The organism is Variovorax sp. LjRoot290, assembly GCF_964253985.1.
GTDB lineage: Bacteria > Pseudomonadota > Gammaproteobacteria > Burkholderiales > Burkholderiaceae_C > Variovorax.
Genome location: NZ_CAXURW020000003.1, coordinates 1 through 55545, shown reverse-complemented (window position 1 = coordinate 55545; position 55545 = coordinate 1). Strand labels below are relative to the sequence as shown.

At 63.3% G+C, this 55545-nt stretch carries 62 protein-coding genes and 1 pseudogene (1 of these 63 only partly in view); 36 read left to right on the top strand and 27 right to left on the bottom strand.

The window, feature by feature from the left end; genetic code table 11:
• Positions 1–261: the 5' portion of a hypothetical protein gene (locus ACSQ9A_RS37635; RefSeq protein WP_436307849.1), read on the bottom strand. Its footprint begins 129 nt before the window's first position; only the first 261 of its 390 coding nucleotides appear in the window; its start codon is at positions 259–261; the stop codon falls past the left edge of the window.
• A 144-nt stretch (positions 262–405) separates the two neighbouring features.
• Here ACSQ9A_RS37635 and ACSQ9A_RS37630 point away from each other — a divergent pair.
• The 3 genes and pseudogenes from ACSQ9A_RS37630 to ACSQ9A_RS37620 form a co-directional block, all read left to right on the top strand.
• Positions 406–621 (top strand): annotated as a pseudogene (locus ACSQ9A_RS37630) (cytidyltransferase); the annotation flags it as partial.
• Between the two features lie 221 nt (positions 622–842).
• Positions 843–1337 (top strand): hypothetical protein, encoded by a 495-nt coding sequence (locus ACSQ9A_RS37625; RefSeq protein ID WP_436307848.1) that lies wholly within the window; start codon positions 843–845, stop codon positions 1335–1337.
• Between the two features lie 82 nt (positions 1338–1419).
• Positions 1420–1611: a hypothetical protein gene (locus ACSQ9A_RS37620; RefSeq protein ID WP_436297943.1), complete on the top strand. Its 192-nt coding sequence runs from the start codon at positions 1420–1422 to the stop codon at positions 1609–1611.
• 53 nt (positions 1612–1664) lie between these two features.
• Here the strand turns inward: ACSQ9A_RS37620 and ACSQ9A_RS37615 are convergent, their stop codons facing one another.
• The 3 genes from ACSQ9A_RS37615 to ACSQ9A_RS37605 all read right to left on the bottom strand — a co-directional run bounded on the left by ACSQ9A_RS37615 (position 1665) and on the right by ACSQ9A_RS37605 (position 2913).
• Positions 1665–2210, bottom strand: coding sequence for a helix-turn-helix domain-containing protein (locus ACSQ9A_RS37615; RefSeq protein WP_436307847.1), 546 nt, complete (start codon positions 2208–2210; stop codon positions 1665–1667).
• A complete protein-coding gene (locus tag ACSQ9A_RS37610) occupies positions 2185–2505 on the bottom strand; it encodes a type II toxin-antitoxin system RelE/ParE family toxin (protein ID WP_436307846.1) in 321 nt (106 codons plus the stop codon). The genes ACSQ9A_RS37615 and ACSQ9A_RS37610 overlap by 26 nt, the downstream gene beginning before the upstream one ends.
• 108 nt (positions 2506–2613) lie before the next feature.
• On the bottom strand, positions 2614–2913 hold the full coding sequence (locus tag ACSQ9A_RS37605; protein ID WP_436297946.1) for a hypothetical protein: 300 nt from the start codon (positions 2911–2913) through the stop codon (positions 2614–2616).
• Positions 2914–3331: 418 nt separating this feature from the next.
• On the opposite strand from ACSQ9A_RS37605, the gene ACSQ9A_RS37600 reads away from it, so the two are divergent.
• The 4 genes from ACSQ9A_RS37600 (at position 3332) to ACSQ9A_RS37585 (ending at position 4729) form a co-directional block, all read left to right on the top strand.
• Entirely contained in the window at positions 3332–3541 is a 210-nt protein-coding gene (locus ACSQ9A_RS37600; RefSeq protein WP_436307845.1) for a hypothetical protein, read from the top strand.
• Positions 3542–3814: 273 nt separating this feature from the next.
• Positions 3815–4051, top strand: a complete 237-nt coding sequence (locus ACSQ9A_RS37595) for a hypothetical protein (RefSeq protein ID WP_436307844.1) — start codon at positions 3815–3817, stop codon at positions 4049–4051.
• Positions 4052–4073: 22 nt separating this feature from the next.
• The gene (locus ACSQ9A_RS37590) at positions 4074–4289 is read left to right on the top strand and encodes a hypothetical protein (RefSeq protein WP_436307843.1); all 216 of its coding nucleotides are present in this window, start codon (positions 4074–4076) and stop codon (positions 4287–4289) included.
• A 125-nt stretch (positions 4290–4414) separates the two neighbouring features.
• The gene (locus tag ACSQ9A_RS37585) at positions 4415–4729 is read left to right on the top strand and encodes a hypothetical protein (RefSeq protein ID WP_436307842.1); all 315 of its coding nucleotides are present in this window, start codon (positions 4415–4417) and stop codon (positions 4727–4729) included.
• Positions 4730–4928: 199 nt separating this feature from the next.
• On the opposite strand, the gene ACSQ9A_RS37580 is transcribed toward ACSQ9A_RS37585, so the two are convergent.
• Positions 4929–5597 carry a hypothetical protein gene (locus ACSQ9A_RS37580; RefSeq protein ID WP_436307841.1) on the bottom strand — a complete coding sequence of 223 codons (669 nt, stop codon included), beginning with the start codon at positions 5595–5597 and terminating at the stop codon, positions 4929–4931.
• A 146-nt stretch (positions 5598–5743) separates the two neighbouring features.
• Between ACSQ9A_RS37580 and ACSQ9A_RS37575 the strand changes: the two genes are divergently transcribed.
• Together ACSQ9A_RS37575 and ACSQ9A_RS37570 are read left to right on the top strand one after the other, a co-directional pair.
• Positions 5744–6574: a metallophosphoesterase gene (locus tag ACSQ9A_RS37575; protein ID WP_436307840.1), complete on the top strand. Its 831-nt coding sequence runs from the start codon at positions 5744–5746 to the stop codon at positions 6572–6574.
• Positions 6575–6653: 79 nt separating this feature from the next.
• Positions 6654–7706: a phosphoadenosine phosphosulfate reductase domain-containing protein gene (locus tag ACSQ9A_RS37570; RefSeq protein ID WP_436307839.1), complete on the top strand. Its 1053-nt coding sequence runs from the start codon at positions 6654–6656 to the stop codon at positions 7704–7706.
• A gap of 44 nt (positions 7707–7750) precedes the next feature.
• On the opposite strand, the gene ACSQ9A_RS37565 is transcribed toward ACSQ9A_RS37570, so the two are convergent.
• The 3 genes from ACSQ9A_RS37565 to ACSQ9A_RS37555 form a co-directional block, all read right to left on the bottom strand.
• Positions 7751–8284: a hypothetical protein gene (locus tag ACSQ9A_RS37565; RefSeq protein WP_436307838.1), complete on the bottom strand. Its 534-nt coding sequence runs from the start codon at positions 8282–8284 to the stop codon at positions 7751–7753.
• 90 nt (positions 8285–8374) lie between these two features.
• Entirely contained in the window at positions 8375–8884 is a 510-nt protein-coding gene (locus ACSQ9A_RS37560) for an H-NS family nucleoid-associated regulatory protein (RefSeq protein ID WP_436307837.1), read from the bottom strand.
• Between the two features lie 73 nt (positions 8885–8957).
• A complete protein-coding gene (locus ACSQ9A_RS37555; RefSeq protein WP_436307836.1) occupies positions 8958–10886 on the bottom strand; it encodes a sigma factor-like helix-turn-helix DNA-binding protein in 1929 nt (642 codons plus the stop codon).
• A 715-nt stretch (positions 10887–11601) separates the two neighbouring features.
• Here ACSQ9A_RS37555 and ACSQ9A_RS37550 point away from each other — a divergent pair.
• Entirely contained in the window at positions 11602–12387 is a 786-nt protein-coding gene (locus ACSQ9A_RS37550) for a hypothetical protein (protein WP_436307835.1), read from the top strand.
• Between the two features lie 26 nt (positions 12388–12413).
• Here the strand turns inward: ACSQ9A_RS37550 and ACSQ9A_RS37545 are convergent, their stop codons facing one another.
• A complete protein-coding gene (locus tag ACSQ9A_RS37545) occupies positions 12414–13715 on the bottom strand; it encodes a type II toxin-antitoxin system HipA family toxin (RefSeq protein ID WP_436307834.1) in 1302 nt (433 codons plus the stop codon).
• Complete coding sequence (locus tag ACSQ9A_RS37540) at positions 13708–13992, bottom strand: XRE family transcriptional regulator (protein ID WP_436307833.1); 285 nt, start codon at positions 13990–13992, stop codon at positions 13708–13710. Before ACSQ9A_RS37540 ends, ACSQ9A_RS37545 begins: the two co-directional genes overlap by 8 nt.
• Positions 13993–14198: 206 nt before the next feature.
• Between ACSQ9A_RS37540 and ACSQ9A_RS37535 the strand changes: the two genes are divergently transcribed.
• A complete protein-coding gene (locus ACSQ9A_RS37535) occupies positions 14199–15848 on the top strand; it encodes a DUF4942 domain-containing protein (protein WP_436307832.1) in 1650 nt (549 codons plus the stop codon).
• Positions 15849–15878: 30 nt separating this feature from the next.
• On the opposite strand, the gene ACSQ9A_RS37530 is transcribed toward ACSQ9A_RS37535, so the two are convergent.
• Positions 15879–16631, bottom strand: a complete 753-nt coding sequence (locus ACSQ9A_RS37530; protein WP_436307831.1) for a hypothetical protein — start codon at positions 16629–16631, stop codon at positions 15879–15881.
• A gap of 149 nt (positions 16632–16780) precedes the next feature.
• Between ACSQ9A_RS37530 and ACSQ9A_RS37525 the strand changes: the two genes are divergently transcribed.
• A complete protein-coding gene (locus ACSQ9A_RS37525) occupies positions 16781–17488 on the top strand; it encodes a hypothetical protein (RefSeq protein ID WP_436307830.1) in 708 nt (235 codons plus the stop codon).
• Positions 17489–17510: 22 nt separating this feature from the next.
• Here the strand turns inward: ACSQ9A_RS37525 and ACSQ9A_RS37520 are convergent, their stop codons facing one another.
• A complete protein-coding gene (locus ACSQ9A_RS37520) occupies positions 17511–18008 on the bottom strand; it encodes an HD domain-containing protein (protein WP_436307829.1) in 498 nt (165 codons plus the stop codon).
• 200 nt (positions 18009–18208) lie between these two features.
• Here ACSQ9A_RS37520 and ACSQ9A_RS37515 point away from each other — a divergent pair, with 200 nt between their 5' ends.
• The 14 genes from ACSQ9A_RS37515 to ACSQ9A_RS37450 all read left to right on the top strand — a co-directional run bounded on the left by ACSQ9A_RS37515 (position 18209) and on the right by ACSQ9A_RS37450 (position 32626).
• Positions 18209–19453, top strand: coding sequence for a DNA methyltransferase (locus ACSQ9A_RS37515; RefSeq protein ID WP_436307828.1), 1245 nt, complete (start codon positions 18209–18211; stop codon positions 19451–19453).
• A 96-nt stretch (positions 19454–19549) separates the two neighbouring features.
• Positions 19550–20155 (top strand): response regulator transcription factor, encoded by a 606-nt coding sequence (locus ACSQ9A_RS37510; protein ID WP_436307827.1) that lies wholly within the window; start codon positions 19550–19552, stop codon positions 20153–20155.
• A 112-nt stretch (positions 20156–20267) separates the two neighbouring features.
• Complete coding sequence (locus ACSQ9A_RS37505) at positions 20268–22193, top strand: hypothetical protein (protein ID WP_436307826.1); 1926 nt, start codon at positions 20268–20270, stop codon at positions 22191–22193.
• A gap of 143 nt (positions 22194–22336) precedes the next feature.
• Entirely contained in the window at positions 22337–24118 is a 1782-nt protein-coding gene (gene xseA / locus ACSQ9A_RS37500; protein WP_436307825.1) for an exodeoxyribonuclease VII large subunit, read from the top strand.
• 11 nt (positions 24119–24129) lie between these two features.
• Complete coding sequence (gene xseB / locus ACSQ9A_RS37495) at positions 24130–24348, top strand: exodeoxyribonuclease VII small subunit (RefSeq protein ID WP_436307824.1); 219 nt, start codon at positions 24130–24132, stop codon at positions 24346–24348.
• A gap of 523 nt (positions 24349–24871) precedes the next feature.
• Complete coding sequence (locus ACSQ9A_RS37490; RefSeq protein ID WP_436307823.1) at positions 24872–26152, top strand: hypothetical protein; 1281 nt, start codon at positions 24872–24874, stop codon at positions 26150–26152.
• 658 nt (positions 26153–26810) lie between these two features.
• Positions 26811–28298, top strand: coding sequence for a methyltransferase (locus ACSQ9A_RS37485; protein ID WP_436307822.1), 1488 nt, complete (start codon positions 26811–26813; stop codon positions 28296–28298).
• Positions 28299–28304: 6 nt separating this feature from the next.
• Positions 28305–28535, top strand: coding sequence for a hypothetical protein (locus ACSQ9A_RS37480; protein ID WP_436307821.1), 231 nt, complete (start codon positions 28305–28307; stop codon positions 28533–28535).
• 113 nt (positions 28536–28648) lie between these two features.
• On the top strand, positions 28649–28975 hold the full coding sequence (locus ACSQ9A_RS37475) for a DUF4116 domain-containing protein (RefSeq protein ID WP_436307820.1): 327 nt from the start codon (positions 28649–28651) through the stop codon (positions 28973–28975).
• Between the two features lie 8 nt (positions 28976–28983).
• The gene (locus ACSQ9A_RS37470) at positions 28984–29508 is read left to right on the top strand and encodes a hypothetical protein (protein ID WP_436307819.1); all 525 of its coding nucleotides are present in this window, start codon (positions 28984–28986) and stop codon (positions 29506–29508) included.
• Positions 29505–30251 carry a hypothetical protein gene (locus ACSQ9A_RS37465; RefSeq protein WP_436307818.1) on the top strand — a complete coding sequence of 249 codons (747 nt, stop codon included), beginning with the start codon at positions 29505–29507 and terminating at the stop codon, positions 30249–30251. Before ACSQ9A_RS37470 ends, ACSQ9A_RS37465 begins: the two co-directional genes overlap by 4 nt.
• A gap of 12 nt (positions 30252–30263) precedes the next feature.
• Entirely contained in the window at positions 30264–31142 is an 879-nt protein-coding gene (locus tag ACSQ9A_RS37460; RefSeq protein ID WP_436307817.1) for a hypothetical protein, read from the top strand.
• Between the two features lie 11 nt (positions 31143–31153).
• Positions 31154–32050 (top strand): hypothetical protein, encoded by an 897-nt coding sequence (locus ACSQ9A_RS37455; RefSeq protein WP_436307816.1) that lies wholly within the window; start codon positions 31154–31156, stop codon positions 32048–32050.
• A gap of 57 nt (positions 32051–32107) precedes the next feature.
• The gene (locus tag ACSQ9A_RS37450) at positions 32108–32626 is read left to right on the top strand and encodes a hypothetical protein (protein ID WP_436307815.1); all 519 of its coding nucleotides are present in this window, start codon (positions 32108–32110) and stop codon (positions 32624–32626) included.
• Positions 32627–32831: 205 nt separating this feature from the next.
• Here ACSQ9A_RS37450 and ACSQ9A_RS37445 read toward each other — a convergent pair whose 3' ends face one another.
• Together ACSQ9A_RS37445 and ACSQ9A_RS37440 are read right to left on the bottom strand one after the other, a co-directional pair.
• Complete coding sequence (locus ACSQ9A_RS37445) at positions 32832–33227, bottom strand: hypothetical protein (protein ID WP_436307814.1); 396 nt, start codon at positions 33225–33227, stop codon at positions 32832–32834.
• Positions 33228–33586: 359 nt separating this feature from the next.
• A complete protein-coding gene (locus ACSQ9A_RS37440; protein WP_436307813.1) occupies positions 33587–33934 on the bottom strand; it encodes a hypothetical protein in 348 nt (115 codons plus the stop codon).
• A gap of 414 nt (positions 33935–34348) precedes the next feature.
• Here ACSQ9A_RS37440 and ACSQ9A_RS37435 point away from each other — a divergent pair, with 414 nt between their 5' ends.
• Positions 34349–35602 carry a hypothetical protein gene (locus ACSQ9A_RS37435; protein WP_436307812.1) on the top strand — a complete coding sequence of 418 codons (1254 nt, stop codon included), beginning with the start codon at positions 34349–34351 and terminating at the stop codon, positions 35600–35602.
• A gap of 110 nt (positions 35603–35712) precedes the next feature.
• Here the strand turns inward: ACSQ9A_RS37435 and ACSQ9A_RS37430 are convergent, their stop codons facing one another.
• From ACSQ9A_RS37430 to ACSQ9A_RS37410, 5 genes are all read right to left on the bottom strand, one after another.
• The gene (locus ACSQ9A_RS37430; RefSeq protein WP_436307811.1) at positions 35713–36387 is read right to left on the bottom strand and encodes a hypothetical protein; all 675 of its coding nucleotides are present in this window, start codon (positions 36385–36387) and stop codon (positions 35713–35715) included.
• Positions 36388–36413: 26 nt separating this feature from the next.
• Positions 36414–37016, bottom strand: coding sequence for a hypothetical protein (locus ACSQ9A_RS37425; RefSeq protein WP_436307810.1), 603 nt, complete (start codon positions 37014–37016; stop codon positions 36414–36416).
• Between the two features lie 67 nt (positions 37017–37083).
• Complete coding sequence (locus tag ACSQ9A_RS37420; protein ID WP_436307809.1) at positions 37084–37512, bottom strand: hypothetical protein; 429 nt, start codon at positions 37510–37512, stop codon at positions 37084–37086.
• Between the two features lie 21 nt (positions 37513–37533).
• The gene (locus ACSQ9A_RS37415; RefSeq protein ID WP_436307808.1) at positions 37534–38553 is read right to left on the bottom strand and encodes a hypothetical protein; all 1020 of its coding nucleotides are present in this window, start codon (positions 38551–38553) and stop codon (positions 37534–37536) included.
• 37 nt (positions 38554–38590) lie between these two features.
• The gene (locus ACSQ9A_RS37410; protein WP_436307807.1) at positions 38591–39058 is read right to left on the bottom strand and encodes a hypothetical protein; all 468 of its coding nucleotides are present in this window, start codon (positions 39056–39058) and stop codon (positions 38591–38593) included.
• Positions 39059–39213: 155 nt separating this feature from the next.
• On the opposite strand from ACSQ9A_RS37410, the gene ACSQ9A_RS37405 reads away from it, so the two are divergent.
• On the top strand, positions 39214–39924 hold the full coding sequence (locus ACSQ9A_RS37405; protein WP_436307806.1) for a hypothetical protein: 711 nt from the start codon (positions 39214–39216) through the stop codon (positions 39922–39924).
• 257 nt (positions 39925–40181) lie between these two features.
• Positions 40182–40568 carry a hypothetical protein gene (locus ACSQ9A_RS37400; protein ID WP_436307805.1) on the top strand — a complete coding sequence of 129 codons (387 nt, stop codon included), beginning with the start codon at positions 40182–40184 and terminating at the stop codon, positions 40566–40568.
• A gap of 28 nt (positions 40569–40596) precedes the next feature.
• Here the strand turns inward: ACSQ9A_RS37400 and ACSQ9A_RS37395 are convergent, their stop codons facing one another.
• From ACSQ9A_RS37395 to ACSQ9A_RS37360, 8 genes are read right to left on the bottom strand one after another with little or no spacing between them, the layout of a single operon-like run.
• Positions 40597–41016, bottom strand: a complete 420-nt coding sequence (locus ACSQ9A_RS37395) for a hypothetical protein (RefSeq protein ID WP_436307804.1) — start codon at positions 41014–41016, stop codon at positions 40597–40599.
• Entirely contained in the window at positions 41013–41420 is a 408-nt protein-coding gene (locus tag ACSQ9A_RS37390) for a hypothetical protein (RefSeq protein ID WP_436307803.1), read from the bottom strand. Before ACSQ9A_RS37390 ends, ACSQ9A_RS37395 begins: the two co-directional genes overlap by 4 nt.
• Positions 41421–41431: 11 nt before the next feature.
• The gene (locus ACSQ9A_RS37385) at positions 41432–42142 is read right to left on the bottom strand and encodes a hypothetical protein (protein WP_436307802.1); all 711 of its coding nucleotides are present in this window, start codon (positions 42140–42142) and stop codon (positions 41432–41434) included.
• A 24-nt stretch (positions 42143–42166) separates the two neighbouring features.
• A complete protein-coding gene (locus ACSQ9A_RS37380) occupies positions 42167–43081 on the bottom strand; it encodes a hypothetical protein (protein WP_436307801.1) in 915 nt (304 codons plus the stop codon).
• A gap of 5 nt (positions 43082–43086) precedes the next feature.
• Entirely contained in the window at positions 43087–44046 is a 960-nt protein-coding gene (locus tag ACSQ9A_RS37375; RefSeq protein ID WP_436307800.1) for a hypothetical protein, read from the bottom strand.
• A complete protein-coding gene (locus tag ACSQ9A_RS37370; RefSeq protein ID WP_436307799.1) occupies positions 44039–44605 on the bottom strand; it encodes a hypothetical protein in 567 nt (188 codons plus the stop codon). The genes ACSQ9A_RS37375 and ACSQ9A_RS37370 overlap by 8 nt, the downstream gene beginning before the upstream one ends.
• Positions 44606–44624: 19 nt before the next feature.
• Complete coding sequence (locus ACSQ9A_RS37365) at positions 44625–45050, bottom strand: hypothetical protein (RefSeq protein ID WP_436307798.1); 426 nt, start codon at positions 45048–45050, stop codon at positions 44625–44627.
• Entirely contained in the window at positions 45043–46146 is a 1104-nt protein-coding gene (locus tag ACSQ9A_RS37360) for a hypothetical protein (protein WP_436307797.1), read from the bottom strand. Before ACSQ9A_RS37360 ends, ACSQ9A_RS37365 begins: the two co-directional genes overlap by 8 nt.
• 538 nt (positions 46147–46684) lie before the next feature.
• Between ACSQ9A_RS37360 and ACSQ9A_RS37355 the strand changes: the two genes are divergently transcribed.
• The 7 genes from ACSQ9A_RS37355 (at position 46685) to ACSQ9A_RS37325 (ending at position 55517) form a co-directional block, all read left to right on the top strand.
• Positions 46685–49081 (top strand): AAA family ATPase, encoded by a 2397-nt coding sequence (locus ACSQ9A_RS37355; protein WP_436307796.1) that lies wholly within the window; start codon positions 46685–46687, stop codon positions 49079–49081.
• A gap of 7 nt (positions 49082–49088) precedes the next feature.
• Complete coding sequence (locus ACSQ9A_RS37350) at positions 49089–49892, top strand: hypothetical protein (protein WP_436307795.1); 804 nt, start codon at positions 49089–49091, stop codon at positions 49890–49892.
• Positions 49893–49977: 85 nt separating this feature from the next.
• Positions 49978–50355 (top strand): hypothetical protein, encoded by a 378-nt coding sequence (locus tag ACSQ9A_RS37345; RefSeq protein WP_436307794.1) that lies wholly within the window; start codon positions 49978–49980, stop codon positions 50353–50355.
• A gap of 92 nt (positions 50356–50447) precedes the next feature.
• Positions 50448–51779 carry an RNA-guided endonuclease InsQ/TnpB family protein gene (locus tag ACSQ9A_RS37340; protein WP_436307793.1) on the top strand — a complete coding sequence of 444 codons (1332 nt, stop codon included), beginning with the start codon at positions 50448–50450 and terminating at the stop codon, positions 51777–51779.
• Positions 51776–51997: a hypothetical protein gene (locus ACSQ9A_RS37335; protein WP_436307792.1), complete on the top strand. Its 222-nt coding sequence runs from the start codon at positions 51776–51778 to the stop codon at positions 51995–51997. Before ACSQ9A_RS37340 ends, ACSQ9A_RS37335 begins: the two co-directional genes overlap by 4 nt.
• 9 nt (positions 51998–52006) lie before the next feature.
• Positions 52007–53950 carry a DNA primase gene (locus tag ACSQ9A_RS37330; protein WP_436307791.1) on the top strand — a complete coding sequence of 648 codons (1944 nt, stop codon included), beginning with the start codon at positions 52007–52009 and terminating at the stop codon, positions 53948–53950.
• A gap of 151 nt (positions 53951–54101) precedes the next feature.
• Complete coding sequence (locus ACSQ9A_RS37325) at positions 54102–55517, top strand: hypothetical protein (RefSeq protein ID WP_436307790.1); 1416 nt, start codon at positions 54102–54104, stop codon at positions 55515–55517.
• Positions 55518–55545: the final 28 nt, after the last annotated feature.

Genomic DNA, 55545 nt, shown 5'->3' with positions numbered 1-55545 from the left:
CTTGCCGGTGTCGACCGCGGCCTTGACGCTGTCGTGGTCGCCGGGCTTGGCCAAAAGCGCGGTGACTTGGAAGGCCTTGTCGCTGGGTTGCTTCGTGACCTCACCAGACCAAGCTTCGATTCCCACAAGAACCTCGCCGTCTTTGATCAACCCCAATTGCGTGAGGTGCACTCGAAAATCTACTCGATCGTGGCCGTCGGCCTGCGCCGTGCCTTTGAAATCGCCGTACTGAACACTCGCATGGAAGATTTCTGTTGTCATCTCCGCTCCTCATTTGTTTGTTGGAGCCGCTAGCATAAGTCGGAAGGGCTTGGCGAGCTCAAGCAATCGCGCCGGCGTCGGCGCCGGGTCATGGAGTTGCTTGACCACCGTCTCGATAATCGCGATGTCCAGCTTCCAGGAGGCGTCCGGGTGTTCGACCACCCTGATCGCAGCCAGCGGGGCCGGGTGATCACGCATGCGCACTACTTCGCCCTGGCGGATGGACCGCTGCCCGAGGTACGCAGCAGTGATGACGCAAGCGAAGCCAGGTGGGTGCCCGTGTCGGAACTCGCCGGCATGGAGACGCAGTTCCACGACGATCACTTTCACATTCTTGACGCCTTCCTCAATCGAAAGTAGCCAAGAAAGCGAACTTCTCGCTACCGGCCCTCACAGGTGCCCTCACCCTGCCCGATGCGGCTTGTCCAGCCCGAACCGACCACCACCTAGCGCGACTCGCACTTGCATTGCTAGACTGTTCACGCGCGATCGAGCACGAGCTAAAGGTTCGGCTCGGTTGTGCCGATATCCGAATTGAGCTGGCCGCACAGGCGAAACATCAACTTCCTCCACTCGCAGACATGACCGAACCCAATCTCTTCCGCGCGGAAGCTCGTTTTTCGTGGGCCCGGTGCATACGCGTTCTCCTCTTGGGTGCCGGCAGCGCATTGTTGCCTCCCCTCGCTTTGGCGATTCCGACTTTTGGCCGTGACTCGAATCAGGTCTCCGATCGTGAGTCCACCTTCGTGATTTGGGCGGCCGTTTCTTTGAGCGTATTCGCCGGGATTGCCCGCGCTTTGACAGAAGTCGCGAGCACGAATGTGATTGCTTTCCCGCTGGTCGCATTGGCGATCTGCTCGCTTCCCTGTCTTCTGTTGGTGCTCTGCGGCGAACGGCCGACTTTCGTACTCGCAATGGTTGACGGGACCATTTCTCTTACGTTCTTCGCTGTTCGCGTGTTGGGCTTCGATCTCGACAGCTCAACTTTGCTGCTCTGGCGCTTAGTGGCGCTGTTCCTCACGGGAATGGTGCTGATGCTCACGCCTCGCGGTATCACTGCTAGCCACGCTGCATAGCGTCGGATCCCTAGCGCTGTCGTGCGGGCAGCTCGCGCCGCCACCATCGCCTCGGCTGAATTGCTTCCGGGTAAAATGCCGTATGTCCAACACCCAACTCACGCAGGATGGCCTGCGCTACGTCAAGAAGGCGCCAGGCACCATCATCACAACGCCGCGCGCCGAATCCATGATGTCGTGCTTCAAGTGCGGCAAGTTCGCTTTCCGCACGGAGATGACTTCGAAACGCTTCCTCGGCAAGAACCACCTCGTCTGCGCACCCAAGTGCGGGTAGGCCACGACCCTGCACTTGTCAGCCTGTAACGCCTTGCTCGAGACCCGCAAGATCTAAGCCCGTCCGTGCTGCCGGCTTCGGGTACCTGCAGCGGTCCGCGAGCTTCGCTTTGCGGCGTTCGCAGCAGTTTCCGAAACAGCACTGAAGTTTGCTTCGGCAATATCGGAAGCTTGCTTTACAGCTCGCTGCACCGATTCGAAGGCATGGTTGGCAGCTGCGATGGCGCTCTTCATGACTTCCACGGCTGACTCGGCCTCACGCACAACGCCAGTTGACTTAGGCGGCGTGTACGCGGGGTCGATAACCCTGAACGCCTCGGGCATGCGCGCGGCAATCGTCAACAATGTCTTGGCTGCGCCGGTCGGTTCGCGACGCCCTTGTTCCCACTGCTGAAGCGTGCGTACGGACACCCCAAGGAGGGTCGCAAAGCCTTCCTGCGACATGCCGGTTTTCTGACGTGCAGCGACGACGGGTGTGTAAACCTTGCGGGTCTTTCCGGCGGCCATCTGCCGCGCCGACAAGAGCAGTTCTGACTCCAGGTCTCGACTGGCTTCCCATGCCTCAAGTTCGGCATCAGTCATTGGCTTTTTCCGCTGCATCGCGAAGTCCTTTCAATGTTGCGCCACTGAGCGCATCGAGCTTGCTCTTCGCATAGATAAACATCAGGACGACCTCGCCGGCCTTGGTGCGGGTGTAATAGATCACTCGCACGCCCCCGCTCTTTCCAGATCCGGCGCGGGTCCAACGTACCTTGCGCACGCCACCTGAGCCGCGAACCACATCGCCTGCCGTGGGGTTGGCTGCAATGTAGGCCGCAAATTCACCACGCTCTTCTTCCGTCCAATAGGCGTCCCAAAGGGTCTGAAAGTGGAGCGTTTCAACTACCGTGAGCATTCGACTACAATTCTACGCCACAGGAGTACCGGATGCCAGATCGCTGCGCCAAAGGCGCAGCCCTGCTGCACGTCAAACAGGGTCATACGAAAGCGGGTGGACCGACCCTTAGGTCGCCTCGCGGAGTAGTTCAGCCTTCTTGGCAAGCTCAGCGGCCTCGGCGACCTGCTGAAGTGAAAGCGGGCCCGCCAGCTCGACCTCGCCAGCCAGCACGTTATCGAGCGCTTCCCGCCCTGCGCGGCCGGCCAACCAGGCAAACGCCGACGTGATCGATCCGCCGCCGAACTTCGCACGCAACGCCTTCCCCGCGGCACGGCTCACTTCTGCGAAGGCCTCCTGGTCCACCGCAGTCGATGCCGCGCGGACAACCAGGCAGAACGCTTCGAGCTTATCGGCCTCGTTGCGCAAGCGGCGAGCCTTTGCGGTGCTATGGGCGGCGTATCCAAGAAGTGCCGGTTCGCTTGCGTCTGTGAATTGCTGAATCTGCCGCCCCTCCACCCATCTCGAGTCACCTCGCGACAGAACCTCGACCGATCGCCCGCGAGCTTTCGACGCGCGCGCTGCGGCCGCGCGCGCCCCCTCGGCATCCTCAACGCGCCAAACCAGGAGAGGAGACTGGTCCGTGCCGTGAACCGCCCATCGACCAATGCTGTTGAGGCAGCGAGCGTAGCTGCTTGGCGAGCCACCGTATCGTGCCGTCTCCAGTGACGCCAATTGGTGATCGGGAAGCGAGAGAAGCAGGTATTGGTCGAACGGCATTGGGGTTTCACTGTGTGCCCATGATTGTCACCGCTGAGCAAGACGACCAGCCCAGTAGGATCCATGCATGCCCAAGAACCACGACCTCTTCGCCAGCTCAGCCTCCATTCTGCGCATGCCGTCCTGGCTTGGCCCCGGCGTCCATGAAGAAAGCGATCTCCCGTTCGAGCCGGGCGACTACAAGATCACACCTGGCGAGCGCTGGACCGTCACCGCGCTGAAGACCGGCGAGAGCGTCTACTCCGGCATCGGCCCAGTGGAAATCATCAGGGCGTAGGTCACCGGCGCCTACGGCCAAGTCGCGCGGGCGCGAGCACGGATCGGCACGGGAATTCGTCAGGTCTAGACTAAGAAGAACTACGCTGCCGCATCCCTGTGGGCGGCGCGCGACAGATCGCGGTTTCCCTGTTCAAACGTGTGATTGTGCGCGGCGATTTCGTGTCCGCCGCTCGCACAATTCCTGCTCATGAACCCTACTCGCGCCCCTCTCTGGTACCGCCACGTTTGGTGGCTACCCGGTGCGTGCTCAGCGTTCGCAGTCGCCCTGGTGGTGGCCACGCTGCACCCCACCGAACAGAGCATCCTGCTGTCTGTAGCGATCCTGTGCGCCCTGCCCTGGTCCCTCACCCTTCTCCTCCTTGACTTCGGTGAAGGGTTCGCCGATCGTGCTGCCGTCCTCGTCTGCATCGGGCTGTGCACGAACGCTGCTCTGCTGTGGTGGTCAACCATCCAGCTGCGTGTCCGGTTCCGGGCCCGGCACGCAGATCTGCACGATGCTGGGGCCTGATCTATCCACTACGAGGCACGCCATGACTTCCGAACGCAAAACACTCGTGTGGGGTCAAGAGGCTGTGGTTGAACACCTCGAGAAGCTCCTCGCCGCAGCAAAGGCCGGCGAGCTGGACGACGTTGTCATGGCTCACCGCGTATTCAAGAGCGATGGCACGTTCAAGGACATCGTCTATGGTGGGACGGAGGAAGAACGCCAGGCTGCGCTCGCGAGACTGAGAGCCACTGACGATTGACCGCGGTCGCTGCGCTCTGAAGGACCTGACCTAGCGCGAACCGTGGGCGATTGAGCACAATGCTCGCATGACTGAAACCTGCAGCCACAACCGTACCGCCCCTTGGCGGGAATGAAGATCCGTCCATGCGCACAAGCGATTTCGAAGAGCAGCACTACGGCGCGAGCCCTCTAGCGGTCCATATGGCTATAGCCATGTCATGGATCAACTACGGCATCGGCGCCTTGGTCATGATCACCTCAGTGTCGAACAGCTATCACGCAGCTGCCGGGATGATTGTTGCGGCATGCGTCGGGTTCGCCCTCAGCGGGCGCCCGGTCGCGGCGATCGTTCGCAGATTGACGGGATTGGCACAAGGCGCCTGCTATCCCCTTGGCATTGTTCTCGGCAATGCGGTTGGCCTGCTCGCCGGTGCTTCGTTCGCTTCGTACCTGGGGTAGCAGACGACCCAATGAAGCAGCGCGCCCGCCGGAAGTTCGTGTTTCGGCCACCGGCGGCTCGGCCATTGCCGCTGGCGAGATCGCCTTCGGCAGCCCAAGTCCGCGCAAGGATGCGAAAGATCCTGCGAGAACACACAGCTCTGTTCGACAGGCTCGCGGACGCCTAGAGCACGGGCTTGAAGTTGCTGCGGCGCCCCGCTCAGTCGGGCCGAGCCTGAGATAGCGCCGAGGCAAGCATTACCCCGCCATGAGCGCCCACGGCCTCGCTGACGGTCGACCCTACGGACGAAAGATCCATTTCCACCATCGAGCTGACGTACTCACGCACTGAAGCCATGTCGAGCATGCCCGGGTACGGGTCGTCGACATAGCCGAGCCCCGCGATCATGTGTCCATCGGTCAACCGGTAGAGCAGCAATATCCAGTGGTGGTTCTCGAGTACATGAGGCTGCTTTGCGGCTGCGGCGAACGCCGGTGACGTGGCGATCGCCGTGATGCCGGCAGCGAACGCAGTAAGCGTCTCGGGAGAAAACATCGCCCCCTCCCCTGCTCCGGCTCGCGCGCTGGCTCTTTCCATGGCCGCAGCTGCGCGGGCCCGGCTTTCAACAGCGGTCGTTTCGCCCGCGTCGGTCCTCACCAACGCCAACTGGGAGGGCGAGATCGCCGCGGCCGCGATCCAATGGCTGCTTGTGTCGACCAGGTAGACGTACGAGTCCGCCGCCAAGGGCGTCCGCCCCGCGTGCAGATCGAGACCCCAGTTTGGCCTGGCCTCATGCGCGCACGAAACCACGGCTTTCCAGAACGCCTGCTCCGGCGCCGAGCCGGAGGCGACGCGCCGCAAAAGCGCCTGGGTCTTGACGGATGACAACTTTAGGGTCCAACGGAGCTGGCCAGCATGGTACCCGCGGGAAGCTCGCTTCCCTTCGCAGGTCGGCGGGCGCGCTGTCCGCCCATCTCGATGCGCTGCTGCGCACCTAGCGCGGACCGGGCCTGGCTCGATATGCTGTACCAGACATGAAGCTCCTGATCCTCTCAGATCTGCACATCGAGTTCGGCACGCTCCGCGTCCCCGACGTAGATGCCGACGTAGTGGTTCTGGCCGGCGACGTCACCCCTTCTGCGGCAAAAGCGCTGCGATGGGCGCGCCGCGCGGGAAACTTCGGTCAGGAGAAGCCGCTCGTCCTCGTGCCCGGCAACCACGAGTTCTATGGCGGCGTGCTGCAGACCACCATCGCGGACATGCACCAGGCCGCCGGTGCCTCGAACGCATACCCGCTCGATCGCGGCCAGGTCATTCTCAACGGCGTCCGCTTCCTCGGCGCTACCCTCTGGACGGACTTCGCGCTGAGGATCGAGACAGATGAAGGGCCCGTGAGCGACGCACCGCGCGCCATGGCCACCGCACTGTCGAAGATGAGCGACTACAAGAGCATTCGGGTTGCCGAAGACGTTCGGAGAAGCGGCTATGCCGGCACCGCGAAGCGCCGGAAGCGACTCCTGACCCCGGAAGACACCCTGGCGCTACATCGCGAGCAGCGGCAATGGCTGGCGGACAAGCTGGTCGAGCGATTCGATGGGCCCACGGTGGTGGTCACGCACCACGCGCCTCACCGCGGTTCACTTCACCCGAAGTTCGCGTCGAACTGGTTGTCTGCAGCGTACGTCAATGAACTGCCTGACAGCTTCTTCGAAGTCCCCGTCCTTTGGGTGCACGGACACATCCACGAGAGCCTGGACTATCGGGTCGGCAACAGCCGTATCGTGTGCAACCCGCGCGGCTATGCAAGTTCTTACAAGCCCGAGGTCAACGCTCGCTTCCAGCCTGCCCTGACCATCGAAGTCTGAGCGCAATCCCGTCCGCGCCCTTACTTTGGCGCGGACTATTCTTGCTGATTGACCTAGCGTGTTTCGATGTGCGGTCCGTATGCTGATCGCAATGAACTCACTGGCGATCGCTCCCAACCTCTCTACTGCGGACAACCTCTCGTATGTGAACGACGAGGCCATTCCGGATCTATCGAGCTATGAACGGATCGTCTGCTTCTTCTCGACTGGGAAAGATAGCCTGGCCACGGTCCTGCACCTCCTCGAGCTGGGTGTCCCAGCAAGCAAGATCGAACTCCATCACCACAACGTCGATGGCGACCCGGCTCTCGGCGAGGGCCTCATGGACTGGCCCGTCACGCTCTCGTACGGCCAAGCCGTTGCGCGCCACCTCGGGACGGAGTTCGTGACGTCCTGGCGCGAAGGCGGAATCGAGCGGGAGATGAACCGAGAGCAGGCGCGCACCGCGCCGGTCGTTTTCTACAATGACGGCCAACGCATTGAAGTGGGCGGAGTCAACGGGCCGCTCGGCACGCGTCGCAAGTTCCCGCAACAGAGCGCCTCCCTGGTCACCAGGTGGTGTTCGAGCGTTGCGAAGATTGACACTGGCGCTTCGTACCTACGCAACCACCCGAAGTTCCGCAACCAGCGCACTCTGGTTGTGACTGGAGAACGCACCGAGGAATCAAGCTCCCGCGCGCGCTACGCTACGTTTGAACGGCATCGCGCCGACAGCCGCAATGGGAAGAGCGCTCGGCACATCGATCACTGGCGCGCGGTGCACGGATGGTCGGAGGAGCAGGTGTGGGCAATCATCGCGCGCCACCGCGTACAGGCACACCCGGCGTACGAACTCGGGTACGGCAGGGTGAGCTGCCAGTTTTGCATCTTCGGTTCAAAGAACCAATGGGCAACGAACCGGAAGATCACGCCAGTCGGCTTCGTAAAGATCGCCACCTACGAACAGGACTTCGGCGTCACGATCCACCGAAAACTCGCAGTCGATGCGCTTGCTGATCTCGGCACCCCTTACGCCGCGGCCGCCGGAATCTGGGTTCAACGTGCAATGGCCGCAACCTTCGACGCACCAATCGTTGTCGACAACTGGAAGCTGCCCGCTGGCGCATTCGGCGAGAGCTGCGGGCCAACATGATTGGGGGGCAGCAAACTCGCGACGAGCGCGGCACGCCATGCGTGCTACGACCAACCGAACTCGTTGATCTCAATCGCCCTATGGTGCTTTAAGGGGGCAACGAGTTCGGTTCCATCAGCATTGACAAACCCGCCCTTTACTTCGAACGAAACAGCGATTGGCGCATTGAGCCCCCAGTAGGCCTTGCTTCTCCCCTCGGCGTAGGCTTGGACCCATCGCTGGACAGCCAAGCGGGACGAACTCGGCTGCTTGTTCGGGCCATTCTCGTCAATCCATAGCTTTGCAGAGCCGAGACTTAGCGACCGTCGCACCTGATCGGCGGTCATCGAGAAATCCTCTGGAAGTGACGTGAACAGCCGCTCTTCTAGCGCTGCAACGAGCAATCGATTCGCCTCGACGCCGTGGCTCGGACTCATCCAATATTGCGCACGGTATCCGTAGGGCCCGTTGAACAGAGCGTCTCCAAACTGAGGAAGCCGAATCGAGAAGACGGGCCGACGATAGACACGCGGTACTGCATGCTGCCCATCTTCGACCACGCACTTCGACAACTGCAACTCCTGGACCACCAGCTGCACGAGTGCTTCAAAAGAACCTGGCGATGATAGACCGTGGCGCCGAGCGTCGTCGACACCAGGCTCGTATCTCCAATCAGCCAGGTCCACTGCTCAACCCTTCAGATCTCCGAGGGTCTTTCCGCCGGCGAGTGCATCCTTCAGCCAGCGCGGCTGCGGGCCGCGGCCGGACCAGGAGTTACCGGCTCCGTCGCGGTAGATCACGGTCGACCGGCGGCGCTTCTTGGATTTTGCCTTTTTCGCTGCGCTCTTAGGAGCCACGTCCGCGACGGTCCCAGTGCGGAAATCTTCCAAGGACTTTCCGGCAGCGAGCGCATCGCGAAGCCAGTACGGCCGCTTCCCCATGCCGCCCCATGTGTTGCCATTACCGTCACTGAACTTCTCTGCGCGGCCCCCCCTAACAGCCTTATTGCCCCGATTGATGGAGGCATTCGCGGTGCCTCCTGGAGCACCAAATCCAAGCTGTTGGGCCGTCAATCCATAGTGCTCAATGGCGGTCTTGATGCGCGCGACAACGCCTACAACTTCCCTTTCGCGTAGAGCGTCGGCAGATTTCTGAAGGGCAGCGATCTTCTTCTGGATCTGGGCATAAGTCTGGGTCATGAGTTACCTCGGTTCATTGAGTCAGAAGGCCCTAGCTTAGTCCTAATTGTGAATCGTCCAAAAATGGGCACTCCTACGCACTGCTCTCGGACGGGAGTCGTTCTATGCGGTATGTTCGATTGGGAACGTCAAAGGCAATCTCGAACCGTTCGCCTGGCATCACCCCGATTTGATGAGCAGCGGCGGCAAGTCGCCTGATCTGATTGTTGCTCTTGACGCTGATTGTCGGAAGAACGCCATTTGCGTCGGTGAAGATTCCTGCCACCTTCCCAGTTAGGCGGGCTGGCAGATAAACGACGCGTAGGGCAACGTCGACTGATGAACCAGATTGCGTGAGCTGGATACATAGCGGCTCGGCAAAGTTGGCTTCCCACTTCCCAGGCTCGGGACCAGGTTTCCCTTGCTCAGCAGCACGGCGCACGCGCGCCGCGACGAGCGCATCCGTAGGAATAGGCCGCCCTCGAACTCCGTAGATCGCAGCGTCGAGCTTCTGAATCGCCGGCGAAGTCGCCAAAGCATGGCTCACAGCCATGCTGGTCACCCCGAGCCCATCCATCATGACCTTGGCCACCTCACGGCGAGTTGCCGCGGAGCCGAGTTTCAAGATCGCCTCGACGGCTGCGAACTCCGATCTTGAGAGCACGTCCGTTGGTTCGACCGGCAGTTTCAGGACGTACCTGTTGTGCGCGTTCGCGATGAGCCAGTCCCAGCCCGAGAAAAGCTCGGAAAGCACATGCAGCGGCGGCACTGCAAGGGCCCGGCTACTGTCGCGGTAGAGCCAACGATCGTCGGTCATCAGGGCAGAGGCCACCGTGTCGAGATCGACACTGCCAGTTGCCACGCTCATGAGCTTTCGCAAGCGGCTCGCGAGGGCGCTGTTCTCGCTATCCGCGAGCGTGAACCAGCCAGCATCCGGGTCAAGCATGCGGAAGCCCGGCGCCTGCGCAAACAGGCCCTGCAATGTCTCAGCGTCTTGAGCGACGCCCTCTTGCAATGCGAGCATTCCGGCCACGCGAAGCAGGTTTGTGCACCCGACAAAGGTGCAGTCCCGGCGAGCGTGAGCGAGCGCGGCGGTCATCCATTCAGCCGGGTTCGCCGACGACTCGAACATCGGCACGGGTTTGTAGCCGGCCGACGTTCGCGCCTTTGGGTGCGTCCGCCGAATCGGATTCGCTACGCCCAAAGCTTCCGCGAACTGAATGGCTGCCCGAAGCCCATACCCCTCCCCGAGAAACTTCGAAAGCTGGCCATCCGCTTCGTCAAGCGGCAAGGGCATCACGCGGGCGGCTGCGGCGAGCGTGCGCTCGAGAGCCGGCATCTTCACCGACTGAGATTTCATCGCGGTCAGGATCGCTTCGCAGATCTGCCTCACGCGCTCCCGGGTCAGATCGAGGCGGTCTCCGATCGCCTGTAACTCGAGGCCTCTCGCCCGGCCGTAGCGAAGCTCGAACATGCTGATCCAACGCAGTTTGGCTCCGCTGGAGCCTGGCCGCGGATCCGCGCGTTCGATCGCATGAAGTGCGACATCCGCTAGCTCTTCCTTCCAGGATGCGCGGTTGGCAGCGACAAGTCGTCTGCACAAGTCGCGAGAAAGCTCCGAGGACACGGAACCTCCCAGCTGCCGTGAGAGCCACTCGGGAAAGGCCATCCCATCTACCCCCGGAAATCGGAGATCGTCCTCTTTGAGCTCGGCGACCCACTGGGTTGCAAGAACTGCACGGACTTCGGCAATAAGTGCCGCGTCCATCGGACTGTCCGCCATGCTCTGGACAGCCGTCGACGGCGCGGCCTTCCAAGGCGTCGAGACCCAGTAGAGCGCTTCAAGCTTCGCCAATACACCAAGGACAACCGCGACCGGAAGACCCATCGCATCCTTGACGCTTCGCAAGCTGCGCTCAGGAAAACTTCGGAGGGCATCGTCGGTGGCGATGAGGGGCAGCAATCGAAGTCGCTCTTCGTCCGTGAGCGCGCGTCGCCAGTCTTCGGTGATCTTGACGTGCACCTCTGAATCCCAGATCTCCAAGAATGTAGGCCGGCGCCGAGCCACGAACTGATCTCGAAGCTCCTTCGCGAGGTTTGGACTTGGCAGGCCAGGCCGCTGCCAAGCTAGAAGCTCATGCGCCTCTATGGCGCCAAGCTGCGAGGTGAGGGGGCGCGGCAGGAACCGCGTCGCGAAACTCGGGAGAACGCGGGCGTGCCGTGGAGGGGGCGTTGTCATGCGTTCGTCAAGATCTGCGCGCCAGGCAAGGGGTGTTTCGTCAGTGGGCAAGCTGCCACCACACACCAACTGCGCCGACAGCAAACGCCGGCAACAGGTTCCCCAGCCAAACACCACACCTTGAAGGGGTCCCGCCGTGTGTACGCGCCTCTGCAAGCGCCAGCGACCAGACGTAGTCGCCGGTGGTCTTTCCGGCCACGTAAGCTCCGCTCACGAGCATCGCCGTCGCGGCTGCGAGAAGCACAGAAGGAATCCATCGCAGCCCCACGATCATCAAGCCAGCAAGCCAGGACCAGGGTCAAGGCGAGCAAGCCGTAGCGTTCCTTCTCGATGCGTTCGAGTTCTTCCATTCAATCACCTTTGAGGGACGAAGCCGCGATCGTAAGGTGGCAGCGGGAGAATGCCCGAGGCCGGCGCCGTCAACATCGTGAACTTTTCCCGTGCCGAACATCGCTACTCAACCTAGCGCGATTCAGGTCAAGCCCCGTATCTTGGCTGAATGACTGTCGTTCGCCTCCCCCACCCTCACCAGCTCGACCTGCACTGCCAACGCTGGAGCCACCGCCGCGCCAGCTATCGACCGGCCGGAGAGACCTTCGATCCAAAGCGCGCCGGCGTCGAGCCGATTGAAGAGCGCGATGCGAAGGCGTTCGTCGAGAAGCACCACTATTCAGGCAGCTACCCCGCGGCGCGCTTTCGCGCCGGAGTGTTCGTCAAGGAGCCATTCCAGAAGGCCAGGCTCTCGGGAGTCGGTGTCTTCAGCGTGCCGATGAACCAGAAGGTCATCCCGGCGTACTTCCAGGATCTCGACGCTGCGCAAGGTGTCGAGCTCGGGCGCTTCGTCCTGGCTGAGGACTTGGCCTCGAACGCTGAGAGCTGGAGCCTAGCTCGAATGAAGAAGCTACTGCGTGAAGCCTTGCCGGAAGTGCGCGGCGTGGTGGCCTACTCGGATCCGATCGAGCGCCGGGACGAGACGGGTGCCCTCGTGAAACGAGGCCACGTGGGCACGATCTACAAGGCGACGAACGCGGCGTATCGCGGCCTTTCGAGCGCTCGAACACTCTGGCTCGCGCCCAACGGCGCAAGCCTCGCGGATCGGTTGCTCTCAAAGGTGAGGAACTCCGAGACTGGCGAGCGCTACGCTCTGGAGCGCCTGGCTGCCCTGGGTGCGCCGCGACGTCAGCCACATGAAGGCGGTGCTGCGTATATCCGCCGCTTGAAGGACGATCTGTGGCTCAAGCCGGTCCGCCATCCCGGGAATCACGCCTTCACCTGGAATCTCTGACGATGGCGGTCTGACCGATTGGCAACCTACCCGCGTGGTACGTCAGGGGGCGGATCGTTCTCTGGTTCCTGATCTTTCAGCGCTGATCGGACTGCACGGCCCCCCGAGGCGTATTCCCTGCGCTGCGCGCCGAGCCGGTCGTTGTCCAAGTACTGCGCCAATATTTCCAGGTCTGCAGCGCTCACCGCGCAGGCCTGGAAGTGCCGATGCCAATCATCGACCACGTTGGAGATTTCCTTCACGATGGCCTTGGCGTCGGCGAGCTTCAGCCCGAACGCGGAGACACTGGACAGGGCGTTCTCAATCGTCGAATCCGGCCCGTTGCTGCCCACCGAGATGGCCTGATAGCCCAGCCCGCTCATGCTGGGGACGACGTCGAAGGCCGGCGACAGCGCCCAGCCGCCGTCTGCCTGACGCAGCAGAGCATGGTTTTTCTCATGGTCGTCCGTGTTGTCCATGAGGATGTTGAACACCATGCGTCGGAACAGCTGCCCCTGCATATGCACGATGTCCTTCGGCGGGGCCATGCGGCGTAGCTGCTGGGCGAGCTGCGGGTAGCCGAATTCCTCGCCCACGGCGCGCAAGGCGACGTGCGCAGAGATCGCGTGGATGCGACAGCCGGGGGCGCGATCGAAACGGCGCACCGCGACCGCATGCTGACCACGCACCGGTAGCGCCCTGGTCGCCGCCACTTCGATGCCGCACCTGGCCGCCAGCGTCATCGTGGCGTGCTCGATGAGCGGCGTGTTCTCGTCCTCGCCTTCCCCAAACTTGACGAGCCATGGCTCGCCATCGATTTCAATGAGGGACTTGGGGCGCGCGCCACCGAGTGACACGCCCGGGCGGAGAAGTCGCTGCTCAACCTCTCCAACGGGTTCGTTGGCGATGATTTTGCGGATCACGTCCTGCATCGCAGGCAGGTCACCGAGGGAAGGTACGGGTGAGGACAGCCACGGCTTGTACTGGCTGTGCTCCTGGCTCACACTGAGCGCGCCGTAGCGATCGCCGCCAGCAAACAGCAAGTACTCGAGCAGCGACATCCGGGGGGAACGCTCAAACTTTCGAATGACGCGCTCGCCCCACCGGTCCGGCCGCGCATCTTCAACGGCACCGACAACCTCTTTCTTTTCCTTCGGTACATAGAGCTGATCAACGAGCGGCAGATCCTCGCTGAGAGCGAAGCCATTCGCGAGCCAGTGCGCCCCATACCTCAAGCCCACGCCCTGCCCGCTCAGCGCCAGCGAAATCTCGCCCACCAAGACTGGATGATCAGGGTCCGTGAGCATCCAGAGCGACAGTTGGTCCTGGGGAACGTATGGTTCAGACATCGATTTTTGCTCCACGGCGTGAGGCCGTCCGTACTTCGTTTTCCAGCGCCGCCAGGTCCTCGCGCGGATCGGCCAAGCCTGCAAGCGCGTCCTGACGCTGAATCATCCAGAGCGCCGTCGCATAGACGCCGGCGGACACGGTCGGATCGCCCTTCTCCAGCTTCACGAGAGTGGGCACCGAGACATTCAGCCGCGTCGCCCAGCTGCGCAGCGACTGCTTGCGCCGCTTGCGCGCGGTCGCGAGATCCGCGCCCAGGCGCGTCAGCGCTCTGGCCACGGCTGAAGGTAGGCTGTCGACGGCGTCGGATCGTCTTGGCATGAACGTATTCTTTCACAAAACGTCCTATCTGGTCAGTAATAGTTGTTTTTTAGTCTCCATGGTCGGCCGAACAGCTGCCAGGACGCGGCCACGTCGATCAGAGCGTCAGCGAGGTGCGAACTCGACCTATCGCGATCGCGTTCCGATCCGTATCTTGGTCCTCCATGAACCGAAACGCCCAAGAACTACAAGCAATCGAACGCGCTGAAACCGAGCTGGTCGACGAGAGCGCAACCTTCTTCGCACCCGTCAGCAGCGATCTGCTCGACGGCCTGATCGGCCAGCACCGGGTCCTGCGGCGCAGCATCGAGCAGCTCGGCGAAGCGCTGCGTGGCAAGGATTTCGCGGCCGCGATGGGGTACTTCCTGGAAGCGAGCGAGGAGCGCGGAAGGCGTCTTTCAATCGACTCGCTTGCCGACTTGCCGGCAGCGATGGCTGTGCTTGACGCCACCTTCTGGTCGAAGGCGCTTGCCCTCACGGACGTGCTCGACTGCATGCCCCAGGCTCGCCGCGACGAATGGAACAAGGCGATCTCCGACCGCAACACGGTGCCCTTCACTGAAGAGGCCGTTCGACCGACCATCGCGGATCTGCTCGCCTCAAGGCATAAGTTCTTCAGCGAGCGCGTGGATGGCATCTTCCGCGGGCTCTCTGGAGCTCACGTCACGAACCAGCCACAAGGCTTCTCGAAGCGGATGATCGTCGCGAACGTCCTGGATAGCTACGGGCACCCGAACCACAGCCGCGTGGGCCTCATCAACGACCTGCGCTCAGTGATTGCGACCTTCATGGGGCGGCCGGGTCTGAAGCACTACGAAACGAGCAATCTTCTTCGCCGCATCGCTGAGAGCGGAGCTTGGGGTGAGTGGCACGACATAGACGGCGGCGCTGTGCGGATCCGCATCTACCGCGGCGTCGGTACTGCGCATCTCGAGATCAACCCAGAGATTTCTTACCGATTGAATGGCGTACTGGCAAGCCTGTACCCCATGGCCATCCCGGCCAAGTTCCGAGCGCGCCCCGCGTCGAAGGCCAGGACGTTCAAGTTGATGGAACGTCCCTTGCCTTTTGCGGTGCTGCGAATCATCGACGGCGGCAGTCTAGAGGTCCGTGATGTTGAGCGCACATGGCGCTTCTCTTTCTCGTACAGCACGATGGACGAAGGTAAGCATGCGCGCCACGAGGCCGAGCGCCTGCTGGAGGCGATCGGGGGCGTGCCCTCGAAGGTCGGGTACGCCTTCGACTTCAACCCACGCGGCGTGCTCAACAAGGTCCTCATCTCGGGCTGTATCCCACATGAGGCCTCGCACCAGTTCTATCCGACCCCGACCACCGTCGCAGAAGCCGCTGTCGAGATGCTCGACGGCGGCGAGGACGACACATACCTCGAGCCGAGCGCAGGCCTGGGCGGGCTCGCCTGCCTCCTGCCGCCCGATCGCACAACCTGCGTGGAGATCTCCCGCCTGCGGTGCGAGGTTCTGCGCGCACGTGGCTACCAGGCCCACGAGGCTGATTTCATCGCCTGGGCGGCCGCCCAGCGCGCGACCAACGCCAGGTGGACGAGGTGCCTGATGAACCCGCCCTACTCGGATGGACGTGCGCTGGCGCATCTACAAGAGGCCTCGACGCTGATCCAAGCCGGCGGCCGGCTCGTGGCCATCCTGCCGGCGTCGATGCGCGGCAAGGATCTGCTCGCAGGCTGGGAGGGTGAGTGGTCGGGTGTGTTCTCGAACGAGTTCGCCGGTACCGGGGTGAGCGTGGCGATCTACGCCGCGACGCGGCCGCCAGCGAGTTCCACGCCTGGTGGGAGGTGAAGTGGCGCCAAGACGAAAGCAGCGAATCTTTTAGTGCGGCGCTGCCTGCTCCTGGATGCCAGCGTTTTGCGCCAACGTCCCCACGATTTGCGCCTTGGTGGTGGCGCTATCAGGCGCCCTGGCAAAGGTAGACATCAGATCTGCCAGGCGCATGCGCGCATCGTGAGGCACACCCATCAGCAGCGCCGCGAGGCTTTCGATCGTGGCGTCAGGTTTTGGGCTCGATGTCGCTGCCGGCGATTGCGCCGGACGTTGCAATGCCGACATTTCCACGGTGGCCTCGTCGTTCGGACCCAGGGTGATCGAGCCGATGGCGCGCGGCCGGCCCGACATATCAACCGTGTACATGCGCCCCACCGGCACCAGTGCCTTTCCCTTTGGGGCAGTGAGCGTCGGATCATCTTCCATGGCCGTGAATGCCGCCTCGATGGACTCGTGCAGATCCTGTGGCGCGCTACTGCGCCAGTCATAGCCTGGCGGCAGGGTCTGAAGGAAGTCGATCTGACTTGGCGCTCCTTCGCGCAACGGGTGGCTCGGCGCGAAGACGAACGCGCAGGGATGCATGAGGAGTTCTGGCCAGAACTTGTGCCAGTCGTCGGGACGCAGGCTCCAACGCATGACCGCGGGCTCCGTGGACAGCGGGAGATCGGGTTGGGTGTCCACCCAGATCAGCTTGAAGCGGTGGTGGGAACTGAAAACATCCAGAATGGTCGCAGGCGACGCAGCCTCGGCTCGAGTTGAGGACTCCTTCGGGGTCGCGCTTACTTGATCGGGGGATGACATTAGGCGGATATGGATCAGTGATTTGAAGGGACGGATTCTTGCAGCGCAACTCATTGGGTGCAAGAAAGGTATGGGTAGAAATGCCTCCGTCCAGGTGCCGCGGCGAAGCCCCGGTATCGTGCATTGCTCCGCGTGCAATGACTCTCTGAATGACCCAAGTAGACCCCGCCATCATTTCCGCTTTGCAACCCGCTGCCATCAACGCGGCGGATCTGCTCTCGCTGCCTGCCTACAAGGATGCAGTCGAGAAAACCATCCCCGGCGCGCGTACGGAGAAGGGCCGCATTGCGCGGGAAGGCTGGCGGATCCGCGAAGACCTGGGGCCGATCGCGTTCGACGGCGATCCAGCGACCGCCACGGTTCTGCTTCTGAAGGCAAATCCCAGCTACGGGGATGGCGCGACGCGCGAGTCGCATTTCGAACCGCATCCCGACTGGCCATTGTCCGTGGCCGGCCCACACGTCACAGCGGGCACGAGGGCCTACTACCAGAACGGCGTGTTTGGGACCTTACGCCGGGCGGGTGTCACGCTCGAACAGATTAGCCGTCGGATGTTGAAGGTCGAGTTGTGCCCGTGGGCGAGCAAGAAGTGGCCGACGGGTCAGCAGCACCTCCTTCAGCAGATGGCCCGCTTTCCGAGCCGCTCCCCGACCCTCGAACTGGTGTCTCAGCTGGTCGATCAGGGAGTGCTTGTCCTGATCGCTCGGGCCGAGGAGGAGTGGTTTGCCGGTGTGCCGGCGTTGCAGGACCTCGTGGGGACGCGGGTGTTCGTCTCGCGCACGAAGATCGCACCCGCCATCTCAGAACGGATGTACCCGGGCAGGTGGCCGCTCGTGTTGAAGGCGCTTCGCTCCTGAGCCGCGAGCTCAGGCTGGCGCCTCAAGCGCGCGGCCGCGGCTTCTCGCCCTCTTGGCTGATCGGCCTCTCGGCCAGCTGGTCCAACTCGCTCCAGATCTCGTCGCACAGGCCCGGGCGATAGGCCGCATCACGGAAGGCTGCATGCTCCGAGCGATACACCTCGAGAAGGCGTTCGTTGCCGTCGGCAATACATGCCCGCATGTTGGCTAGCCGATCGCACGGCTTGACGATCAGGGCTAGGCGGTTCGATGTCGAGGCCAGCCTGGCATACGCCTTCGCCTTGCGGTCCTTGCGCGTCGCGCCAGGCGGATCGCTCAAGAGGTCAACTGCCTCGGTCGCTTCTTCGCCGAAGGGCTCGCGAAGGTGGGCGAGCGTCATGCCGGCGACGTCCTCCTTCACGTCGTGCAGATACGCGACGGCCTCAGCATCGTCACCGTATGGCCGAGCCAGCTCGGCCACAGCGTCCAGGTGATGCGCGTAGGGGTGCCGACCGTACATCTGGTCGCCGTGCGCGTGCACCGCGAAGGATCGTGCCAAGGGGGCCTTGGGAGGCCGGGGACCGGATGATGCGCTTTTTTGCGGCACATGGAGCGCCTCCTTCTCCTGGGCACGATCACGTCGCGCCGGCGCGCCGACATTCTTCAGGTCTGTCCTTGACTGTGTTCGCTCGGGTATGCCATCTTGTTCTGCAACAGAAGCACGCTGCAAACAATTCCCCAATGCAACAGTCCGACCTCTTCGAGCCGCTCCTTGCGGCGTATCGCAACGTCCAGATCAACGACGAGGGCATTTCGAACCAAGCTCTCTACGAGGCGCTCGACCTGGTCGGCGGGGAGCGCAAGCCCGTGGGCCGCGCGCGCCAGCCCCACAACCTGGAACACCGGAAGGTCCGTTGGCACCAGCAAACGCTGCGCAAGCTTGGATTGCTCGAGCGCGTTCCTGGCCAACGAGGCAACTGGCGCCTGACTCCCAAGGCGCAGAAGGAAGGCGACCTCACCCCTGCTCCCCAAGGCGTGGCACTGGTTGCGTTCAGCACCGACCTCGGCGTGGCCATCTGGACCCGAACCGAGACCCTCGCCGGCAAGCTAACGGACCGGATCTCCGCGATCATTACCTCGCCGCCCTACCCCTTGCGCCAGGCCCGCGCGTACGGCAATCCGTCCGAAGAGGGGTACGTCGACTTCATCTGCCGCTCGCTGGAGCCACTCCTGAAGAACCTGATCGTCGGCGGCTGCGTCGCGCTCAACATCAGCCAGGACATCTTTCTGTCGAAGTCCCCGGCGCGGTCGATGCATCTGGAGTTGCTGACTCTGGCCATGAACCAAAAACTTGGCCTATACCTTCATGAACGGATGGTGTGGGAAAACCGATCGAAGCCGCCGGGCCCGACTTACTGGGCGTCGATCACACGTCAGCAGCTGAACGTCGGATACGAGCCGGTGCTGATCTTCTGCAACGACCCTGTCCGCTGCGTGGCAGACAACCGTCGCGTGTTGCAGCCCCACTCGGATCGGCACGCAAAGCTGCTCGCCGCCGGCGGCGAGACCCGCACCGCGACCTATGGCGACGGCGCCTACAAACTGCGGCCAGGCTCCTTCGGCAACGTGACCGCAGGAAAGATCCCGAAGAACGTTGTCTCGATCACGCACGCCAGCCGCGAGGTCGAGAAGACTCGCAAGCAAGCCAAGGAACTTGGCCTTCCTGTCCATGGTGCCCTTATGCCAGTGAAACTGGCGCGCCTCCTGGTGGAGTTCCTCACCCCGCCCGGCGGCCTGGTGCTCGACCCGTTCGGCGGTTGGCTCTCGACGGCCCTGGCCTGCGAAGAGGCAGGGTACCGATGGCTCGCCAGCGAAATGATGGCCGAGTACGTGGCCGGAGGCGGTATCCGCCTGAGCGGCCGCCCGGGATTCCGCGCCTCCTTTGACCTGGAGGGGTGGAACCCGGGCGACTCTTCGCGCAACTGATCGCACGTTCCGCGAAACTTTTGGCGAAGGGGGCGCGTGATTTCGTGAGGGGCCCGGAATTGCCCTCAGACCTCGGGCAGACTCGCCCGGGTGAGCATGACTGTCTACGTCGTCGACGACCACCCCATGATGCGCGATGCCATCGTGATGGCTGTCCGACGCCTTCGCCCTGACTCGAACATCGTCGAGCTCGACTGCATTGGTGCCGTCTACCAAGCCGTGAACGACCACGGCCCGCCGGCGCTCGTCTCGATGGATATCAACCTCCCGGACAACGACTCGGACGCTGGCGTTGCGAAGGTCCGGACGTTATTCCCGAACGCACAGATTGCGGTTTTCTCCACCCTTTCCTCCAGTGAGATGGAGGAAGTTTGCGTTGCCTCGGGAGCTGACATCTACGTCGAGAAGGCGAGTGGCCGAGGTGAGTACGCCGCTGCGCTTCAAGGGCTGCTGCAAGCCGGGAACGAGCACGACGAGGCGCCCGACGCGGACTCGCCCTCGGGCGTCTTCAAACTCTCGAAGCGCCAGAAGCAGCTGATTGCCATGATCGATCGCGGCCTCACGAATAGCGAGATGGCCACCGCTCTCGGCCTGGTAGAGACGACTGTCAAAGTGCACCTGTGGCGTCTGTATCGAAAGTTGGGCGTGAACAATAGATCGCGCGCGCTGCACATTGCCCGCGGACAGGGCCTCCTGGCCTAGCCAGGGCGGACATGCCGCTGGACTGAGGGAGGACGAAAGCGGCAGAATGGCTTGATGCCGCCGAGGGGTGCGCCTTTTCCGCCCTGGGCGAAAAAATGTATCCTCCGCGGTCATGCTCGCCCTCCTCCCGTTGCCACCAGCGATCGCCTACGGTCTGCCGTGGAGGATGACTTTTCGGACGAACCGCCCTCCGGCAACCCTCGAGAAGTTTGCGGACAAGAGCTTCGTTGAAGGCCTGACGCAGGACGAACTCAAGCACAGTGAGGCGGCGATCTCCACCCTGTTGGCCAAAATGCTGGCCACTCGCAAGATTCCCCGGACGCTCTCGCGCTGGCATTTGAACCTGGCGGCCTCCCAAAAGGTCTGGGACGAGCGGTCGCCGGCAGGACTCAAGGTTTCCCTGGGCAACACGCGGTTCACGGTTCTGGAGGCGTCCGACTGGATCGGCGACAGCGTCAACCGCCTGGTCAAGAGCCTGCGCCCGGACCCCGGGGCACGGCTGCCCGAGTTCAAAGCGCAATTCGCGGAATCGGACTGGGAAGACATCGGCCACCACGGGGCGGCGCCGGCGGCCGTCGGCGGCCCCAAGCCACGAAAGGCCCCCGCTCGAAAACCACCCCCCGAACTAGACCTGACACCTCCGGCCGGCCTAGCCCAGCGTCGCAGACGTCAGATCTCGAACCTGAAACTCTTGACCCGCTCAGGCCGCCCGATCTCCGGTACCGACTACCGGCTGGGCTGGCTGCTTTTCGAGATCCACAAGGTGGTGCCGCTGAACCATCGCGAGCCTGGACATGCTGACGACGTCCTTCGCAAGCTCGAGGCAAGCAGTGTTCCTGACGCATCGAGGCTGGCAAAGATCCTCCGAGGGCGCCTTGAGACATTGGAGTCGGCACAGGTGCCAGAGGAGGTTCGGGAGGTGCTGAGCACCATGCTCGCGAGCACGGCGAACTCCGAACCGTGGACGGAGCAAAGCCTGTTCTGGGCGTTCGGTGTCGCACCCGTTCGCGAGTCCTTTGATGCGGCGTTTTGGGCAGGCACTTCGGAGACACAGGCTAGGGCGTTCCGCCTGCGGCGAAAGCTGCTGCCGATGACCGATCCGTTCATCACCAGTTCCCTCCACTCGCCGGCCCTCGAACTCTTGGCCCACGAGCTCGCGTCGACCGAGTTCACTGGCGCCCGGCGCCTTCAATCTCGGCTAGGCCCGCTCCTTGGAGGCGCACATGTGATTGGCGTCAGCAAGTTCCTGACCGATGTCCTCGGCTGGAAGGGCGGCCGCTTGATCACCATCACCGTGGCGGCAGGCAACGGGCCGGAGGCAGCGAAGTCCAGCCTCTTCTTCTGGACGAAAGCACCACACGGGGTATTTCCGGTCCATCTGCTCGAAGTTTGCGTTCGCGCCAGAGAGCTGACCCTCGCGCGCGGCGCGTTCGATGTGAGCGAGGTCGCCGCAAAGTTCGCGGACCATCCGAGTTGGAATGTCTCGGAAGAGACGTGTGTGGAAATCCTGAGCGAATGGCCTGCGGTGCGTTGGTTGGACCAACGCGGCATCGGCGTCGTGGACGGTGCAAGCGTCTTGCCAGCGCTCGTCGAACAGCTCCTGAACGTCACGTGGCCCCGACCGCTCAACGTCAACGACGTGGTCGAGGCGATCCGGTCTGCCCCGCATGCAATGTCGGAGATGAACGCCGCCCAGGCCAAGCTCGACTCCGAAGGCTTGGTTCCGACCACGGTGCTGATCGAGGCCCTCGATGGCGCAGGCAACATCTGCCGGTCGGGCCGCAACCATCTGGCGCTCAAGACAGCGCCAGCACAGGACTATTTCAATCTGCGTCCCGTTGAGCTAGATCTCGTGGCGTTCCTGCATACCGTCGGCGGATCGGCGCCCAACCGCGAAATCTACAAGCACTTCCACGGTGACAAGGGCGTCGAGGCGGGCGTACTTGGCGCTGCGATGAAGGCCCTCCCGTACCTCTACTCGCCGACGCCTTACACAACGGCGATCAGGCCTTGGGTGATCCCGAGGAAGACCTCCTAGCTGCGGACCCCACGAGGGGCGAGGCGCGTCTGCTCGCATGCGACGCAAGAATGATGCGGCTGAGCTTCGAGCGTTGTTAAAAGGTGCTCGCAAACCTGGCTCGCGACCGACTCGCGCCGCGGAATGAATCAGAATCCGTACCGATGGAAGAGCGCCACTACCTCAATGTCCCGTTCAAGGAGAAGGACGCCGCGAAGGCATTGGGCGCTCGCTATGACCCCGCAAGCCGGCGTTGGTGGGTCCACCCCGACGCTGACCTCTCGGCCTTTGCAAAGTGGGATGTCCTTCCCGGCATCTCCAGCTCACCACCGGTACCAGCTCGCGCCGCGGCGCCGGCTGACGCCCCCGCGCCCGACCTGTTCGCATCCCGCGAGGTGGCTGCTGGTGCTGCCGGCGGCGAACTCACCGCGCCAGCGAAGGGCATCCCCCTATCCCGTCTGCTCGGCGGCGTCGCGGCCGCGATCACGCAGGCCTTCAAGGCCGGCGTCTGGACCACGGTTGAGGTGATGAACGTGAGGCTGAATAGCGGGCACGTCTACCTCGAGCTGTCGGAGCGCGACCGCGCCGGCCAAGTGCTCGCGAAAGCGCACGCCATGATCTGGGCGAACACCGCCGCCAAGATACTGCCCGAGTTCGAGCGGGCCACAGGGGCGACGATTGGCGCCGGCATCAAGCTGCTCGTTCGCGCGAAGCCAGGCTTCAAGGCGCAGTTCGGATTCAGCCTGGAGATCGACGCGATCGATCCGGCATTCACATTGGGCGATCTGGAAGCCCGGAAGAAGGAGATTCGGGCGCGCCTGCAGCGCGAGGGCGTCTTCGAGCAGAACAGGCGCATGCCACCGCCCTGGGACTTCACCTCCGTGCTGGTCGTGGCGCCCCACGAGGCCGCAGGCCTGGGCGACTTCCGCAAGGAGTCCGATCGCCTTGCGCTTCTCGGGCTGTGCCGCTTCACCTACGCTCACAGCCGATTTCAGGGCGAAGGCGCGGCGCGCGAGATCATCACAGCTCTCACCGAGGCACTCGACGAATGCGCGGCCGCTGACGACATGCCCGATGCCATCGTCATCATCCGCGGCGGCGGCGCGGTCAATGACCTGGCATGGCTCAACGACTACGACTTGGCCCGGGTCGTCTGCGACCAACGCCTGCCGGTCCTGACAGGCATTGGCCACGAGCGGGACAGCACGATCCTGGACGAGGTCGCATTCGCCAAGTTCGATACCCCCAGCAAGGTGATCGGTGCGATCGAGAAGCTGATAGTGCGCCGAGCGCAGGAGGCGAAAACCGCATCAGAAGCGATCATGGCGATGGCCGGCCGCGCGGCGCGCGAGATGCGCGTGTCCGTGGACCAGGCCCACGGCCAGGTCGCGACGGACGCGCGCGCCCAGATAGCCCATGCGCGCCAGGGCAGCCGCGACGCAATGAACAGCATCGGCGTGGCGGCGCTCCAGGACGTTCACCAGGCAGCACGCGACGGGCTTGCGCTCGTGAGCGAGATCCAGCGCGAAGCCTCCGGCCAGGTGGCGACGGCGCGCCGGCTGGTGCCGCAGCACATGGCCGACATCCGAACTCAAGCTGGCGCCCTCATTGGCCGGGCGCGCGGCACCGCCGACGTGTCGATCAACACGGTGCTCGACCGGGCAAGCGCCGGCGCACGATCAGCCCGGCACCAGGCCGACGCTCAGATCTCCGCTCTGGGCGAGCGAGCCACGGCGTCTCTGGGCCGAGCCCGCGCGAACTCTGACGCACTGATGCGCGAGATCGCAGGCCAAGGCCCGGACAAGACACTCAACCGCGGCTTCGCGATCGTGCGCGATGCCGAAGGCAAACCCATCACCAGCCTGCATCAGGCCGAGCTTGACCAGTTGATTGAGATCCAGTTCCGGGACGGCACCATGAGTGCGCATTCCGGCAAGCCAAAATGAAGGAACGAGCCATGGAACAACAGACCTTTCGCGAAGCCTACGGCGTGCTCCAGCAACACGCTGAGACCCTTCGCGAACAGCAAGAGCCCAACATCGACGATCTGCTCAAGATCGTCACGGAGTCCGTAGCGGCCTACCAGGTGTGCAAGAAGCGAATCGATGCAGTGGAGGAAGCTCTGAAGAAGGCCTTGGACGGCGCCGGGGTCGACGGCGCGGGCACGGCAGGTTGAAGCGTGGGACCGCCCCGGCAGCGGGGCGGGCAGTACGGCCAATCGCCGAATTCGCCAAAACCTGACGTTCAGCGACGCCACTGACGCTCACGCTCCCTGCCACGCTTGGGACCTCACGCGCGAGCAGCTGGCCGCGCTCAAAAAGACTGCACTGGGCCCGTTCCTACGGAACGGCATCGACGGGCCGCAGAACGACTAAGGCTACGCAGCCGGTAACCTTGTCACCTGCTGCCGCAATTGCAACATTTCGAAGAACACTATGACGGCGGAGGCCTTCGCGCAATGAGTGAAGCGCATCGCCAGCAAGATGCCGCTCTGGCATCCGACATGAATTGAAATCTGCAAGGCGCCAGCTATCATTGTCAGCATGGCACTCCATGCCAGCCGTGCGCCGCGGAACTTCCGCGATGGTGAAAATGGAGCTGCTCAGTCCATTGGCCTTGGTTCCAAGCAAGACTGTTCGCCGGTGAGGTAACGCGCACCCCTTCCACGCATGCGAACGCCTCTGCCTGGAGCAATCCACATGTCATTTGCATACATTCCCCTGAACGCAAGGCTCATCGCCTTCGTGGAAGACTTGGCTGCGGCCGTTGCCCGCGAGGGCATTCCGTTGACCGCCGATGAGGCCCTGGATTTGACCGGCCATCTATGGTCTGACGACCTCCTGAAGATCTTTGACGACCCGGCGGACTGGCATGTCATCTGGTGGGAGCGAGAAACCGCACAGACCGGAGAAATTGTGTCTGTGGCCAGGTCGCGGGCTGAAGCTGTAGCCGGAGTGATGGCCCACGCGCAAGAAGAAGGCCATGAGCTGGACGACCTGGAGACGGACACGCAACCCCTGGAGATGTATTGCGAAGGCGAGCTCTACGCCCGCATCGCGCCCCTCGAGTTCGTGCAACCGCGGGCGGACCTGCTCAAGCGAATGCAGACCCTGCTGGCCCCGATCAAGATCTCGGACGAGCGCACGCTCGTGCGCCGGCTGATGGAGTTGCCTGCCTGGACGGTCGAGCCCTACAACGACTTCGATTGGTCGTGGTCGAAGATTCATGTAATCCCAGTCGGCACCCCCCGTGCCGGAGAGTGGCTTAAACCGATTTCGTTCACTCACGGCAACCGGGACAAATGGCCCGAGCTCAAGGGCCGCGAAGAGCGGAATGACCTTTCGGTGATCGACTTGATAGAAGACCCGGACCCGACTGAGCAGAATCTGCAACCCATGTGGCCCACCCCTCAAAGCTTGGCGAAGCTGCTGCAATCAGAGCTGGCCCACAAGATGCAAGAACCGCCAAAGCTTTCCTGGTGCCAAGAGACCTTGGCCAAGTTGCTGCACGCAGGCTCCTGGAACAGCCTCGTCGCACGATTCAACGCGCATGCGTTTGTCCAAGTGACCATGAGTGAGGTGGCCGACACGGAACACGACACGCCCGAGGTCCTGTTCTACGAAAGTCCAGCCCACCTTCTGGCTTGCGTTTACGGGCGCTCCGAAGATTTGAGAGCAGCCGGTCGACCGGGCCTGTATATCTCCGTGAGCTGGCTGAGCAGTCCGTGCATTTCGCTCAGGGCCGGTGAAAGACCGCGGGAAGAAATTGAGACTGAGGTAGCGGCGAAGTGCGTATCACCCGGCCAATTCAATATGGAGACCGACGAACATCGGGCCGCCTCTGACGCCTGGGTGGGCTTGCAACAGGCCTTGCGAGCACGAAGCCAACAATTACGCGCTGTCGATTTGATGTACGTTTCCGCTAGCTATAGGGACGAAGAGCTAGAAGCTGCAGAGGAAGCGTTGGACAACCTGGTGTAGCCGGAGGGTGGAAGCACATGGACGGAGCCTGCGAATTCGGACGTTCAGCAGGCCCCTATCGAGGCATGAAGCACAGCCACACCCTCGCCGCCCAACAGACGCCCAACCGCGACACCTACCAGACGGGCTCTCCTGTGGCCTATCACCCCCTCGGGGGCGTCAATCGCATGGCGTAGGTGTCCCCACACACTCATCCGCCATCTGTGCGAAGCGCGCCACCGCGCCCTCGATCTCGCCATCGCTCGCATCGACAGGGCACGTCACCCAGCAGATCGAAAGCGCGTTCCTCCCCTGCTTTGATACTCATCGATCAGGATGCAGAGGCCTTCGGCCCCGTTGACCCGCACCCAGCCGTCGCATCCCTGTCACCGACCGCGGTCGAGCAGGTCTTGTTGGCGACTTTCAGAATGCGATCGGCCTCTCCGCAGCCAAACGGGATGAAGAGCGCCGAAACGCGACGCGCCAGCGCTCGCTGAGGATCATCGTTGTGCTGGGGGCAGCCGTTGTTGCTGCTACGTCCTGCGAGGGCGCCCGGCTGCCCTTGTGGTTGGCGTTGTCGCCGCCGGCAAATGTAGTCGTCACGTGCTCCGCGAGGCGCGCCGGGTGGGCTAGCAAAACAAATATTTCGATTTGTTTGTGTCGGTCTACTATTGCGGACATGATTTCTACCGACTTCTTTGCACGTCATCCGATGCTCTCCGATGCACAGGTGGCGGCACTCCTGGACCGTGTTTGCCTCTCCAAGTCGGACAAACCGTCGCGGACCCAGATGTGGCTCAGTCTCCCGGCCAATGGCGCCTGGCGACACGGCGGCGCCTTCAACGCCATCGACGCGTCCGAAGCGCTGATGGCCATGCTTGGCGCCAAGGTGATCTACCCGGTGGGAGCGAACGACCAGGCGGACCGGTACTACTACCTGCAGCTGGTCGAACGGGTAGACGGCCAGCACGATCTGTACCTCAAGTACCAGACCATCCTCGGGCAGCGCCTGCTCGGCGGCGTGTCGGACGCACAGGTCGAAACCCTGCGAGCGCGCTACGAGGGTCGGCTTCCGCTCCCACGCATAGCCGGCGAACCGGGTGACTCCCAGGCAGGCCTCCCTGCTCGACTCGCAAAGGGCAGCGCACGAAGAGACGAGCTTCTGGGGCAGATCTCGGAGGCACTTCCCTCCAACCACCGGCCGGCTGAAGTGACAGGGCCCCTGACCAGCACGGCGGATCTGACCAGGAACACGTCGGAAAGCCGCAGGGACGGCGACGAGGCACTCACGGCGCGGCCTACCTTGAGGGGCGCGGCAATGCCGGAAGCCGCGGCCGCCCGCAGTCGCCGCATCGATGACGACGTTCTGGCAGCCTTGCGAGCCGGCCGCACGGAAGACAACAAGTTCTATCTCGGACCCGAACGGTTGGATCCGAAGCTCTACAAGCGCGTCAACGCCGTTCTGAAGGATCTCTCTGGACAGTGGAAGGGCGGCAAGACGCAAGCGCACGTGTTCGAAGGACCCGCCGATGAGGCCATGGCCGCGGCCATTGCGTCGGGCGAATATCTGACAGCGAAGGACTTCGGCTTCTTCCCGACCCCTGCAGGTCTGGCGGACCGCGCGATCGCCATGGCCGGCCTTGTGCCCGGCATGAAGGTGCTTGAGCCCAGCGCGGGCAACGGAAGTTTGGCGCTGCGTGCCGCTGCAATCGTAGGCGCCCAGAACGTGACGGCCTGCGAATTCTTGGAGCGGAACGTGGCCACGCTGAAGGCTGCTGGCCTGACGGACGTCCTCCACGGCGATTTCCTGGCCATCGAACCCTCGCCGATCTACGACGCGGTCGTGATGAACCCGCCCTTCGGAAATCTCCAGGACGCGAAGCACGTCGAACACGCGGCTCAATTTTTGAAGCCAGACGGCGTGCTGATCGCAATCATGAGTCCGAGCTACCAGTCGCGCGCCACGGCAGTCGCGACGAAGTTTCGCGACTTCGCTGAGGCCAGCCAAGCTGTTGTGGAGAGCATTCCAGCCGGCACCTTCCGTGAATCCGGGACCGAGGTAGCTACGGTAATCCTCAAGATGGAAGCACGCAACTTTCCCTGGAACAACATCGTTCAGCTGGACGAGGAAGACGAGCAGGACCTGGCTGACGCACCGCGCGGCTGAGCGAGTATGGCGGTCGAAGTCTCATCCGCCGGCGCCGTGCAGCTGCCGAACCTCGTTGCCCGTGACCTGTTGATCGCGGCGCTCGCGCGTCTCGTCCCGCCTGACACGACGCTCAATCCCCTCGGGCTGGACGTCACATGCACCACCGACGGCGAAGCGCTGCTTGTTCGCGTTCCCAGTTTTGCCCGTGTCGAAGCGGACGCATCAGATGCCCAGGAAGCGCGCCTACGTGGCTAGACGCACCCACCGATCCCAATCAAACGATGACGAGGCTTCCCTTGACCGACTCTGTTCGAACTAACAACGCCTACATCGAGCGCCTGCATGCCACGCTCAGGCACGACGGCTTCTTGCTGCGCAAGATCAACAAGCGCGATTGGACCGAGGAGCTTCTCCTCGCCGCCGTCAAGAACGCCGGGCGCGCGCTGCAGTTGATTCCAGAGCCGAGCGCCGCCGTCGTCCTGGCCGCCGTAGAGCAAGACGGTGATGCGCTTCAGTACGTGCTCGAGCAGACGGACGAGATCTGCGCGGCCGCGTGCCGGCAGTGGCTCGGCGCCTTCCACCACATCGTGGACGAGGAAATGCGCGATCGGGTCGCCTCCAGCCTGGTCGATGAAGGCGTGCTTGCCACCCACCCGTTTGCCGATGCCGCGAACGCCTCGAACTACCGCCCTTGAGAACCACGATGCCCACCCTCATCGCTGCCACCGCACCAACCTCATCCACCGACAAGGCGCCTCTTTCGGCGACCGCAATCGAGTACGTGACACGGGATCTGTTCAAGGGCAAATCCCTTCGTGCGGCTTCGAAAGCGTTCCACCGCAGGTTCAGTGGCGAAGACAACATCTTCCTCGGCCGCGTGACCCAATCGATCGAGGAAATCATGCAGGCCATCCTTTCCGACAAGGCGGCGCTAGCCATCCAGAACGCTCGCAGGATGAAAGTGGGAAACGCGCACATCGCAATCGAAGGCACTGCGCAGCAGTTCAACCTCGAGGTCGGCCTGCTCGCGACCGAGGTGATGGCCCAACTCGCCTGCGCGGATCCGGCGGCCAAGACGGACGGGCCGAATCCTGTTGCGCGCGCAGTCTTCGCGCTGAATGCCGCCCATCCGGACGCCGCTCCACTCGCCCCCCACGACGGCGAGGCAGCCGAGGATGGCATGTCGGCTTGTGAAGAAGAACCAGCCCTCGGGGACGCGCCCCGATGACTACGGCGTCCTGCCCTCCACCGATCGTCTACCACGGCACCGGCGCCACCTTCGACGCCTTTGCTCCGAACGAGCGTGGAATCTTCTTCGCCGAGCGCTTCAACGCGGCGGCCGCCTACCAACGCATCCGCCGGGATGCGGCGCCGCGGGTCATCGCAGCGAGACTGGATATTCGCAACCCATGGACGGCAATCACCTATGGCGCGGACGTCCCCTACAGGGACCAGATCGACCAGTCGGTGGCCGCGATCGCAGCGCGCGGCTTTGACGGCATCTACCTTCCAAAGGAACGCGTCTGGGTAGCGACCTCCCCCCACCAGATCACAGTACTGGATCACGCGGTCCCGCTGGCGAGCTTTGCTGCCAATATGCAGGCGGCCGCCGACCAGTCCCAAGCCGGCTGGTACTTCGAGGAAGGCGGCTGCTGGGGCATGGCGTTGGCCCTGCGCTCGGCCCTGGGCGGCGAGATCGTGCTGCGCGACGACTTCCTTCACGCCTACGTACGCGCGGACGGCAAGACCTACGCCTGGCAAGGCGAGTCGACCTTCGCCGGCGGCCGCGTCGTTACGCGTGATCAGCTGGTGCAGGAGGCGCTCGGCAACGGGTGCGCCAGGGAGCAACTCGACGCCGACACCGACTGGGCCGACCAAATCATCGAACGAGCTCGGCACATGTGCTTCATGGAGGAAGCAGCGACCGAGAACGAACTCTCCACTCAACGACTAGGCGCCCCGCGGGGCTGAGAAAGCAAGTACATGAGCTACGACGCACGAATATCCTTTGAAGCAGTGATTCGCGACGGCGTCATGCGCCAAGCGGTCGAGGAAGCGCTCAAGCCACTCCTGGACCATTCGGAGACCGTGCTGCGCACGCGAGAAGATCCGACCGCATCGAAGATGGTCGCGCTTGACAGCGGTGTGTTGATTGTCAGCGTGGACGATCGCGTGAGCGACGGCTTTCAGACGAACGTTTTCATCCCAGTCGTCGATGCAATCGGAGCGCTCGCTGTCGAACCCTTCGAAGCCACGCTCGAAGACCAGGACACCGGTGATGCGGACGAGCGCTACTACACACGCCTCACAGGTCCCGCGCACCTCATCCCCGAGTTCAAGTCCCGTCAGGCACGCGATGAGCTGCAGATCAATGACATCGTGCTCCCGCTCAGCGCCAGGGGCTGGCCGTTGGAGGACCTTGCGACGCGCAGCTGCATGACCATCGCGATGTTCCCCAATCGAGGAGACCACAAGGATGCGGTCTCACGCGTCTCAGTTGACCTCGAGGGCTTGGACCTGGACGAGGCCCGGCGAGCGCGCATCGCAAGGCTCTCGGTGCTCCTGGCGCGCGAAATCGCCGGCGAATCTCTCATCCTTCACCCGCGGCCCGGCTATGGCGCTGCCGAGCGTGCCCTCGATGGAGTCGGAAAGACGCTGGGCGCGCTGATCGCCTACGACAAGCGCCTGAACGCGGAGCCGGCCAGGGCGCCGAACGGATCCGACTACAGCGCGCTTCTCGACATCGCCACCGCACAGATCATGGGAATTCACCGAGAGGCCCTTGCACGAGCCGATGCACGTGCAGAAACCGGCTCGGAACTCGAAGTCGCTACCGAACATGCAAGCGCCCCCCGGGGCTGAAGAGTACACCCATGGGTTTCAGAGCGTACTCACGAATCGACGCGATCCTTCGCCCGGGCACGACGCCGGACGAGGTGGCCAGCGCCTGCAGGCGCTTTCTGGACTGGCGAGGCCTCGAGCTTCTTCTAGACGATTCCGACCTCTATGAGACCGGGGTCGCCTATGACCCGTCGACGGAGTGCTTCATCCTTCAGATCACCTGCGAGTGCCCCCACGGCTTCGCGGAAGATATGTTCGAGCCACTTGTCAACGCCATTGGCGAACTGGCGGCGCATCCCTTCGTGGCCACCCTCGTGAACGAGAGCACGAGCAACGAAGATTCCCGCGAGTTCGAGGTAGTGGCCGGCCCTTCCGACCAGCTCGGCGAGTTCCGGGTACGCCGCGCCCGGTGTGCGATCGAAGAGCAACTGCGATACATCGACTTTCCGCCTGGCTCGACGGGCGACACCATTGCCGATCTCGCCACTCGCGAGTGCATGAGCATCGCCACCTTCGCGCCGAACCAGAACGCGGCTGATAGCAGCGCGGTTACCCGCGTTGCAGTGGACCTCACGGGCCTCAACCTCGACGCGGAGAGCCGCGACCGCATCGCACGACTCGCCACGGCGCTTGCGCGCGAGATCGCGGGCGACGAGCTGCTGCTCAAGGCACGACCCGGAGCCGGCGCAGCGGACTGGGTCCTCGCCCGCACGACAGGGATTGCCACGAAGCTAGGCGCCCGGAACGCCCTCATTGCCGACGAAGCCAACGGCGGCCAGAACGCACGCGACCCGAACGCATGCGACTACAACCTCGCCTTCAGCGAGACGATAAACGAGGTCATCGCGATCGAGCGCGAGGCCCTGGCGCGCGTCCAAGCGGAAGCGCCGGTCGAGCCCGAAGCGCCGGCGGCGCCACGGGCCTTCTGACCTCGATCCCGAAGACGACACCCCGACCGAAGCGCCCCGAGGCTAGCCAACAAACACATGAGCCAAACCCCCACCTACTGGCGGAAGGTCAAGCTACGGCTGATCGAAGGCGCCATCGCGTACGCGGATGTACTCGACCTGGGCGATCTCGAGGAAGAGCAGCAAGGACGGGCGTTAACCACCACCTACTCGCGCTACACCTGGGACCTGTTCGAAATCGGGCCGCGCAACGTCGCCGCCATCGCGGAGCGCGACCTCGTGCGTCGCAGCGGCGAGGACCCGACCGCCGTGCTCAGCGCGAAGGAAACCTTGATCGCTGCCGCCAAGGCATTGGCCAAAGTCGAGGCACTCTGCAACGACCCCGACCTGGCTCGGCGACAAATCTGGGGACAGGCGCATCGCCGCTACGACGACGCCATCGAAGCGCTGGGGCCACGTCTGCTGGCCGCTATAGTGCTGCGCGACCTGCCAGAACGGTACAGGCCCAACCAGGCCATCGTCGACCTCGCGCCAGAGGATGCGGACATCGATCCCGGCCTTCCGGAGGCTCCGGAGCTCGACGCCCCCAGGGGTTAACGCTCAGGCACTGCGCGTGCTGGCACCGCCAGGTGCACATAGGTCCGGCTGCACCGGCAGTGCTCCTCGTAGAACGCGATCGCCTCGCCGTCATCCGCCAGCGCAGTCGCCTTGTTGATCTTGCCTCCTGGCACGCAGAGACACCCGATCTCGGCGGCCCGCCGTTCTAACTCCGTGGTGTTCAGCGCAGGCATCTGATTCAACGTCAAAAGGCACCCACCGCCGTTCTTTTGTCCCGTTCGACCAAGTACAGGCTGAATGCCATCGCGAAGCCAAGCAAAGGGAGTGCGACCAAAGCGATCCATCCCATCGGCCGTTGAAGGGCCATGACTGCCTGAAGGAGGTGCGGTAGCGCCACCTCGGCGTCCTGGCTAAGGTCGAAGAACCCGACGAAGAGGAACATGGGCAGTCCCACGAAGTGTCCAGCGAGCAGGAGTGGCTGCTTCAGAACCAGCGCAAAGATAGCCGTTGCAACAAGGCAACCTAGCCAGACGCTCCATGCCCAAGCAGGCATGTTTACCACTTCGCTCCCTCGTCCGATCAGGGTGGCGCAAACTCCAATCGTCAGCCCCAAGAAGGCAATTTGTAGAGAACGCAACATTACAAGTTCCTTTGTTCAAAGTTTCGAGAGACGATCAGTACGTCTATCGGCAACGGCAGCAAAAAATTGAGGCTTCGTTCCCCGACGCGTAGGGGGATCCCGACTCCGTCGTCCCGTGGAAAGGCACCGGTTGCCGCCCGACATCCGGCGTCTTTCCGGTCAAGGTACTGCCGCCCCCAGGCTGCGACGCCGCTGGTAGTTAACGAAGGCATTTGGCCGCCTTCCCTTTCCTGAAGATCCTGCCGCCGAAACGGTGTCGTTCCAGCTCGGTCGAGCAACGTCGAGTCAACCAGGCGCATCGTGGGCGTCGGTGCGCCTTTCGCCCGCGCTGTTGCAGTTCTGTCGCCGGCGCTCATCGATCAGGATCCGCCCGGGGCACTGATGGGCCCGCCGAACGCTTTGCTGCACCGCTCCGTCATCTGGGCCCAGCTGATCTCGCCCTTGAGGCGTGCATTCTGTTGCCGGATGCATTCGGGTTCCTGGTAAGCGGGCACCTCGGCGGCCTTCGCCTTGGCCGTGGCAGCCTGCTGCTCCTTCAGCTCGCGCCAGCTTTTGGCCTCGTCGGATTCACCACAGCCGGTGGCGATCACGCTGGCCATCAGGATGGCGGCGAGGAAGAAGCGATTGATAGTTTCGGATTGCATGCGCACCAGTCTACGGATCGACCCCAGATTGCGATAGGTTGAACTAAAGCAGGTTTCCGTCACATCTCAGCGGTGCGCGGGTACTTTGGCCTTACTGAGCGAGACCGCCAATCGGTAGGATGCGTGCCATGATCACGAACCATCCGGCCGACGAAAGCTCAAGGGACCACGACTTGTCCACATTCGCTGGGCGCCTGAACTGGGCACTGGACGCCGCGCAAGTTTCTCGGTCTGCCTTGGCGCGCAGAGTTGGCACATCGCCCCAGGCGATATCCCATCTCTGCCAGCCCGACAACGGCGCGCAAGGCAGCGTTCACACCACAAACATTGCGCTTGCGCTCCAGGTCGACTCACACTGGCTCGCGAGCGGACGTGGGCATCCGGGCTGGCGCACTTTGACGGCGAATCCATCTCAGTTCAGCCAAGTACATTTGAGCATGACCGCTATTGGCCTCAGTTCACAGGAGTACCCCCCTCGTGGGCCCGATTACTCTCTTTGACAAGTCGTTCCTGCAATCTCTCAGCACTGACGAGGCGGTCTGGTTCGACAACTTCTTTTATCCCGTCATCTCGCCGCTATTCCTCATAGAAACCTTGGCAGACCTGTGGAAGACGCCCAGGGACGGCAAGACCGTCGAGGACGAGGTCGGCATCATTGCCGCCAAAACGCCGCAGCTACATGGGGGACCTTGCTACTTCCACAACGAACTCTGCATTCAGGACCTGCTCGGTAACCACGTGCCGATGACCGGGCAGATTCCAATGGCGGGCATGCGCACTGTCGTGCGTGATGGTAAGGAAGGTGCTATTGCAGAGGTCTCGCCCGAAGCCAGGGCGTTTCACAGATGGCAGCAGGGAAACTTCTACGACGTAGAGAGGTTTCATGCCCACGAGTGGCGTCACCAGGTAGAGAGCATTGACCTGGGGTCCATCGAGCGCGCTATGAAACAGATCGGAATCAGCTCAAAAACCTGCAAGACGCTAGATGCGGCTCTGAAGTTAGCTGACGAGGTCGTCGCCGGTCTCACAAAGACGTCTTCGCGCTTCGACGGCACGCTTGAGGTCCTGGAAGTGCCATCGCACTTTCGATCGCATATCAAGGAACGCTGGAAGCGCAAGGGGAAACCGCCGCTGCGGTTTCTGGCCCCATATGCGGCGCACGTACTGCGTGTGGAGTTGTTCTTTCGTGCCGCCCTGGGTGCCAATCTGGTGGCAAGCACTCGGCCAAGTCACAAGGTTGACATGGCCTACCTCTTCTACCTCCCGTTTTGCACCCTCTTCACATCAAGCGACAAACTGCACCGGCAGTGCGCTCCGTTGTTCATGCGTACCGACCAAGAGTTCGTTTGGGGCCCCGACTTGAAGGCCGATCTCGGCGCATTGAATGCTCACTTCAGCGGCCTGCCAGAAGAGGTGAGGCGGCAGGGGATCTACGAGTTCGCGAATCGTCTGCCAGTTGAATCGCAAGGGCTCATCCGTGGGCTTTTCGAAAGGCACACGCCGAACCTGCTGAAACCAACGGCGACTGTTGATCCGGCTGAGATCAACAAGGACGTACACAAGGCGCTACTGGAAGACATGAAGCGCTGGGAATCGGCGCCGAGCAGGCCTACAGTCGGTCTCTCGTCCGGCGAGGCCTTGGAGACCATGATCATCAAGCGATCGGTCAGTCGAACTCGAGGGTCATGGATGCAGATCGGCCCCGAAGTTCCAGACGAAGATGCTGGCTAGCCGATTCGCCGATTGCCGCTTCTCTGGCAACTGAGGTGTCAGACTTTTCTGCCCAGTTTCAACGCCGGGCAGAGGCGTCCGTAGCTCCAGATGGACGTGCCGCGGCTATGCTAGCGCTGGCAGTATCGCCAGATGAACTCTCCAGCGAAGTCCATGAACGTCAAGAAGATCGTGTGGATGCGATCGGCGACGGCGTCGGTACCGGCCCGCACATCCGTACCTTGAGGCACCCCCCACAGCTGTCTCACTACGACGCTGTCGACAATGTCATCAGCAACTTGAAAGTGCCACTGGCGCGTATCACTGCCGCGTTGGATGGATGAGATGCGGGCCTCTGCTCGAGCTGCTCTGTCCGCAATCGCTCTTGCGATCATCTTGTCGGACTGATAGTGAAACGTAAGGTTGTGGCGTAGCTTCTCGACGATGTCTCTGAACTCCGCATGGTTTGCACCGCCATGCATGTAGGTCTGCAACTTACTGAAGCTCTCTTGAGTTTGCTTATCGCAGGCCTTGACTACAGCCATCAAATCGCGGTCATTCTGCAGGTCATTCAGAATATGAAAGGCCTCGTACAGATGAGCGACCTGAACCCGCACAAAGTACATGCCTCCGCCCGGGCGGATGGACCGGTCCTTGTTGCCCCTTGCGAGCTTCCAGTCGCCCAATGCCTGATTCACTACGGACAGGTCGTTGGATGCCAACATGAGCTTGACGACGATGTTGGCACCGGCCCCTTTAGCTTGGAGATCTTCAAGATTCAGGTATCGGGTTTTCGACCAGGACATGAGAGGGGGGCCTTGCGGAACATCGGTTAACGCGGAACTGTTCGCCGTCCTATGGGCACGATCTTCCGATCATCGACGATCGCGCGAAGCTCCTGCAATTCGAGGTGCATGGTCATGTTTTCAGAAACGGCATTCTGTAGGTCATTGCGAACGACCCAGACCGGGACCGGCTGTCCGTTCGTTCCGTCCGTCAGGTCGAGCACGCGGACAGCGTCGGCATGCTCAAGTGCAATTCGGAACAGGACATGCCAGCGTTCACCGCTGCCCGTGCCTTCGTAGTCGTAGAGGTCACCGGCTTCGATGAAGCTCCAGGCGTCCCGTGGCTCCCCGCTCCGGCGGCAAGTCCAGTCGTCGAACTCCCTGCTGAGCTGGTCAACGACTGCGCGGTGCTGGGGATTCGTCGGGTCCGGCTCGGTGAGGTCCAGCACCCCACTCCCGGTCAGGACGCACGCAACGGGCTCGTCCTTTGGGTCGGGCCACTTTGTGTTGCCCGCGTACAGCTTCGCCTGCGAATACGCCTCTGTGAAAAACCACGGCCGTTGCCAATCGCCGCGCTCCCGCAGGCGGTTGTCCGGCTCCCCACGAAAGAGGACGGGCGAGAGGTCGCGCTTGTGCGGGTTGTGGCTCATGGAACAGGTGATTGTCGCTTCTGCTACGTTGGTGAGTTTCCAGGCGCCGCCCGATCGCTGCGCATGCTCACCCGCGCGGCGCGACGCCCGTCTCTTGCTCGACCACCGCCTCGGCAGCGATGTCCTCAATGGGTTCCGGGCGTGCGATCTTGGAGAATCCGAACTTGTCAACGACGTACGTGACGCCATCGCGCACGACCAAGTCACCCACGGACGTGCTTCGCCGCGGATTCCTTGTCATGACCTTCACGTCCCGGTTGGTCGACCAGTCGCTGTCGATGTGATTTGTGGCGGAGAAGGCCCGGTCCAGATCTTCGCCCTCCACTTCGGCGACCAGCTCGAACGACAGGCCTAGCTCGCGCCACTTGGCCTCCTCGCAGAAGATCTCGTTCAGCGCCTGGTGGTCGACACGAAAAGCGATGCGCTCATGCATGGCCACGACGTCCGCGCGCAACTGACCGCCGCGGTTCACCTTGCAATGGAAAACTTGAATCATGAGGGCCTCCTCCACAGTGAACTAGGCGGGCGGGGCCGGCGCGGATTCACGCTCGACCTCCTCGGCGAAATGGTGAGCAAATGGGCTTTCGATGCCATTCCGCTCCAGACGCTGGTGGATCGCAGGGAGCATCGCGACGCTCACCACGAGCGGGGAGTTGGCAGCTGCGGTGTTGATCGCCGCCGTACCGGACTCGCTCGCGAACGCCTTCAGGAGGTCGAGCTCGAACTCTGGCTCCATTTCCCTGAACAAGTCGTCGGGCGCAGCCGAGAGGATGAGGTCGCATAGCTCCTCATCCGATTCATGGCCTGACAGCTCGAACCGATCTTCGTCCAGGGTCTCCTGGATCACGCAGCGTTGGACGTCATCGAAAATCACAAGGCGATCCGACCGGTTGCACTCCACGACGGACTTGAGCATTTCGCGCATGCGAACCGCGTCGCTTGAGCCTTCGTGCGGCGCGCTCGGACCCATGGCCACCATCGCGGCAGCGAACACCCCGCTGAGCAGCGCGTCTTTCTCTGAAGCTCGGTCCACGGAATGGTTGCTCGCGTCGAACCAAGGCATCCACCTGCCGTGCTCCCCCGGACCGCCGACGAACAGGTCGTCCTTGGCGATCGCCGAGTGGTAGAGGGCGGCCTTCGCCGGATCCAGGGTGAACCGGCCGGGTTCACGCGGATCGGCCAGGTAGCCCTTGCCCGGCACCTCGCGGATCCGGAGGTCATAGATGGTCCCCTTTACCTGCCAGCCGCGCGCTTGGCTTACCTTCGCGGCGTAGTCAAACGCCTCTTCCTTGGTGGGCAGGTCGGCGATGCAAAGGGCGCCGCCGCCCTCCTCACGTAGATAGACCGAGCACATCCGCAGCGGACCGTCCTCGGGGCAGCAGATCACCCGCGCGCAGAAGTACTTGCCTCCTGGGTCCTTCTCGATGGCGATGGCCTCGACTTCGATGCCCTTGTAGTCGGCCCCCGGGATATCCGAAACGTGGGCATACATCCTCCAGGGGGTGACAGGGGCGACGGGTAGGACGGGTGCTGGCACGGGCGAGCTTTCTTGGTGGAAGTTGGGATGAATGCGGTCAGGCGTGTGGCGCCTCGGCGCGATCGCTCTCGCGCGCAGCCCAGTCGAGGATTCGTTCGTGAATCGATCGGGCCAGGTCCACCGGGGTCATCAATCCCACGCGGCGGACGATCTCTTCGGGGTCCGTCGTTCCCACCTCATCGGAGTAGTTGTACGGGCTCCAATCGCCGAGGAAGACACCGCCAGGGCCGATCACGCTGAGGAGCAAGCCGCACTCGGGCTCTCGTTGCTCCGCCGTGAAGGCACGCGCGTCGCCATCGGTCAACATGAACTCGACGCCGATCGCACACTCGGCGCCCGGGTGGTGGATCTCGATGCCGATGCCGCGCTCGACGTCGTGATCGATGTCGGAGGGGGTGTCGCACTCGACGCCCAGGCGCTGAAGTTCGGCGTAGATGGCAGCCATCGCTTGCTGCATGGAAGGCTTGGCGGCGGCTTCAAAGACGGTGTATTGGTCGTTGGTCACGGGTGTGGCTCACCTCTACGTTGTTCGGGCGGTTATTATTTCTTCGCGCAGGAAGTCTTGCGCGGCCTATTCTCCTTGCTACTTGCTGCAACGCGTTCGAATTTTTCCGGGCGCGCACACGAGCGAGCTTTGGGAGGCTGTGGCACAGTTGCCGCATGGCTCCACTGAAGCTCGATTCGGTCGAATCGCTGCCCTCACCGCTCAGGGCCCAGATGCTCGAACGCCGTGCTGTGTTCGAAGCGAGTCGTTGGCTCGACGACGTGCTGAAGGACCCGAAGGTGCAGATGATCGAGCTGGAGCTCGAGGCCTATCTCCGAACCCGGCAGGTGGTCGGCTATCACTGCACCAGGGAGCCAGAGCCGGGCTATTTCAAGCGCCACGGCTTGCGAGCGCTGTCGCTGCAGGAACACCAGGCTTGGTTCCTCGCCACGCACGGCCACCACTTCACATCTGAAGAGCGCGAGAAGATTGAAACCGCGTGGGACCATTATTTTGTTGGCCAGCAAGTCAAGGCGCGCCAAGGCACCTTGTGGTTCTGCCTGACCGCTGAGACGGTGTGCGACGGCACCGATGCGCTTTTCAAGTACAACGGCGGCGAGGCCGTGCACAAACCGCTGAGGGACGAGCCCGAGATTTTTGTCAAGCTCACGTCGATAGGCCGCCCCGTCGTCGTCGAGGCCTCCGTGGCCGGTCGGGACATTGGCCCGCACCAACGCCTGGCCCTTCCAGCGCTCACGGCATTCCATCGCACGATCCGGAGCGATGCGAATGGCCAGCCGTCTGAAGGACGGATAGTGGGGAGCATCACACCCGGCGCCGTCCTGGCCGTTCGCTCGCCTATTCAGTTCGGCTTGAGCGACGTGTAGCCCGTCCTCTACGCCCGGTAGCGGCCGGCCGCTGGAGGCCGTTGCGCCGCCGGCGCCGTTCTGGCATAGTTGCGCCCTCTTCGCGTTCGCCACCTCAAAGCGCACCAGGCAATCGAGCCACTCGCGCAATCCTATGCCGGCGAACCAAGAGGCAGCCAGTCGATCGCGCCCGCGCTCGACCCGCGTTGCCGCTTGTCATTTCCTTCACGAAACCGCTGCATGGTCGGAACGATCCGGCGTGCGCAACACATCAAACCATGGTCGATTTCGTTCGACCGAAGCAACATGAATGGACATCGAAGATGACCGATGAAACAGGCAGCCCCAAGCACGTGGATAGCGACCTCGAACGTTCAGAGCGCCACACGCGAGAAATGCAGGAACACTTCAAGACTTTCGAAGGAACAAGGGATGAGTTCAACTCAAGCTACGCCCTTCAGAGCATCGCGAGGCTACCTCACACCACGACCGGTGAACAGTTGGCAGTCACCGTGCTCAGCCGCGCTGTCCTACGCGACTCTCGGATCTTCTTCACCGGACATCACTACGACAGCAGCAGATGCCTAGACGTCGAGATTAGCCGTGGAGGTGACGGCCGGTTGGCGTGGGTGGCGAAGACCCCGAACGAAACCTTCGTAGGCTGATCTCGACCGGGCGCGCTCGCCCGACAGATCAGCCGGCCGGACGCGGCGCAGCGTCCGGCTCAGCTTCCTGAATCACCACATCGCGCCCCTCGCCCATCAGGTAGGAGGCAAAGCTGTGCTCTTGGCCGTTCCACGCGTGCGCATCCCGCAGCGTGACCTGGTCGCGAGACGGATTGGCTGGATTGAAGGGCGAATCGTCGAAGGCGACTGACAACGCCTGAGCGCGGGTCAAGCCATGGCGCGCGGCCCAGGGGTCCAGCCAGGTGGTGATCCAGGTTTCGCGAGCAGCTGCCTCATGCCGCACAGCCCGCGCTGCGCACTCTTCCAGGTCGACGCCTTCCTGGAAGTCCCTGACCGCAGAGTGCGTGCGAGGATTTGTCCGGCCAATGCCGGACTCAGCAAGACGCTCCTGCAGCGCCTCGATTTCGTGTTGGGTCCTCGTCATCATGCGTGGGGCCTTTCAGCCGGCTCCCCCTGGTCGTCGTCCGCGCCAGGCACGGGAAGATACCTGGGCCGATCGGCGGCCACGTCCCATTCGATCACGCCATTCCAGGACCCCGACTGCATCTCGACCAGCATGTCCTGTCCCACTGCCTTCAGAGGTGCTGGGTAGAGCCCGATGCATTGATTCCCAGCCGGGATGAACTGCGATACCCGCGTCACCTCCCCCGCCTGGACATCGAACAGCACGGTGGACACGTTGGCGGCCTGCAGCTCCTCGCGAAACATGGACCGCGTCTTCGGCGCGCCGAACGCATGCGGCGCGGACGAGCCGGGCGCCGCGCGCTGGATCGGCGCGATCGGCGGCGTCAGAGGAACCGGTTCATCGAAGAGGTCGAAGCTTGCCTGCATGCGTCCCTCCCTCAGCCGCGCGGCGCCGCTTCGGCTTCCGCCTCCGCGAGTAGTTCAGTGGCAAGCTCGGCGTCCACCCACTCTGCCGTGACGTCCGTTGTCAGGCCCCACGGCGCGGTCTCGAAGTAGACGGTCGCATCGCCAAGCTCACCCCAGCCGTGTCGCTCGCTCCAGTATGCCGTGCCGTCAGGGGCCTTCGCTACTCTCGGGACAAAGGGCGCGCCGGTGAAGCCCGGCATGAGCTCCTGCGTCTCCCGCAGCCACTCGCCGAAGATGTCCACCAGGTCGCCGCCGTTCACCTCGGCGTCGCCGGTATGCAGCGCCCGGCACATCCTGAAGAGGCCCTTGAGCTTCTGTGCACCAGGGTCGGCCTTCGGCGCGGCCATGCAGGCCACCTCGGCCTTGTGCTCGCGCAGCCAGCGCCCGAGGTCGTCGACCAGGACGGCGCCGCTGATGTCGCGATCTTCGAACTGAAAGTCGCTGAAGGTTTCGAAGAGGTTCACCAGCAGCTTGGTCGACGCGGCGCGATCCGCCGCGCCGACCGTGTACCCCGTATCCCGTGCCCATTGCTCTGCCTCCGCACGGCTGCGCCAATGCATTGGCGATTCGACTCCGGAGTGCTCCATCACATGGCCAGCGCGATAGCCGCTTTCGATTTGAAGGCAAAACCGGGAGGTCTTGCCGTAGGGTTTGCCGCGGACGGCCTTGACGAGGACGGGCATAGCTTCTCCTGAAATGGGGGCGATTCACGCGGTGGGAGCTTCCTTGCTCGCGACTTCGGGCTCGTCCTCATCAACCTCGGGCAGGGACAAGAGCATGTCTTCGCCCCAGGCCTCAGCGACAGCGTTCAGGGCCTCGAGGCATTTCGGCAGCGTCAACGCGTCGACCAGCGCCTGTCGCGTCTTCTGTTCACGCTCGCTCCCAGACGTGATGCGCGAAGGTCCAACAATGCCTTCGACGACATCGTCCAGCGTCTCCGTGGCGAGCTTCTGAACGAGATCAATGTCCGGTGCCTGCTCGTAGCCGATGTAGCCGTGCCAAACGACATCCGTGATCCATTCAGTCTCACTGCCATGCCGGACTCTGGTCCCGGCGATGCCCTCGATGAGAAGGTTGCGCTGCTCATCGGATAGGAAGCGCGCTTGATCGGTCCGGGTCTGGTCGATCACGGTCCTGGCGCCGTCGCGAAGGTATTGCTGAGCCGACTTGTCGGTCGGCGCCAGGTCGCCCATGGCGAGCAGCAGCGCAGTGCGCGCATTGTCCGCCAGGATGTTCGACGACTCGTTCATGTCGGACGCGGCGGCCAGAAGGCGCCGGCGCTCGAACTTCACGTTGTCGAAGTGCTGGTGCTGGAGGGCGTCGGTTTCTACCGCCCAGTCGAACTGGCTGCGGCCGCCATCGCCTGCTTCCCATCCGGGCACGTGGGTGTCGACCCAGGCGCGCAGGAACCTCGCAAGAAGCTCCATCTTCCATTCGCCCATCTTCCATTCGCTGATCGAAACCAGACGCCCGGAGGCGTCCGCGAGAGCCGCATGGAATGCCTGGTGCACGCCGTCGTTTGCCACCTCGAGTTGGAACCGCGCGGTCACGATCCCTACTTCGGACAAGAAACTGCGGTAGGCAGCGCGCTGCAGGGCAAGGTCTTCTTTACTCAACATCATCTTTGTCAGCCCCGTGGGCGCTCGGTTTCAGGTTCGGGTTCGGAATGGACAAGACCTTCGCTTCGGACGTAGCCGACGCCGAATTCGGCCACCAACTCGGCATCGCGTTCGACGAGACATGCCTTCATCGCCACCTCGGCACGGCCCAGTGCTTCGCGGTCGGCGCTCTCAATGCGCACAAGGCGCTGAGAGTCGTCGCGGGGCCATGCGCTCAGCTCTAGCCCCTCGCCGAAGGCCACGTCCTGAAGACCGACCGTGACGTCACCAATGTGCGCCGCGGCGCCAGCACCGGCCAATGGGCTGCGGAAGGTCAGCTCCAGGAAGGGCAGCTCGTTCGGAAACAAGCCACGACCCTCGAACGGGCGCTCGCGGCGCATCTGCTCCTGGACCGCCAGGTCGTCGTAGACCCTGACGGTCGCATGAAAGATCTGGTTCCTGCGCTCGGACGGGATTTCACCATTGGCCCGATCGCAGAATATGACTGCCTCGTTCGCGGCGGCGTTCCGGACGTCGACCGCGCCCGTTCCCATCGGCATTCGCTTCGAGCCCACGCATTCATCCCCATACCAAAGCCAATAGGTCACGAGCCCCTCGCCTTGCTGGGTCGCCGGGACGTAGTCGGGCACCTCGCGCAAACCGGTCGGGGCTGGTGGCTCCGACGCCGCGGCAACCACTGGGGTTGGCGCGGCCGCCGGCGGGGCGCTTGCGTCTGCATCTGGCGCAAGGCGGTCGGCCCTCTTTCGGAACTCGTGGATCCCCGAGCGAAGTCCTCGAGTGAATTCGAGCACGGCCTCGTTCGCTTGCTGGAGGGTCGCCTCGTCGATCTCTTCGCCCTCCTCGATCTTCACGAGGAGCGCATCGCGTTCATTCACCGCTTCGAGCAGCTCCTCGGCATCCTTGGCCAGGTAGTGCGCGAACTCGACCGCCTTCCTCAGGGCGTCGATCGAACCGCCTCGCTCAGCCACGTGCGGCCTCCTCGGCGGCGTCCACCTCGGGGAGCATTTCGGCGATCGCGCCCGCTAACGGGTTGGGCATTCCCCGACGCGTCAACTCCGCGTTGAGGCTGCCCAGTAGACCAAGACCCGGGTTTTGCGGATCAAACCAGCCACGAAGAACCGTGTCGACTGCCTGCGGACCCGAGAGCTCTTCCAGCAGGCTCAGGTCCAGCGGAACGATCGAGCGCGCCTCGCTCCCCGCGGCAACGATATCCTCGTACGACAGCTCCAAGGCATGCAAGATCACATGCTCGTCGCTGGCGTAGGCAAGTCCGTGGTGACCGTTCATGACGATGTCCACGAAGTCATCCGCTTGGCGGCGGTCCTCTGCGATCGCCTCGATCAGGGCGTCACGCACCTGGCCGGAGAGGAACCGTGGGTTGTCGTCCTTGCCATCCTCCATCAGGACGGCAATCTGCAACTGGAGGTGCCCGTAACGTGGCGTTCCGGGTTCCGGCGCCGACTTGCCGAGGGCGGCGATGGTCGCGGCGAGCACGCTGTCGCGAGCGGCGTTGTAGTTGGGATTCATGCTGGGGTTCGCTTTCTCTTCAGGCGTACATCCGCGGCCGCTCGGCCTCGGCTTCGGGTTGATCCTCCTCAGGACTCGGGCAGGCCGCAAGCTCGCGCAGGTCCTGACCAATCACCAGGTCGTGGTCGCTGCCGGGGTAATTGCGGCGTGAGATGGTCACGTCGCCGTCCAGAATCCACTCCAGAGTACCGGCGGAGCGCTGCCAAAGCTCGGCACCGCCCGGATTCGCATCCAGTTGGGAGACGGCGATGTGGCGCAGGTTATCGGCGTACTTCTGTCCGGGCGTCGCGCAGGGCTTGCCCGCCGCGTCGAGCAGTTCGGCGCTGATGTACTCGCCGATGTAGCGGTACTTGACCATGGCAATGCCACCACGCTGCATCAGGATTCGTAGCCCGGCGCGCTGGCCCTTCAAGGCCCTGTCGATTTCTTGCCAGGACTTAGCCACGGGGACGCTCCCCATCGAACTCGCTTTCCGGCTCGACGAACGCGGGCGAAAGGCTTCGGTGGTACTCGTCTACCCAGAGGTAGTGTCGAGCGAATTCATCGAGGTCGTTGAGGAGTTGACCTTCCCCTGAAACGAAGAGCGTTTCACCAGCGTGGCGCTCGCCAGCCCATTGCAAGAAAAGGCGCAGCGGAACGCGCGCCCCGCTCATCGGCCACCCTTCCGCGTTCAATCCGCGCAGCTGAACTTCTTGACCGAAGCCGATCACCTCAAGCCCAGGGGCGCTGAGATGCGTCGAGGGAAGTTTGCCCTTGGCAGCTCCCCCCGCTCGCACGGGCAAGTCTGTACCGCCAAGCGCCACGGATTCACCTTCTCGGAGCTGAGCGATAGCCGCCGCGTTCAGAGCAAGCTCGGCCCAACGGGGCATAGCTCGCCCCAGAGTTGGCGACAGCTCCATCACCACCAGGAGCGGTTCTTCCCGCCAGACTTCAATGCCCACCGGCGGGGCCTGGCAGTCGAGGCGCTCTGATGCATTGAGCCAGCGCGATGGCTGGAAGATGCGCTTGTCGCCCTGGACACGAACGGATCTCGTGAGTTCGTCCCGTTCCAGGTCCCAGTCGATCGTTGAGACCCAGGCGGGAACGACTTCAACCTGCTCATAGTAGGAGGCCTGGAGCAGATCTTCGTCTAGGCGCCCGGCCAGGAGCTTCAGCTCCGACGGGTCGAATCCAACAGCCCGCCAGTCGACCTCGGACTGGACGGCATCGAAAACCTTGAACGACGTGATTCGCGGTTCCGTTTCCTCTCCGTCTCGTGTGACTTCGATGAGAACCCGGTGCAAGCCGTCTTCTCTCAGCAGGCAGGCGCGCAGCTCCGCGACTTCCACAAAGTCGTCGCCATGCTGCAGCACATTCAAGGTTTCGGCAGCTGCCATGAGCTGGTCTCGCTGGTCAGGCGACATGAGCGACCAGGCAGACCGCAGCAAGTCCTGCAGATCGCCAACCTCGTGGTCGGGCTCGGAGTTCGTTCCATGTTGCTCCGCCGCGCGAATGACGCGCTCGATGCGCGGGTCGCGCCGTTCGGTACCTGAGGTGGTCATGTTGTGCTCAGCCTGTCGTTCGATTCGGGTGGCATAGATGCTGGTTCTATGGACGGCGAAAACATCACACGTCTATCGCCGCATTATGCTTATGCTACGAACTAATCTTTTGTTTGTTTTTGGAGCCTTTCACATGGCGATGACGTCAGCAAGCGTGCCCCTCGATGCGGAACAAATTGCGCAGGCCCGCCCTCCCGCACCAGCGCCTGCGGTGCTGCGTTTCGCCCCGTTTCGCCGCGCCGCACCTGTAGCCCCTGCGCGTGCCGCGGCGCCTGCTTCCGTTCTCCGGCTCACGCCTGCCCCGCCCCCCGTCCTCGCTTCAGCGCCGGCTCCGGCGCCCATTGCTGCCGTCCCGGCTCCAGCCACCGCCTTCCGCCCTCTTTCATTCGGCCGGATCCCCGCTGCGCCCGCGACGCCTGACGACGCCGCCACCCCAGCCCCGGCCGCCGCAGCCGCCCCCGCTCAAGCCACTTTCGGCTTCGGCTTCAAGGCCGCGGCCGCCGGCGCCGAAGCTCCACTGCCCTTGGGCTTTGGCGGCGTGAGCAAACCTTCTCCGGACGAGACACACGTTGGTATCGTCAAGAGCGTCGCGATCTACGGCGACTGGGCTGTCGGCTCGATGGACACCCAGGAGCGGGAATCGCTGAAGATCACCGGGTCGGCCGTCGCGCACCTGAAAGAGGGGCTCGAGTACGCGCTCACGGGTCGCATGAAGGTCCACCCGAGCCATGGCGTCCAGCTCGACGTTGTGAGCTTCGAGCCCCACATCAAGCCAGACGTGCCCTCCATGGCGCGCTTCATCGCAGCGAACTTCACGAACATCGGGAAGAAGCTGGCCGAGAAGTACCTGAACCAGGTCAAGGACGAAGGCGGCGACGAGGGCCTGGAGGCGTTGCGTCTCAAGCTGGTCAATGAACCGTGGACGGTCACCTTCGAATCGGTATCCAACCGGAAGACCACATTCGGCGACAAGAACGCACCGCCCGACGATGCCGACAGCCCGCGTCCGCTCGGCGACTCGCCCGAGATCCCGTACATCGAGCGGATGCTCGCCACCAAGTTCGGGGCTCTGCGCGAGCTGAAGGCCGCGTCGCTCAAGCTGCTGGCGATGACTCTGTTCGCCCAGGCGAAGGAACTCGACGACAAGGAGCGCCCGATCACCGAGGTGGCTGCGGCGCTCCTGGCGAAGGATCCCTACAGTCCCATGCGGACGATCCCGGGCTATGAATTCCAGAGCGCTGACGCGATCGGCAAGGCCTTGAACATTCCACGCGATGCGGCCGTGCGCCTGACTGCCCTCGCCTCGTACCTCGTCACCGAAGAGTGCGACTCGTCCGGCCACGTGTACGTGAGCGAGCCGCAGCTGCGCAACCGGCTCGCCAAGACCGAGCCGATGATCTCACTCGAGACACTGATCGAGTACGCCACGGACAGCGGCGACCTCAGGATCGAAGAAGACGATCGCGGCAATCGGCGCATCTACCCGGCCAAGCTCTTTGACGCCGAAGTCCGCCTCGCCGAGGACCTGCACGGAATGCTGGTGTCGGGCAAGCCCCTCCTGGTGAAGCGCACCTATGAGCAGTTCCGCGCCAAGGCCCTCGAGGTGAGCCAGCGTCTGCTCGGCTACAAGCTCGACGAGGACCAGATGAAGGCGCTCTACGGCATCGCAACCAGCGAGTCGCGCCTGCACGTCGTGACCGCCGGCCCGGGCTGCGGCAAGACCGCCATCATGGAGGTCTTCAGCGCCATGATGTCCCACAAGGACTGGGCGTTCTCCGCCCCGACCGGCAAGGCATCCAAGGTGCTTTCCGCCCGCGTCGAGCGCAACGGGTACTCGGCATCGACGATGCACTCGCTGCTCAAGGGAAGCCCCGAAGGGGGCTTCGCCGTCAATCGCAACGAGCCCCTCGCCTGCCAGATCCTGGTAGTCGACGAAGGCACGATGCCGCCGTTGACGCTTTTCGAAGCGGCCACCGCGGCGCTGCGCGACGACGCGCACCTGATCATCCTGGGCGACCCTGGCGTTGACGGCCTGGCCGGACAGTTGCCATCGATCGGCGCCGGCCGGGTGCTGAGCGACATCCTGCGGCTGCCCGGCGTCGACCACCACCACCTGACCGCCACGAAGCGCAACTCTGGTGCCATCCTGGAGACGGTGAACCAGATCCGCCAGTACTCGCTCGACTGCCAGGATGGCGAAGGCGTCACGTTCTCCCATGGCCTGCCGTCGGCGGAGAGCTACTTCGAGACCGTCGCCGCCAAGTACGTCGAGCGCGTCCAGGCCAACGGGATCGAGAACGTTGTTCTCCTGATGTCTCGCCGCAACGGCGCCGCCGACGAGCCGAGCTGGTGCACCGACTATGCGAACGCACGTCTACGCGACCTGATCAATCCTCACGCAGTGAAGATCCCCGGCACGGCGTCCCTGCACGTCAACGACCGGATCGTGATCCGCGACAACATGACGCTCGGCCAAGACGAGGACGGCCTGGACGTGCGCGTCGTCAACGGCGATACCGGGACCATCACCCGGTTCCAGCCCCACAGCGATCCAAAGCACCGTGGCGCCCAGTACCTGGTGATCAAGCTCGACGACGGCCGCTTCATCCAGTTCCCCGGTGACGCCACCAAGGATCTACAGCACAGCTACGCCGCGACCGTGCACATGAGCCAGGGCAGCGAGTACAAGGACGTGATGCTGGTCATGACGCCTGGCCAGCCCTCGTTCATCAACGCGAGCATGTTCCTGACGGGTGCGAGCCGCGCGCGCGAAGGCCTCTGGATCTACGGCGACGACGCGGAACTGCGCAAGATCGCCGCAACGAAGCTGCCCGCCCGCAACACCACGCTCGTGGAGCGAGTGGCCGAGAAGGTGGCCGAGACGGTGCGCAACCTCGAAACCGCCTGCGCGGACGAGGATCGCCCGAAGGGCTGACGGCGCCATGGACGAGACGCTCATGCGCCGGGGTTCAAAGCCGAGCCTTCCATCTGCGCCACTTCTGGCAGATCGTGCTACCGGCGCAAGGGTCGTGCTCGCGCCGTTCGCCACATTCGACCTGCCCTTCGCTCGAGGCGAGGTCGGTGCCGGCCGGTCTGCATACGATGACCTGGTCGGACCGAATATCGGGGCGGTCATGGCAAGAGTGGGCTGGCGGTTTGACGGCTCGATGATGCGCGTCGACGCCCTCCTCCCTGTGGCGGGCTCGGCCGGATCCGATTCCCTCATAGTCGCGAGCGGTTGGGGAGGCCCCATTCGAGCCAGGGACGGAACACGGGGCATCAACGTCAGCTACGGCGTCGGAGCAGCCCATCGCGGCGCCGAGCTCGGCCGAATGCTTGCCTACTGCGCCGTCGCGGAATGCCTGGCCCACCAGGCGCTCGCCGGAGAGCCCATCCCGACCTTCGTCAACATCCAGGCGCGCGCCACGAACGGCGCATCGCTGGCAGTGGCGCAATCACTCGGCGTTCCACCGTGCGAGAGCGCGGCGTTCGCGGTGCCCGCCAGCGGGAAGAAACTCGCCTACGTCGGCTTCCGCGAACCCGTTCAAGAATTCCTCGCCCGCGGCCTGGCACACGCCAAGTCGCGCCTGCCCGACTACGACCCCGGCTCGCTCGCCGCCGCGCGCATGGGCCTCATATCCGAACTCGGCGCCGACCTCGATCTGCTCGGATGGCTGGAGGATTCCACAGTCGACGCAGAAATGGTCTCTGACCATGAGTCGGAAAGGTTTCATTCCGGAGGTTGACCTATCGGAATCGGGGTTCGTGTCAGTAGACTGGCGCAGGAATAGAAACCGCACCATGCAATCAACTCTCGAACCTCACACACCTTTGAGCCAGCTGATCGCGACGCGCTTGGGAGCGATCGTCGCCACATCCGTGGGTGCCGATGGCGATTCGGACGGCGCAGCTGTTCTCAGGCGCCAGCACTCGCTGCTCGCCGACCTTCAAGCTGCTGTCGCGCAAGGGGTGGCGGAACTCGACTTTGCGTACGAGGGCGAGTTCGATCCCGTCGAGGCATCGATCCGGCCCCCCGGCGAGACTGCATTCGAGAAAGGTCAGGCGCTGCATGAAATCGCTCTCGCCGGCATCGAGCCGGTGATCGCCTCCGCGCGCGCCGCGGGGATCAGGATTCGCGCGCCCGAGCTCGGCCAGGCCGACGAAGGCCCGGCCGATCTCGAGCCGCTAAACGATCGGCTTGGCGGCTGATCAGATCGTCGGCGCGTTGGGCAGGCTCTGGAATGAATTTCTCCGCTACGACCTTGCGCAGAGCCCTTCGGCTTCCTCATACTTGTTCTCGCATGCCTGACGTTCTTCGAACCTTTCGTTTCCAACTTCGCCCTCGCATCGCTCAGGAGCATTCGCTGGACCGCTATGCAGGGATGTTGCGGTGGATCTGGAACAGGGCGTTGGCCGAACAGCAGGCTCGCCGCGAGCGCGCCGAGAAATACGCCGGCTACGCGAGCATGTGCGGTTGGCTCACGGCCTGGCGCAACGCGCCACCGACGTCCTGGCTACGTGAAGGGCCGGTGCATTCCCAGCAGCAGGTCCTGAAGCGACTGGACAAAGCGTTCCAGACCTTCTTCGCGAATGTGAAGGCCGGCAAGAAACCCAGCTACCCTCGCTTCAAGAAGCGGGGTGACGAGCCCGGCATTCGCTTTCCGGACCGCAAGCAATTCAAGCTGGACGCGCTCAATGCGCGCCTCCAGCTTCCAAAGCTCGGCTGGGTGCGCATGCACATGAGCCGACAGGTCGCGGGCGAGCTGCGCAATGCCAGCGTCACCCGAGAGGGGGACCGCTGGTATGTGGCGATCCAGACGCTGCAGCCCGGGGTGCTGCCGGCGGCGGAGGTCGAGCCGAAACTCGGCATCGACCTGGGCGTCGCCAACTTCGCTGGCCTTTCAGATGGGCGACTCATCGAGCCGCTCGCGGCGCTGAAGGCACAGCAGCGGCGCCTGCGGCGCTACCAACGCAGCGTCAGCCGCAAGGTCAAGGACTCGTGCAACCGCAAGAAGGCGGTTGTGAAGCTGCGCGCGCTACACAAACGCATCGCGCAACAACGCAACGACTGGCTGCACAAGCTCACCAGCGGCCTGGCGGCCGAGCATCCCCTGATCGTGATCGAGGACCTGCGCATTGCTGCGATGAGCGCCTCGGCGCGCGGCTGCGCCCAGAGGCCGGGCAAGAAGGTCCGTCAGAAGGCTGGGCTGAACCGTGCAATCCTGGACCAGGCCTGGGGCGAGTTCGCCCGCCAACTCGAGTACAAGCTGGCTGCCATGGGTGGCGCCCTGGTGCGAGTCGATCCGGCCTACACGAGCCGCACGTGCCGCGTCTGTAGACACGAGGCCCTCGAGAACAGGCAGAACCAGGCGCTCTTCGCCTGCGTGGCCTGCGGCCACTCAGAGCATGCGGACATCAATGCCGCAAAAAACATTCTGGCCGCGGGGCACGCGGTCTGGGCTTCTTCAACGAATCCCGATGCCTGTGGAGGGGTGGTCAGACGCGCAGCGTCCGCAAGGACGAATCGTGCAGCCCCTGCGAAGCAGGAACCCACCGTGAGGCAGGCCGTGCGTAACGCGCAGCACGCATCAGCAGGAATTCTCGTCCTTCCGGGCGAGGAGGATGTCAAATGAACGATCGGCTGCGCTCCGCCGCGACCATCCTTGCCAAATTGCGCACGCGTCGCGCCGGCCCGCGCATCGGCACGCTGTGCGATCGCCCCATCCACGACTTCATCGAGGGCGGGGACGGGGCGCGATGGTCGTTCGACGGCAAGCTCTTTCCCGGCCGCGTGCTGGCACCTTCGGACATCGTTCATCACCAGGCGGTCTACGCGCAGGTGGCTTGCTGAGGTGGCGGGATGCTGAGCAACGAGGCGCCCGAGCGGCCGCAGGCCGGTAGAGGCGGCGGGGACATTCCAGCCTCGGTCATCGATCAGATCAAGCAGCGCGTCGACATCATCGAAGTCGTCGGCCGCCACGTTGAGCTGAAGCGCGCCGGCGGTGCGCTCTTCAAGGGCCTGTGCCCCTTCCATACCGAGCGCTCGCCTTCGTTCACCGTCACGCCTACGCGCCAGAGCTACCACTGCTTCGGCTGCGGCGCGCACGGCGACGCCGTCCAGTTCCTCATGGAGATGGAGGGCATGTCCTTCCGCGAAACCATCGAGGACATGGCGCAGTCAGCAGGCGTCGCAATCCCCGCGCCGGACCCGAGCGCACCGGCGTCCCGCCGCCCAGCTCCGGACGTCCGCAAGGCCATGCACCTCGCCATGGACATCGCAGCCGACCGCTACTCTCACGAGCTCGCCGGCGGACTCGATTTGATCCGAGCGCGGCCAGACGCCGCCGGCTTCCAGGCGGACAGCGCGCGCTACGTGCACGTGAAGCGCGGCATTCACCAGACCACCATCGAGCGGTTCCGCATCGGCCTCGCTCCCGAAGGCTGGGACACGCTGAAGGGCCTGGCCTGGCCGAGCGACACCTTCACCGCCGGCAGCCAGGACGCCGCAACGACGCTGGCAGCGGTCGACCTGATCCGGCCCAGGGAAAATCGCGAGTCTGAGCCTCCGGTGGCGCCGGCGGCCGGCAAACCTCGCCCCTTCGGCTTCCCGCGCGGCGCGGCGCCGGCGGCCGCGCCATCGGTCAAGCCCACGACCACGGCACCCACCAGCTACTACGACACCTTCCGCGCCCGGCTGATCTTTCCTGTCCGCGATACCGCCGGAAAGATCGTTGCCTTTGGTGGCCGCAGGCTTTCCGAGGAGAGCAACGCCGCCAAGTACCTGAACAGCGCCGAGACGCCGATCTTCCACAAGAGCCACGTCCTCTACGGCCTGTTCGAGGCACGTGAGGCGATCCGGCGCACGAAGCGCGTGCACGTGGTCGAGGGCTACATGGACGTGGTCATGCTCGCCCAGTACGGCGTCGAGAACGCCGTGGCCTCGATGGGCACGGCAATGACCGAGAGCCAGTTGCAGACGCTCCTGCGCTTCACGGAATGCGTGATCTTCGTGTTCGACGGGGACGCCGCCGGCCAGAAAGCGGCACGCAAGGCAGCAGAGACGGTCCTGCCGCTGGTTCGCGCCAACCACGACATTCGCATCCTGACGCTTCCCGACGGCCAAGATCCGGACGAGTTCGTCCGGACCCAGGGCCGCGAGGCTTTCGACGCCCTGGTCGAGTCCTCCGCCAAGTCGCTCTCGTTCTTCCTGCGCGACCAGCTCCTGGAGGAATGTGGCGGCGCAAAGACTCCGGAGCAACGGGCCCGCTTTCAGCAGCGCTTCCAGCAGATCCTCAAGCTCATGACCGGGGATCAGACGCTGGCGAGGGAGTACTGGAAGATGTTCCAGCAGACGCTGACCGGCGGCGAGCCGCGGACGGCCCAGCCAAGCGCTGCGGGTGGGGCCTCGAACGGCTTCCGTCGGCCAGCGATGACCGCACCCGCCCGCACGCCGGTGATCGGCGCCGCCGAAAGCTCCATCGTGGCCAAGCTACGTGACGCCGTGCGCCTGGCGCCGGAGATCGCGCTGCAGGTTCGGGAGTCCATCATCGAGCTCCTGGATCGAGAAGACCCGGCCGAGTTGCGCCTGCAGAAGGATCTCGACGGCCTGGACGATGCCATGCCGGCACAGCGGGCCGCCGAAGGCACTCCCGAATGGCTCTTCGCCCGCGACGCCCTCCTCTCCCATGCGGACCTCTTCGAGGGACACCGCAAGGAGCAGGTTCGCGCCGAACTCAAGGCCCAGCGCGCGAGTGGCCAGCTCTCCACAACCGACTACATTCGCGAGCTGCGGGAACTTCGATAGGTGCTAGCACTGCTTTTGCCGAGCCCCCAGCCCCAGCCCCGCCCCTTGAAACCGCACCATTTGCACGTTGAAGTGCCCCGAGGTTTCTTCTAACCTCAACCTACGCGCTCCGGTACTGCCAGTCCATCCGATGATCGTTGGAGGATTTGTGATGAAACCGCTTGTCCTGATTGTTCTCCTCGCGCTCTGGCACCCCCTTCAAGCCAATGCGTTTGGGTGCGATCCCCCTCCTCCGAGCGTCGTGCTGATGTACAGCGGCATGGACTATCAGGGCCGATGCTCTGCTTTCGACCAAAGCGTCAGCAATCTCACGGGTACATGGGTTGGGAATGATGCCGCACGATCTATCAGGATAGTCGGCGATCGCGTCGCAATCCTTTACCGGAATGCGGAGTTTTCCGGACGGAGGAGCGTTTTCACCAGGTCCGATTCCTCTCTGCACAATAACCGAATCGGCCTCGCTACCGCTTCTTCCCTGCGGGTTTTAAAAACCAATTGTGATGGACGAGTCGGTGTGTATCTGCACGAACACCGCAACCACAATGGCCGATGCACTAAGTTCCGAGGCGATGCTCGCCTCGACGAAACTTATATTCAATCGGATGTAGCAAGTTCGATGAGTATGATTGGCTTATGGAGCGCCGCGCTCTTCCGAACCGAAAATCAGGTAGGGCCGGCGTTTCGCTCAGAAGGACGCTCTGCTCGAGATCTTGGGAACGCGTTTAATGACAACACAAAATCAATTCGCGTGACACCGAGACACGCTGTTTGCAATGGCCGCGATGATGGCGTGTACCTATATTCAGGGACGAACTTTACCGGTGAATGCACGCGCTTCACAAGCAGCGAAGCCAACCTCAACAGCTGGCGGGTCGGCGCAGGGACAGCCTCTTCAATCCGGGTAATCGGCCCTTATTCGGGGACTGTGTACTACCGTGCTACCCGAGTGAATGAGGTCGCCTCAACGTTCTCTTCCGACGATCCGAATTTTTTCGACGATGACATCGGACCCGACAACGCAACAGGGATCCGTGTCACCGGGCCTGAAACTGAACAAGCTCCCATTCTGCGGGCACAAATTCGGATCACTACGGCTGACGTCGAAGACGCCGGCACCGACGACTCAGTTCTGGTGAGTCTGAACGAAGGGAATGAGACTTGGCTTGACTACGGAGCCGTGCAGAATCTGGCGACAGCAACTACGCCGAGCACACTCTGGGGCGGCGACGATTTCGAGAGGAATTCGGTCTATACATACGACCTTCTCCTCGACGGTGTCTCTACCGCGGGAGACATCAAGTGGCTCGTCCTTTCCAAAACAGGCTCGGACGGCCTATGTGTGAAGAGCATCGAACTTTTGATCAACGGACATGACACGCCGGCTTTCAGTAAGGATTTTGGCCGCTGTGTGTCTCTCGACAACGAAGGCTCCCATGAGCGGTCGATTGGCATTGGATTCGAAGAACTGCGTTCGCGTAGGTGGGAAATTGCCAATCTCTCGACGAACGTGCTAGTTCAGGGGGCGGTTTCAAGTCTGAAGCGCAACAGGGTTGCGTCAGTGGATTGACGCAGGCGGTTGATGGGCCGAGGCGAGG

Bases quoted from the DNA above. Each gene is read 5' to 3' on its own strand.
- ACSQ9A_RS37625 (WP_436307848.1), top strand. From the start codon at position 843: ATGACCGAACCCAATCTCTTCCGCGCGGAAGCTCGTTTTTCGTGGGCC.
- ACSQ9A_RS37620 (WP_436297943.1), top strand. From the start codon at position 1,420: ATGTCCAACACCCAACTCACGCAGGATGGCCTGCGCTACGTCAAGAAG.
- ACSQ9A_RS37615 (WP_436307847.1), bottom strand. From the start codon at position 2,210: ATGCAGCGGAAAAAGCCAATGACTGATGCCGAACTTGAGGCATGGGAA.
- ACSQ9A_RS37610 (WP_436307846.1), bottom strand. From the start codon at position 2,505: ATGCTCACGGTAGTTGAAACGCTCCACTTTCAGACCCTTTGGGACGCC.
- ACSQ9A_RS37600 (WP_436307845.1), top strand. From the start codon at position 3,332: ATGCCCAAGAACCACGACCTCTTCGCCAGCTCAGCCTCCATTCTGCGC.
- ACSQ9A_RS37590 (WP_436307843.1), top strand. From the start codon at position 4,074: ATGACTTCCGAACGCAAAACACTCGTGTGGGGTCAAGAGGCTGTGGTT.
- ACSQ9A_RS37585 (WP_436307842.1), top strand. From the start codon at position 4,415: ATGCGCACAAGCGATTTCGAAGAGCAGCACTACGGCGCGAGCCCTCTA.
- ACSQ9A_RS37575 (WP_436307840.1), top strand. From the start codon at position 5,744: ATGAAGCTCCTGATCCTCTCAGATCTGCACATCGAGTTCGGCACGCTC.
- ACSQ9A_RS37570 (WP_436307839.1), top strand. From the start codon at position 6,654: ATGCTGATCGCAATGAACTCACTGGCGATCGCTCCCAACCTCTCTACT.
- ACSQ9A_RS37560 (WP_436307837.1), bottom strand. From the start codon at position 8,884: ATGACCCAGACTTATGCCCAGATCCAGAAGAAGATCGCTGCCCTTCAG.
- ACSQ9A_RS37550 (WP_436307835.1), top strand. From the start codon at position 11,602: ATGACTGTCGTTCGCCTCCCCCACCCTCACCAGCTCGACCTGCACTGC.
- ACSQ9A_RS37545 (WP_436307834.1), bottom strand. From the start codon at position 13,715: ATGTCTGAACCATACGTTCCCCAGGACCAACTGTCGCTCTGGATGCTC.
- ACSQ9A_RS37535 (WP_436307832.1), top strand. From the start codon at position 14,199: ATGAACCGAAACGCCCAAGAACTACAAGCAATCGAACGCGCTGAAACC.
- ACSQ9A_RS37530 (WP_436307831.1), bottom strand. From the start codon at position 16,631: ATGTCATCCCCCGATCAAGTAAGCGCGACCCCGAAGGAGTCCTCAACT.
- ACSQ9A_RS37525 (WP_436307830.1), top strand. From the start codon at position 16,781: ATGACCCAAGTAGACCCCGCCATCATTTCCGCTTTGCAACCCGCTGCC.
- ACSQ9A_RS37515 (WP_436307828.1), top strand. From the start codon at position 18,209: ATGCAACAGTCCGACCTCTTCGAGCCGCTCCTTGCGGCGTATCGCAAC.
- ACSQ9A_RS37510 (WP_436307827.1), top strand. From the start codon at position 19,550: ATGACTGTCTACGTCGTCGACGACCACCCCATGATGCGCGATGCCATC.
- ACSQ9A_RS37505 (WP_436307826.1), top strand. From the start codon at position 20,268: ATGCTCGCCCTCCTCCCGTTGCCACCAGCGATCGCCTACGGTCTGCCG.
- xseA (WP_436307825.1), top strand. From the start codon at position 22,337: ATGGAAGAGCGCCACTACCTCAATGTCCCGTTCAAGGAGAAGGACGCC.
- xseB (WP_436307824.1), top strand. From the start codon at position 24,130: ATGGAACAACAGACCTTTCGCGAAGCCTACGGCGTGCTCCAGCAACAC.
- ACSQ9A_RS37490 (WP_436307823.1), top strand. From the start codon at position 24,872: ATGTCATTTGCATACATTCCCCTGAACGCAAGGCTCATCGCCTTCGTG.
- ACSQ9A_RS37485 (WP_436307822.1), top strand. From the start codon at position 26,811: ATGATTTCTACCGACTTCTTTGCACGTCATCCGATGCTCTCCGATGCA.
- ACSQ9A_RS37480 (WP_436307821.1), top strand. From the start codon at position 28,305: ATGGCGGTCGAAGTCTCATCCGCCGGCGCCGTGCAGCTGCCGAACCTC.
- ACSQ9A_RS37470 (WP_436307819.1), top strand. From the start codon at position 28,984: ATGCCCACCCTCATCGCTGCCACCGCACCAACCTCATCCACCGACAAG.
- ACSQ9A_RS37465 (WP_436307818.1), top strand. From the start codon at position 29,505: ATGACTACGGCGTCCTGCCCTCCACCGATCGTCTACCACGGCACCGGC.
- ACSQ9A_RS37460 (WP_436307817.1), top strand. From the start codon at position 30,264: ATGAGCTACGACGCACGAATATCCTTTGAAGCAGTGATTCGCGACGGC.
- ACSQ9A_RS37455 (WP_436307816.1), top strand. From the start codon at position 31,154: ATGGGTTTCAGAGCGTACTCACGAATCGACGCGATCCTTCGCCCGGGC.
- ACSQ9A_RS37450 (WP_436307815.1), top strand. From the start codon at position 32,108: ATGAGCCAAACCCCCACCTACTGGCGGAAGGTCAAGCTACGGCTGATC.
- ACSQ9A_RS37445 (WP_436307814.1), bottom strand. From the start codon at position 33,227: ATGTTGCGTTCTCTACAAATTGCCTTCTTGGGGCTGACGATTGGAGTT.
- ACSQ9A_RS37430 (WP_436307811.1), bottom strand. From the start codon at position 36,387: ATGTCCTGGTCGAAAACCCGATACCTGAATCTTGAAGATCTCCAAGCT.
- ACSQ9A_RS37425 (WP_436307810.1), bottom strand. From the start codon at position 37,016: ATGAGCCACAACCCGCACAAGCGCGACCTCTCGCCCGTCCTCTTTCGT.
- ACSQ9A_RS37420 (WP_436307809.1), bottom strand. From the start codon at position 37,512: ATGATTCAAGTTTTCCATTGCAAGGTGAACCGCGGCGGTCAGTTGCGC.
- ACSQ9A_RS37405 (WP_436307806.1), top strand. From the start codon at position 39,214: ATGGCTCCACTGAAGCTCGATTCGGTCGAATCGCTGCCCTCACCGCTC.
- ACSQ9A_RS37400 (WP_436307805.1), top strand. From the start codon at position 40,182: ATGGTCGATTTCGTTCGACCGAAGCAACATGAATGGACATCGAAGATG.
- ACSQ9A_RS37395 (WP_436307804.1), bottom strand. From the start codon at position 41,016: ATGATGACGAGGACCCAACACGAAATCGAGGCGCTGCAGGAGCGTCTT.
- ACSQ9A_RS37390 (WP_436307803.1), bottom strand. From the start codon at position 41,420: ATGCAGGCAAGCTTCGACCTCTTCGATGAACCGGTTCCTCTGACGCCG.
- ACSQ9A_RS37385 (WP_436307802.1), bottom strand. From the start codon at position 42,142: ATGCCCGTCCTCGTCAAGGCCGTCCGCGGCAAACCCTACGGCAAGACC.
- ACSQ9A_RS37380 (WP_436307801.1), bottom strand. From the start codon at position 43,081: ATGATGTTGAGTAAAGAAGACCTTGCCCTGCAGCGCGCTGCCTACCGC.
- ACSQ9A_RS37370 (WP_436307799.1), bottom strand. From the start codon at position 44,605: ATGAATCCCAACTACAACGCCGCTCGCGACAGCGTGCTCGCCGCGACC.
- ACSQ9A_RS37360 (WP_436307797.1), bottom strand. From the start codon at position 46,146: ATGACCACCTCAGGTACCGAACGGCGCGACCCGCGCATCGAGCGCGTC.
- ACSQ9A_RS37350 (WP_436307795.1), top strand. From the start codon at position 49,089: ATGGACGAGACGCTCATGCGCCGGGGTTCAAAGCCGAGCCTTCCATCT.
- ACSQ9A_RS37340 (WP_436307793.1), top strand. From the start codon at position 50,448: ATGCCTGACGTTCTTCGAACCTTTCGTTTCCAACTTCGCCCTCGCATC.
- ACSQ9A_RS37335 (WP_436307792.1), top strand. From the start codon at position 51,776: ATGAACGATCGGCTGCGCTCCGCCGCGACCATCCTTGCCAAATTGCGC.
- ACSQ9A_RS37330 (WP_436307791.1), top strand. From the start codon at position 52,007: ATGCTGAGCAACGAGGCGCCCGAGCGGCCGCAGGCCGGTAGAGGCGGC.
- ACSQ9A_RS37325 (WP_436307790.1), top strand. From the start codon at position 54,102: ATGAAACCGCTTGTCCTGATTGTTCTCCTCGCGCTCTGGCACCCCCTT.